Origin of the sequence: Priestia abyssalis (genome assembly GCF_002019595.1) — a bacterium.
GTDB classification, from domain to species: Bacteria; Bacillota; Bacilli; order Bacillales; family Bacillaceae_H; genus Bacillus_BA; species Bacillus_BA abyssalis.
Genome location: NZ_KV917369.1, coordinates 2,744,624 through 2,802,294, shown reverse-complemented (window position 1 = coordinate 2,802,294; position 57,671 = coordinate 2,744,624). Strand labels below are relative to the sequence as shown.

The following is a 57,671-nucleotide window of genomic DNA, read 5'->3' as shown; positions in this document are numbered from 1 at the left end:
GAGCCCGTCGTACTTCCGGCTATGTTCCCCAACTTGCTCGTCAACGGATCAACCGGAATTTCTGCCGGATATGCGACAGAAATTCCGCCGCATCAGTTAGGTGAGGTCATTGATGCAGCGATTATGCGTATGGATAAACCGAATTGTACCGTCGATGACTTGATGACTGTGTTAAAAGGCCCGGATTTTCCGACAGGCGGTATTATACAGGGCGTAGAAGGCATTAAAAAAGCGTATGAAACGGGAAAGGGAAAAATTATCATCCGCGGAAAAGCGGAGATTGAATCCATTCGAGGCGGTAAACAGCAAATCGTGATTACGGAAATCCCGTTTGAAGTGAACAAGGCGAACTTGGTAAAAAAGATGGATGAATTGCGCCTTGACCGCAAAGTGGAAGGCATTGCCGAAGTACGGGATGAAACCGATCGTACTGGATTGCGATTAGTGGTCGAGCTGAAAAAAGACGCAAATGCAGAAGGCGTGTTGAACTATTTATATAAAAACACCGATTTGCAAGTGCCGTATAGCTTCAACATGGTTGCCATTTCAAGGAAACGCCCGAAACTTATGAGTCTGACGTCTATTTTGGATGCCTATATTGAGCATCAGCGCGAGGTCGTGACGAACCGCTCACAGTTTGAATTAAATAAAGCACGTGAACGTGAACATATCGTCGAAGGATTAATCAAGGCATTATCGATCCTTGATGAAGTGATTGCGGCCATTCGTGCATCAAAAGATAAGCGCGATGCGAAAGATAACTTGATTGCCGGGTTTGAGTTTACGGAAGCACAGGCGGAAGCGATTGTTTCCTTGCAGCTGTATCGCCTGACAAATACGGATGTGACGGCTTTACAAGCAGAAGCGGAAGAGCTGGCGAATAAAATCGCGGAGCTTGAATCGATTTTAAACAGCGAAAAGAAATTATTGAACGTCATTAAAACCGATTTGCGCAAAGTGAAAAAACAATACAACGATGGGCGCCGTGCAAAAATCGAAGCGGAAATCGAGGAAATCAAAATCAATTTAGAGGTGATGATCCCTTCAGAAGACGTCATCGTGACGGTGACGAAGGATGGATACGTCAAACGGACGAGCCCTCGCTCTTACGCTGCCTCTAATGGTCAGGATTTTGGCATGAAAGATACCGATCGCCTTATTGCCAAACTGGATATCAACACAACAGACACCTTGTTGTTATTTACGAATAAAGGAAACTACTTGTTCATGCCGATCCATGAACTTCCGGATATCCGCTGGAAAGACATGGGCCAGCATGTGACGAATATCGTGCCGATCGATAAAGAAGAAACGATTGTCGAAGCTATCCCGATATCGAACTTTGAAGAACCGAAGTTTCTGTTATTCATTACGAAAAACGGAATGGTCAAGAAGTCGGAATTGGCGAATTACAAGGCGCAGCGCTATTCAAGATCGCTTGTGGCGATTAATTTAAAAGGAGATGATGAAGTCGTCGATGTTCATCTGACGGACGGAAAGCAAGACGTCTTTTTAGCGACAAGGCAAGGGTACGGTTTATGGTTTCCTGAAGAAGAAGTCAATATCGTGGGGGCAAGAGCGGCCGGCGTAAAAGGCATCAATTTAAAAGAAGGCGATTATGTTGTAAACGGCAAAATCTTCCCTGAAGCAGAAAAAGCCGAAGTCATCATGGTGACGCAGCGCGGAGCCATCAAAAAGATGAATATAAAAGAGTTTGAGCGCACAACGAGGGCCAAGCGCGGATTGGTTATGATTCGCGAATTGAAAACGAACCCTCATGAAGTGGCAGGAATTGAAATAGTCTCCAAAGATGACATTGTATGGGTAGAAACAGAAAAGCTCGCGACTGAACAAGTCGATCCTGCTGCTTTAAGACCAAATGATCGATACAGTAACGGATCATTCATTTTAGATCAGGATGAAGCCGGCAGTGTCGTCGCGATGTGGAAAGAAGCGAAACCATCGTAAATGAGATGTTGCAATATCAGAAAAGAAACGGACTTGAAGAAATTCTTCTAGTCCGTTTCTTTTACATAGAAGACTGTACAGTTATGTAGTGACTTCCCCGATTCAATTGATCGACTCATATAAGGCCCATCCAAATTTCAAGCTAAAGTAGACTAAAATTAGTCCCGCTGTAAATGTAATGATTTTCATCATCCTGTCGGTTAATAAATGTTTGGTGAAATGAACGGTAAAGGCAATGTTTAAATTCCAGAGCATGATACCAGCAATGATAAAAAGGCTGTAGATAAGAGACATGACCATGCTTTCCGTTTTAATGATGCTTCCAAGTGCAGAGCCGTAAATACCAAACCAAAACAAAATATTAAGGGGATTCGCACCCGCGATCATGAGTCCCGTCAAAAAAGAGGTTCCGGCTTGTCCTGCTGACCCATGTTCCATCAAGCGTGTAGACTGGAAGGATTGCTTAATGCTTTGAATGCCTAGATACAAAAGCATCAAAAATCCCATTCCATATAAAATCATTCGAACGAATGGCTGCTGTAAAAAAGGAGCCATCCCCAGAAAAATGGCAGCCATAAATAAAATATCCGCTGACATCCCCCCGAGCCCAACCAGCCAGGAAGCCCAAAATCCATGAGAAATGCCTCGCTTAATCATTTCGATATTGATAGGCCCGACGGGAGCCGCCAAGCTGATGCCAAGCACCATTTGATGGACGGCCATCATAATCATTTCATTCAATCTTGCTCACACCTGCCTTTATATGACACTTGTCCTACTAACATCGTATGAACCACTGCTGCAACTTAAAACTTTACGGATCTTTTTTTCTCTACCACTGATCCATGGCTGTTCATCTTGACGTGAATGCACATATACATCTTTGATTTGTGAGACTATCCAGAGCATACACATAAAAAACTCATAATCCATAACATTTCGCAATACACTGTAACGTTGGGAAAAAGGAGGGATGGAATGAAGCCGCCATCGATTTATACCCGAACTGATATAGAGCGTTCTACCCGCATTCCCTCATGGGGAAAGAGCGTTTTTAAACAGTTCGAACAGGATTTGTTATCAGAGACGAGTCCATTTCCATGTGTATTGGGAGTGGAAGGTTTTAAAAATGATCTTCTCCGTTTTGCGTTTGTCCGCTCTCTTTTTGAGATCGGCTCGCTTCAGCAATTTGCGGCTTCTTTACGGCTATATATGGAGACATTTCGAACGATTGGACGAAATACTTCGTTTGTCGTCTTTTTTGAACCGAGCCAAGACGTAAAAACGATGGAAGAATATGAAAAGCAATTCTGGGATGCGCTGCAATATTTGCATGAACTTGATGAAAAGGAATGGCCTTCACATATTCCGAAAGATCCGAATGATCCGATGTGGGAGTTTTGTTTTCACGGGGAGCCGATTTTTGTTGTCTGTAATAGTCCGGCACATGAAAAGCGAAAAAGCCGACGGAGCGAAACGTTCATGATGACGTTTCAACCGCGCTGGGTATTTGAAGGAATCAGTGCAGAAACAAAAATGGGACAGCAAGTGAAAAAGGTGGTCCGAGAGCGCCTTGAAACCTATGACGAGGTAGAAGTGCATCCGGCATTAGGATGGTACGGCAGTGTAACCAATCGAGAGTGGCAGCAATATTTTCTACGGAATGACAATGAAAGCAGTTTGAGAAAATGCCCATTTCATGCGAAAAGGAGTGCTGAACATGTACATAAAAAAAGCTTATATTAAAAAAGGAGTTGGAGGCCATCTTGAAGAAGTAGTGAGAGGATTACTTCCGAAAGATACGGGTTATGTAGAAGTGCAGCACGACGTTTCCGATCAGGAACATCCAACACATACGCATCCGACGGATGAAATTTTACATGTGTTGGAAGGATCCATTTATTTTACTGTTGAGGGCAACACGACGCTTTGTGAAGCGGGAGACCGCATTTTTTTACCGAAACATACCGTTCATTCATCAAAAGCCGGACCAGGCGGATGCACGTATGTGATCTCGATTTTGAAAGAATAGAAGTCGAAGGGATGTTAGATGATAATGACCAAAAGCCGCCCTGTACTAGTCGTGATTGACGTTCAAAAAGGATTCAACCAGCCCATTTGGGGAAAACGAAACAACCCTCATGCCGAAAAGCAAATGCTGACACTCATAGAAGAATGGCGAAAACAGGATTATCCGATTATTCATGTCCAACATGCTTCAAAAAATCCCGATTCTCCGCTGCACCCGGCAAATCCCGGGTTTCAATTCCAAGAAGGCTTTGGACCCAATGAAGATGAGTATTTTATTCGCAAATCTGTGAACAGCTGTTTTATTGGAACAGAACTAGATTCCTATTTAAAAGCCAATGGCTATGAAACCCTGGTCATTGTCGGTTTGACGACAAATCATTGTGTATCCACGACCGTCAGAATGGCCGGTAATTTGGGCTATCGCGTCTATGTTGTCCATGATGCAACCGCATGCTTTGAACGTGAATCATATGACGGTGTCACACGTTATGACGCCGAAACAGTTCATCAATTGGCGCTTGCTTCGCTTCACGGAGAATTCGGGGAAGTCGTATCGACCGAACAAGTCTTAGATGTAGTAAAAGCATTGAAAGAACAAAACATGTTACGCTAAAAGGAGGGCCGCGAGCTCTCTTTTTTCATATCCAACAGGGAGTTGTGTTAAAATTTACTAAAGTAATTACATATTTGATTAGATAGATCGAATTAGAAAATTCGACATGGTTGTTTAACCAGCACCTTAAAAAAAGGAGATGATGGACATTTGGCTTCATCGCTTTGTTAAGGACAGCAGTTTGGGGGATTATGGATGTCAAAAATGCTGAGTTTTCTTAAACCATACCGGTTTCCGATGGGCATCGCTCTCTTTTTTATGATGGTCGAATTGGCCGTTGAGCTATGTCAGCCCTTACTCATCGCGAAAATCATTGATGAGGGCATTGTAAAAGAAGATTTGGGTGTTGTGTTGAAGTGGGGGGGAATCATGATGGCTCTCTCGTTGGCGGCTTTTACGGTCGGAATTCTTAATTCTTTCTATGCAGCCCATGTCAGCCAACGATTTGGCTATGATGTAAGAAAAAAGTTATTCGAAAAAATACAGAGCTTCTCTTTTTCGAATTTCAATGATTTTCCCACATCATCTTTGATTACAAGAATGACTGGCGATGTGACCCAAATCCAGCAAACGGTCTTTATGGGGCTGCGAATTATGCTTCGGGCTCCTCTACTGGTCATAGGCGGTCTAGTCATGGCTTTAATCGTCAATAAGAAGCTGGCTCTTGCGATTGTCATGACTGTTCCTGTCATCTTTGTTCTATTAGTATGGGCAATGAAAAAAAGTGCCCTGTTATTTCGAGCGGTTCAAGAAAATGTCGATACCGTCAATGGAATCATGCGCGAAAACTTAACGGGGATGAGACTGATTAAAGCGTTTTTCCGAAAACAGCATGAAATCGATCGATTCACGCTTGTCAGCGGGCAGCTAAAAGAGCGGACGGTTGCCGCGCTGAAAGTGATGGAAACGACGATGCCCATGTTGCTTCTCGTCTTGAATGTGAGCATTATCGCTGTTCTATGGTTCGGCAGCAAGGAAGTTTCCATCGGGCGAGCTCAAGTCGGAGAAGTCGTCGCCATTGTCAATTATGCCTTTCGCATTACATCGGCCTTTTCGATTCTTTCTTTTTTAATTATGATTTTTTCACGTGCGAGAGCCTCTTCTTCCCGTATTGTTGAAGTATTAGAAGCAAAAGAAGGAATGACGGATGCCGAATCCGCTCATTCGATGCCCGCCGTTACGAAAGGAAAGATTGAGTTTGACCAAGTGTCGTTTTACTATCCTGGAAATGAGACTCCCATCTTGGAAAATCTTTCGTTCACGGTTCCGGCCGGGACGACGACCGCCATTCTAGGAGCAACAGGTTCTGGAAAGTCTTCCTTATTTCAGCTGATTCCCCGGTTATATGATCTGAATGAAGGAAAAATCCTCATTGATGATCTTCCGATTGACACAATCAAGTTTTCCACATTACGGAGAAGCATCGGCTTTGTACCGCAAGAATCGTTTCTTTTTTCTGGAACTGTCCAAGAAAATATAAAATGGGGAAAAGAAGATGCCTCAATGGAAGAAGTAAGGAAAGCGGCAGAAGATGCGCAAATTCATGCTACGATCCTCTCTCTTCCTAAGCAGTATGAGACTGTATTGGGCCAAAAAGGGGTCAATCTTTCCGGCGGTCAAAAACAGCGCTTATCCATTGCGAGGGCACTTGTTCGCAACCCGAAAATTTTGTTGCTGGATGATAGTACGAGTGCATTGGATATGAAAACGGAAGCGAATTTGCTGCAAGCGATCCGAACCTATTCATGTACGACGATGATCATTACCCAAAAAATCAGTACAGCGATGGAGGCCGATAACATTTTGCTTTTAGAGGATGGTAAATTACTGGCACAAGGCAGCCATGAACAATTATTGGAACAGTCTGCGCTCTATCAGGCCATTTTCCAATCGCAGTTCGGAAAGGAGGCGCTGCGATCATGCTGAAGCAGTTGAAAGAGCCTTTCCGCTATCCAAAAGCGCCTTTAACAGGAAATGAACAGGCTCCATATAAGAAAACGCCTCAAAAAGCCAAACACTCAATGAAAACGTTAAAAAGATTGTGGCATTATTTGTCCCGGCATCGATGGTTTTTAATCGTCATTCTTTTACTAGTTGTTTGCAGTTCTTTTTTAGGATTGCTTGGTCCGTTTTTAGTCGGCAAAGCCATTGATAACTATATCGTCACAAGAGACCACAGCGGTTTGCTTATGCTTTTGATAGGCTTAACTTTCGTATACTTATTTTATACAGTGTCTTTACTCATTCAAAACATCGGGATGATTACCATTGCCCAAAAAACGGTCTATTCCATGAGAACCGGGCTTTTTCGCCATTTTCATCGACTTCCGATTTCCTTTTTTGATCGGCGTCAGCATGGGGAACTGATGAGCAGAGTGACAAATGATATCGAAAACGTCAGTTCAACGTTAAACAGTTCGGTCATCCAAATCTTTTCCAGTATGCTCACACTTGTCGGGACGGTTGTGGTCATGCTTTGGCTGAGCCCGCTCTTAACCCTTTTCACCCTTTTTATCATTCCGGTGATGTTTGCAGGAATGAGGTGGATTACGAAAAGGACAGGGGTTTTATATAAGCAACAGCAGCAAAACTTGGGGGCTCTAAACGGATTCATCGAAGAAACGATTTCAGGCCAGCGAATCGTCAAACCCTTTTCGCAAGAAGAAAAAGTGATGGCTGAATTTATGATGAGAAACGAAAAGCTGAAAGAATCCGGATATTGGGCTCAAACATATGCGGGCTTTATTCCGAAGCTGATGAATGTCCTCAACAATTTAAGCTTTGCCATCATTGCCGGAGCGGGGGGAGTATTGGCCCTTAAAGGAATGATTTCAATTGGAACGATCGTCATATTTGTGGAGTACTCGAGACAATTTACACGCCCTCTGAATGATCTTGCGAATCAATTCAATACACTGCTTTCCGCTGTAGCGGGAGCGGAAAGGGTATTTGAAGTGCTGGATGAACAAGAAGAGAGGGAAGAGGAAGAAAAGGCCGTTTCACTAAAGGAAGTGAAAGGAGAGGTGGAATTTCGCCATGTATCGTTCTCGTATGAAAAAGAGCAGGACACGGTTACAAATATTCACTTTCATGCTTCTCCAGGGGAAACCGTTGCTTTAGTCGGAGCGACAGGAGCTGGAAAAACGACGATCATCAACTTGCTTTCCCGTTTCTATGAACCTGATCTCGGCAGTATTCTTATTGATGGGCATGATATTCGGACCATTAAACGCGAAAATCTTCGCGGGCATATGGGCTTTGTACTGCAAGATCCCTTTCTGTTTGAAGGAACCATTCATGAAAATATCCGCTACGGAAGACTTGAAGCAACCAACCGGGAAATAGAAGAAGCAGCCAGGCTTGCCAATGCGGATTCGTTTATTCGAAAACTTCCCAAGCAATATGATACGATGTTGAAACAAGACGGGGGCGGTATCAGCCAGGGGCAAAAGCAGCTTCTTTCTATTGCGAGGGCCTTGCTCGCCAATCCCTCCATTTTAATTTTGGATGAAGCGACAAGCAGCATTGACACTATTACAGAGCTGCATATACAAGATGCCCTCGAGCGGTTGATGCGAGGACGAACAAGCTTCGTTATTGCCCATCGGCTCAACACCATTCAAAAGGCCAATCAAATTATTGTCCTAGATAATGGGCAGCTGCAAGAAATAGGAACACATGAGGAACTGCTGCGGAAAAAGGGAACTTATTACGGCTTGTATCATACTCAGTTAACAGAGCGTGTACAATGATAAAAAGAACAAAATACGGCATAAGGGGTGATAAGTACGATGGAAATGAAAAAACTAACGGCCAAACTCAGCAATCGAACCCCGGGCATTTTAGGAGGAGAAACATTCTCGAAATTTGCTGTGTTAGTGCCGCTCGTCGAAAAACAGGATGACATTCATGTGTTATTTGAAGTTCGCTCATTTGATATGAGGCGACAGCCGGGTGAAATATGCTTTCCCGGGGGAAAAGTGGATGAAAGCGATCAAGATGAACAGCACACCGCCGTTCGCGAAACATCCGAAGAGCTCGGTATCAAAGAAGCGAGTGTGATGGATGTTTCGCCGTTGGACTACATGCTTTCGCCATTTGGAACGATCATCCATCCATATGTAGGGGTCATTTCCGGTGCTGAAAATATCCAACCGAACCCTGCTGAAGTAGCGGAAATTTTTACCGTCCCGCTTTCTTTTTTCAAAAAGACCCAGCCAGAAAGGTATACCCTCAGCGTTAAAACAGAACCGGAGCAAAATTTTCCGTTTCATTTAATTGCCGGAGGAACGAACTATAACTGGCAAACGCGAACGATGGACGAGTACTTTTATTTCTATGAAGATAAAGTCATTTGGGGATTAACCGCTAGAATCTTGAAGCATTTTTTAGACTTAATCAACGAAAAATAGATAAATGAGAGTAAAAAAGAAGAAATCGCATAAAACCGGCCTTTTTTATGCGAGAATCAGGCTTTATCAGAAGCCAAAAAAATTGATTTATCAAGGATGTATAAAATCGTTTATAAACGATAAAGTGAGCCAAGCCGAAATCCCTTGAACAGCAAGAGGTTTTAGCTTGGCCTATTCCCTATAGGAACTTTTATGTAAACTAGCATTCATGCAATTTTGGGAGATCTTGTTCAACAGGCCAGATAAATAAAAACTTTAAAGAAAAAATATATATGTTAAAGTTTAGAGATGATTGTGAAAGTTTGTACTCAAAGTAACGAAGCGGGATAGCTAAATTAGGGATAATCTTTTACTTTTAATAACTTTCTCTTTGTTTCACCTCTTTGATCAAATAAAACTCCCCATTCTTTAGCATATTTCTCTCCTCAAAAGAGAGATTTTCTGCCGAGAGTGGGGAATTTTCAAGTGCCGTTATGGAGGATTTTAATACGGCTGTTTATACAAACGAGCAATCCGTGGCGTGCCAATGACTTGACCACATGAATTCAATGCATTTACCTGAAAATATGGCCCACATGTTACGCATGCTAATTAGGAGTGTATTGTTTGGCCCCTCTTCAACTGAATTTACGTGGAAACAGTCCCAAATATTATTAGAGCTGGTTGCAGATGACGCGGGTAACATCGAGTCGGCCGGATCAATATGAGCCAGTACATTCCAAAAGAAAAGAAGCTTGCCTGTTGTAAGATCGACTTCTTGAATGGAGTAATTATCAAAATATCCGTCCGCTGGACCTCCATACGGTGTTAGATCTGCCGGCACTTGTTTCACAGCCTAAGCTCCATACTTTTGAGCTTGAATTCTTCTCACCGCATATTCCTATAAACGGAACACATAATCCCGTATCGGGACAAAAACCCGGGTTTTTAGCACATAATACTCTAGTAAAATCAGGATTCTGTTGACTGAGGTTTTTAAAATAGCAGACAATCTCATGATTGCGAACAGGTAAGCTGTTCAGCTGGAAAGAGAGCGGATACTTCATGTTTACATGCCGATAATATAATCCTTTTTTTGTAAACGGAGGCGGATACGCATGATCCGGTAAAGTAGGAATAATGTCATGGACATTGTAAATACGAACACTATTCTTTACTGTTTGGTTGAAGCGGGAAGCAAAGTCAGGGTCTCCGACACGGGGACTGCCATACGTATACACGAAAGGATTTTTAAACTTGGTGTTTACCGCAAAATCAAAAGCAGCTAATACGGCTAAAGCTCCTCCTAAACTGTGGCCTGCGACAAATAGTCTTTTTGTTGTAGAAAGCTTGTTTAATTCTCTGATCAATTCATTTCTTGTCGATTGATAAATACATGTAAATCCGCGATGAGTTTTTCCTGCATTTCTGACAAAAGGATATGGTACTTGATATAAGTCTTGGTCCGACTCATTGTCCTTAAATGTTCGGGTTCCTCTAAAAGCTACAATAATTTTATCTTGTGACTCTGCAATAAAACCAAATACTTCCTTTTCTGGCTCCTCGACACCAGCAAGAGCTCGTATGGTATATCGGAGGCTATATCCTTTTGGCAAGACAAGTGGTTCCGTTTCAAAGAGTTGGTATGACTGATAGATCATGGCCGAAAGCAATATGGCATCTTTCGTGTTAAAAATATACTTTATGCTTGTGGTATTCATCTATGCAGCTCCTTTCTTTTATTCAAGCTTTCAGACGTTAGCATGTTCCTCGAAACGGAACGCACATTTGGGTATCGGGACAAAAACCTGGATTTTCATCGCATAATGATTTAGAAAAATCAGGATTCATTTTGCTGAGGTATTTAAAATAACAGGCAATCGCATCATTGCGTGGTGTATTATTTAACTGAAAAGAGATTGGATACTTTGTTTTTACATGTTGATAGTATAATCCTTCCTCCGTAAAAGGAGGTGGATACTCTTTTGCTGGGAAAGTTGGAAAAGAGTCATGAATATTTACAATTCGTATACTATTTTTTACTAATTGGTTAAATTCGGAAGAAAAGATAGGGTCTCCGATACGCGGACTGCCATACGTATACACGAAAGGGGTCTCAAATCTGGTATTCACTGCAATATCTAAAGCAGCTAACGTTGCCAGAGCTCCTCCGTAGTTGTGTCCGGTAACAAACAGCTTTTTTGATGTAGAAAGTTGTTTAATTGTCTGATTAAATTGTTTCTTGTTGATTGATAAAGACATGTAAACCCACGGGAGGTTTTTCCTCCATTTTTAGCATAGGGATAGGGAACTTGAAATATGTCATAGGATGCTAAAAGATCTGCAGGATATGCAGCATATCCTCTAAACGCTATAATGATTTGATCTTGTGACTCGGCAATAAAACCGAATACTAATTCCGTAGGATCCTCTACGTTAGCAAAGGCACGAATGGTGTATCGAAGTTTAAAGCCTTTTGGTAAGATAAGTTTCCCTTCTAAAAAGAATGGATATGTCTGATAGCTCATTGCTGCAAGTAATATTGCGGCTTTATTATTAAAAATATTGTTTTTATCTGAAAAAACCATATATACAATTCCTTTCCTAAATACAGGCTAATATTGTGTTTACGTTAACATTAACATATGAATTAAAATCCGGAATTGCTAATGATGGTGAAATTAACGGGGGTGTTAGTAAAGAACGAGGAAAGTTACTTAGTGTAGGAATAACAGCAAATAGTCAAAATTCTCTTAGCGTGCAAAATTCGCGTTTTGTTGGCACTACTCCTATTTGTTTTAATTGCTCTATAGATATCAAGAGAACAAACGAAATATAATCTATGCTTTTATCAAACGCAACATAATGGGCTGTTTTTAGGCATGGGGCGTGGGAAGAACTTTCTCAAAGATTGTTACTTTCAATAATCCTGAATTACGTTAATCTCCCTTAAACAGGGGGGATTTATATCCTGTCTTGGTGAACAGAGCAGGTTAGTGAAAGACGGGATAGTTAAGTGAATGAACGATTCAGAGTACTTTTAATGAAATTCGAACTTTGTGGCTTGAATTCTAGTGTGTTCACACAACAAAAAAAGCAGGTTCAAGCCTGCCAGCTGCAGCTAAAATTTTTTGAGAATGTTAAAACGCCACATTAGTTATATTTAAAAATGGACCCTCCCAAGAGAATTTAACCGTTTTTCAAGGGAGGTCTCTTTTTGTTATTTTGGTGGCTTTCATGGTGTTGAAGCTTCGCTTGTTTATTAGTAGCAATCGAAGAGGCTGGGTGCCCTTTGGACATCTAAAAGGCGCCCAGCCTCTTTTGGTTGTTTAAACATACTCCGGCATAATTTGCTTAATTTCTTATTCTGTAGATGATGGAAGGCTTATTGCTCTTCCATGGTAGTTGCATAAGAAAATCAACATTATTTTTTAATAGATCTTTTATAGTATTAATTTTTGAACGAATTCACAATCCGTAAAATATCGAGGAATAGATTAATAAAATTCAAGAATAAATCTAATACCGCGCCAGGCACATCCGCTTCACTGAAAGTTGCGTGTTTCATTCTAGATACATCATATAACATATAGCCCGAGAAAATGACGACGCCAATCCACGCTAAGGTCAGATGGAAAAATTCGGCTTGGACGAAAATACCGCCAATCGACAGTAAGATCAGCGCAAGCAAGGCACTGAACAAGGTACTTCCCAAAAAAGTAAAGTCCCGCTTCGTCACATACGTATAGACAAATAATGTACCAAAAAGAGCAGTTGTTACACCAAAGGCCAACACGACTAAAGAAGCACCCATGGATGAAATATAAGAAGAAATCGCCGGATAAATACCGATTCCCATTAAAAAGGTAAGCATATGAACAAAAGGCATCGAAATTTGGATTCCATAGTTGGACACTTTCCTGTCTTTCGCCCTCTTGATCGTCACTACAATGAGCACAATCAGGACTACAAATGAAACAGCTATCGCAATACCGAAGGGAATGAAAGCCATCCCGAGCAGCATGCCGGTAAAACTAATTAAAAGAGTTAAAAAAAATTGCGGTAAGACTCGTTGTGTCAATAAGTTACGGGAACTCACCATTTCCATTCAATCATCATCCTCCTCTATATTGCCTATATATACGAATATAGAGGAGGATGGTTTCAGCGGAAAGTTAATTATTTCTTCCAAAACGAATAACTTTATGCTGGATGTGAAAAATAGAAAGAGGTTTGTGCTTCATTTTGTAAGCAGGCAGATAGAGGAGGTTTGAAAGGTGAGTTTATTTGAAGATATTTTAAAAGCCAGAGAAAAGATGCAGGGCATCGTACATACCACTCCCTTAGACTACTCGAAAACGTTCAGTGAACTTTCACATAATGAGGTCTATTTGAAGCTTGAGAATTTGCAAAAGACAGGATCCTTTAAAGTGAGAGGTTCCTATAACAAAATGATTTCATTAGGAAAGGAAGAGATTCAAAAAGGGGTGATTGCCGCATCCGCAGGAAATCACGCACAAGGTGTTGCTTATTCGAGCGATATGCTGAATATTCCTTGTACAATTGTAATGCCAAAAGGGGCCCCGTTAAGCAAAGTGCTGGCAACTAAGCGGTATGGAGCAAACGTTGAACTGCAAGGTGATGTATTTGATGAAGCGCTTGCCTATGCGTTGGAATTAAAGGAAAAGACAGGGGCTGCTTTCGTTCATGCTTTTGATGATGAAGCGGTCATCGCCGGCCAAGGAACAGTAGGGCTTGAGATCCTGGAACAGCTTCCCGATGTAGAGGCCATTATATGTCCGGTAGGTGGAGGTGGATTAATTGCAGGCGTTGCGATGGCGGTGAAAGAAAAAAAACCGTCGATCCATATTTATGGTGTCGAGGCGATGGCCTGTTCAAGCATGAAGCAGTCGCTGAAAGAAAAGAAACCGGTGACGGTTGAAGCCATGCCGACGATGGCAGATGGAATTGCCGTCAAAAAGCCTGGGGAACTCACATTCCAGCTGATTCAACGATATGTAGATGATCTGTACTGTGTCGATGAAATGGAGATTGCCCGGACGATGCTTATGGTGCTTGAGAGGAACAAATTGCTTGTGGAAGGATCAGGCGCGAGCTCCCTTGCTGCTTTGGTATATCACAAACTAGCGATTAAAAACAAAAAGGTTGTTGCAATTTTAAGCGGTGGAAACGTAGATATGAATGTGATTTCAAGAATCATTGGGCGCGGAATGGTGGAATCCGGGCGCTTTGTACACTTGACTGCCATTATTAAAGATAAACCGGGACATCTTGAAGAAGTTCTGGCGGTGATTACGGAGCTGCAAGGAAACATCATGGATATCTCTCTTAATTATATGGGAGAAGATATTTATCCCGGTTATGCACAACTGAGCCTTTCAATTGAAACGAAGGATCGGCCGCACATCGAACAAATCTTTATGACGTTGAAGAAGAAAGGATATAGCCCCGAAATCATAAAATAGGGCATTGTTTATCGTTACGCATATTCATAAGGGAGCGATCTGCTAACGCTGCTGTCAAGGCACATTTCCTTATAGTTGCAGCGCTGACATCGGAATGTATGGGATGTTGGCTGAAATTGTTCCAATGGCACAGGTTTGTTCCTCTCTTTATCTTGCTGATACTGTTTCATGGCTTGTACACTCATCGTCATCTGGTCAATCATTGCTTGAATGTCTATTGAAGTGAGATGGTATGTATGGCAGCTTCCTGTCAATAAGTATTCGTTGCGAACAGCCACTTTTTCAATAGGGATGTTCCACTTGGTCATTAAATAGAGCGCATAGACCGCAAGCTGCCCCATATGATCGGAGGAGTATCTGCCTGTTTTCCAATCAACAATGATCCATCTGTCGTTTTCGCTATCATAATAAATCATATCCATGACCGAGTAAACTTTTACCCCATTTATCTCCATTGAACGAAATTTTTCCGGTTCCATTACTTTTATGTTCAAGTTGGATGTTAGCTCGAGAAACGATTTACTATGCAAAAAGTTTTGCAAACATGTACGGAGACGGTCATGAATTTCTTTTACTCCTTGCTCAGGCAATTCGCCCTCATAATACATGTCAAATAACATCGTATAGCCGTTAGGTTTGTAATACCATTCGTCTCCGCGGTCTCTTGAGTCAAGAAAGGCAGTACGCAGCCGGGTCCGTACACGTTGTTCCAAATCCTCTGCATGTGGAAGATTGCCCTTTCGCACGTACTGCTGTATCGAATGCTCAATAACATCATGAACGGCTTCACCAAACAAAATGGGCAGGTTGACGAGCTTTTTAAGGCGATAGGCATATTGAGCGGATGCCGGAGCATCGTAGAGCCAGCCGTTATGGGCAAAATAATATTCATATCCATACTTGCGAACACATTCCGTCCAAGTTTTATGCCGGGAATAGGACCATGAAAATTCAGGGAAGTCTTTTATTTCAAACAAAACCATCACATCCTTGAAGAATACTAGTTAATATATTCTATCGTTTTTTACAGAAAATAGACCTGCAGAGTAGACGAATAAACAATCAGAACTAGAAAAAGAGAATAGAATATATAAATCCACATAATGAATTTGACATAGGCAAAAAGCGCCTATGTCAAATTCATTACGCATAAGCGGTCGGCAATCTTTCTCGACCGCTTATAAGAGAACCTTTGAGAGCCTATTCAAGATACAGAGACCCAAAATCCTAAAGAGGAATCACGGCCAAGCTTATGTTAAAAACTTAAATTGTATTTAGATAAGTCTCATTATAATTTTTGAACATATTCATTAGCTAATCATGTAGGTGTATTTGTAAATATGGCAGTACTTACAGTTATTTTTCTCTATAGCCTAATGTTAAATTATTTAGTTGGATTTATTTAGAATGAATAATAGATTGAGAACATTTGATATGAACAAATAACGGACATGTCGAAAATACCTTCATATCAAACTTTTAAAAGGAGGTTTTTTATGTCGAGGAGAAAAAGCCGGACAAGGCCTCAAGCATGTTTAAGTATTTTTCCTGATTATAAATGGTGCGGTCCCGGATGCAGCGGACCTGGTGCTCCTATTAATGATGTAGATGCTTGTTGTAAAGCACACGATAAGTGTTATGAGAAGTTTGGTCCGTCATGCAGATGCGACCGGCAATTTCTTGAGTGCCTTCGCCCGAAAGTCAATTCTTACAGCCAAAAGGGAAGACAAGCAGGTTTGATGTATAACTACATGAAAATCAAGCATCTATTTACGTGTACTAGGATTTAGTAAAAGAAGCTGGCAAATTGCCAGCTTCTTTTGCTATGTATAAGCTGTCTCAGGAAGAGGCAGAAGGGCGCTTTATTTTTCGCATCAGCATATACAGTATACACAGGGCCGGGATATAAACATAGTTTAAATAAAAGGCAACTTTTCCGCTCCAGTTTCCAAATAACTGAAACTCTTCGCTGTCATCAATATAATGGGAAACCACTATATAAATCAGCATAAAGAGGAGGAGCGGGTATTTTTGCTTCACTTTAAAAACCTCTTTCGCTAAACGGCTTGCGCACCAAAGATATAAAATGACACATGGGACAATGACGAGTACCCAGGCAGAAACGAATACAAGTTCAAAACGCTGGATGATACTGAACTCTAAACTGGAAGATAATTTTAAATAAGGCCAAATGACGGAGCTTAATTGTTTTTCACTATAAAAGAGGAAACACATGAATGCAACGGCTAAATACAGCAGGGTGGTCCCAGCGTTTGCTAGATAGGCATACTTTTTCGACTTCGTTCCTTCTTGGATAAACGGATAATACACTAAAATCATTTCAAATCCAATATAGCTAAAAGACATTGTCTTGGCTGCTCCCCATAGTTCTTTCATCGAATGGTAAGGAATCAACGAAAGTTTCCCAAAATCAGCATCACCCAGTGTAAAAAACACCGGAAACGTGATGATCGCAGCAACGATCACCTTAAAGAAACACATTCCAACCATGACGCGAAAGCCGCCGGAAATGGTGTAATAAAGGAGAATCAAAACCAATAAAGTCGGAAGCCATGTCGGAAGAGAAGGAAACATCCATACTTGAATCACTCTTACATACTCACGCAAAATGGCTAAACCTGACCATAAAAATTGAATAATAAATAGAAACGTAAAAAATCTTCCCAGCCATTTTCCATAAACGAAGCGATGGATATGGGAAAGACTATGATGTTCATACTTCATCAATTGAAAGATACAAAAGAGGGAAAGATGAGTCATCAAACCAGCTGCAATGATGCCAATCCAACTATCATAACCCGCCTCTTTGGCAATTGAGCGTGGAAAGGTTAAAATCCCCACTCCTACTTGAGCGGAGTGAATCATAAAAAAAACCAAAAAAGGACTCACTTGAAAGCTCGGTCTGACTTGATTTGACATATCTTCTTAAAATCTCCTTTAAGCTTGTCTAGACATTTCTAGATCATGTAATCGTTAGTATCCTTTGGATAAGAAGAACTTATACATGAAGCCGCATCTTCTGAATATTCCATATAAGCGTATCCACGCCTTTGGAGAAATGAGCCAGCGGTTTTATGTCAGTTAAGTCAAAACGAAAGGGAGTAAAAAGGGTGTTTATACATATGTCTGCCGCTGCTTGTTGTAACGGCCAGGGACGATGGTGTATTTCACTGCAATAAATGTCGGTTCCGTTATCGCTGCTATATAAGCAATAACGCTCTGTAAGCCAATAATCCAGCGTTTCTTTTTCAGGTAAATAAACGGGTGATAAGGGAGTGTACGTTCCACTAAATCTTATAGGCGCGTTTGTTTTTCCTTTACGAATACTTTCGCAATAAAACGTTTGTCCCTTTTTTTGAAATGATAGTTGTGCAGGGTGATAAGGTAAATGAAACCATCTCTTTGCAATTGTAAAGGAGGCCCAGTCTTCAACGTCAAGAGACATAAAAAATACACCAGGTTTACCATCGCATTGTACATATGTTCTTACATTGATTTCTGGAAACTTAGGGGTTAATGATACAGGTGGTAAACCGCGAGCATATATTCCGTCCATGACAAAGACCACGACTCCGAGCCAAGCAGATTGGTTAAAAGTATCGATTTGTAATGAAGAAGGGATATAGGGTCGTAAAGATTCAGCAGGAATGGGCCAATGCAAAAACAATAGATTACTCCATGTTTGCCGCATAATCCATTTTTTCGAGGGTAATGGCCAAGGACGGTGACTATAATCATGTAATAAATTCATTTATGTTCCTCCTCTTGTAATGGTTTCCGCTGATGAAGCAATGAATACTCTCCTATATAACTTACATAATTAACCTTATTTTGGAAATCATAGATAATCGAACGGTATAATTATGTGATAATGGAGAATTCAATATGCCTAGCATTTTATATTATTTAACATTTGGAATGGTTGCCGTATTATTTGTCCTTTTTTTATTCATGCTTGTTGGTTGGCGGTGGATCATGAAACGAATGGTGAAACAGATGGGGAAAATCGTGTTAACCGACAGCTATCAAGAAAATATTATGGAGTTGATGCCGGGCCTTCGGCATATGGGCATTCAAAATATGATTGAAAACAGCTTGCGCGCAGAAACGGGCGATGTTCTTCATCGCCCGCTCGGCTCTTCAAAAAAATGGCCTCATTTTGATCCGATTACTTTTATTCCTGCTCAAGTTTCACCGTTCCCGATTGATGGGGAAGAAGAAGTGGATGTAAAAGTAACCATTGGACCAAGAGCAAAAAAACCATTGAACATCGACATCCCGCTTATGATCAGCGGAATGGCTTATGGAATTGCCCTCAGTGAAGAAGTGAGACTCGCTTTAGCCCAAGCAGCCAAAAATACAGGGACTGCGATTAATTCCGGTGAAGGCGGCATTTTACCGGAAGAATTAGAGACGGCAGGAAAATTCATTTTACAGTTTTCCAAAACGGAATGGTCAAAGGAAGAAGAAGTGATTAAACGTGCCGACATGATTGAAATTAAGTTTGGGCAAGGCGCATTGGCCGGGGTGGGAGGCAAAATTTCACCCCAAAATTTAACAGGTCGTGCCCGTGAAATCTTTGGACTCAAAGAAAACGAAGATGCCGTGATTTTTGAACATTTTTTTGAAAACCAAACGTTACAAGACATTAAAGATCTTGTAGTAGAGCTTCGGAATCTATCAGGCGGTGTGCCCATCGGGGTAAAAATAGGGGCAGGTGGAAAAATTGAAGAAGATATCGATCATTTAATTGATTTAGGTGTCGATTATATTGCGATTGACGGCGGCCAAGCAGCCACACACGGTGCACCGCCCATTTTATCCGATGACACGGGAATCCCGACATTGCATGCTGTTGTCCGGGCTGTTAACCATCTGGAAAAAAGAAATATGAAAGGACAGATTAGTTTAATTGTCTCAGGAGGGCTTTTAGTCCCGGGGCATTTTTTAAAAGTGCTCGCACTTGGGGCAGATGCTGTGTACTTAGGCTCTGCCATCTTATTTGCTGTCTCCCATAATCAAGCATTGAAAGCACTTCCCTTCGAACCGCCTACACAAGTGGTATGGAATCAAGGAAAATTCAAAGATCAATTTAAAAAGGAAGATGGAGTAAAAGCAGCCGAGAAATTCTTAACTGCAAGTACGGAAGAAATTAAGATGGCGTTAAGAGCCATGGGCAAGCGTTCTTTAAAAGAGTTGTCCAAAAAAGATTTAGTATCCTATGACGAACTGACCGCCAAAATGATTGGCATTCCGTTTTCATTTGAACCTTGGGAAGAGAAAGAATAAGAGAAATAAGTGCCATAGAACATTCGGCACGGACGTTTTTGGGCTATGTCGAATGTTCTAAATCGATCATTTTGAAGAATTTACGGATAGTGGGGCAGTGAATACATTGAACATTTTAGATTATTTTCTATTTGCGATGATCACCATACTATTTGTCCTTTTTTTATTCATACTTGTTGGCTGGCGTTGGATTATAAAACGAATGGTGAAACAGATGGGAAAAATCATCTTAACTGACAGCTATCAAGAAAATATTATGGAGTTGATGCCGGGCCTTCGGCATATGGGCATTCAAAATGTGGTTGAAAACAGCTTGCGTGCAGAAACTGGCGCCGTCCTTTATCGCCCGCTTGGCGGCTCTTCAAAAAAATGGCCTCATTTTGATCCGATTACTTTTATCCCTGCCCAAGTTTCACCGTTTCCCATTGATGGTGAGAAAGAAGTGGATATACAAGTAACCATCGGACCAAAATCCAAAAAGCCAATGACGATCAGCATTCCGCTTATGATCAGCGGGATGGGCTATGGAGTGGGGCTTAGTGAACAAGCGAGGCTTTCTTTGGCAGAAGCCGCTAAAAATGTGGGAACGGCGATTAATTCCGGTGAAGGGGGCATTTTACCTGAAGAGTTAGATGCAGCGGGAAAATATATTTTACAGTTTTCCAAAACAAAATGGTCAAAAAATATCGAGGTGATTAAGCGTGCCGACATGATTGAAATTAAGTTGGGACAAGGTGCTGTAGTAGGGATGGGCCAAAAAATCCCGCCTAAAGATTTAACAGGCCGTGCCCGTGAGATAATGGGGCTTAAGGAAAATGACGATGCCGTGATTTATGAACAATTTTTCGAAAATCAAACATTGCAAGATATAAAAGAGCTTGTTGAGGAACTTCGAAACCTATCAGGCGGTGTTCCCATCGGTGTAAAAATGGGAATGGGCGGAAAGATTGAAGAAGATATTGATCATTTAATTGATGTAGGGGTCGATTTTATTGCCATTGACGGGGGCCAAGCATCGATGAAAGAGGCACCGCCCATTTTAGCCGATGATTTTGGTATTCCGACATTACACGGAGTGGTTCGGGCAGTTTGTCATCTAGAAAAAAGAGGAATGAAGGGACAAATTAGTTTAATTGTCTCAGGAGGGCTTTTAGTACCCGGGCACTTTTTAAAAGTGCTTGCACTGGGGGCAGATGCTGTGTATGTAGGGTCTGCCATGTTATTTACTGTTTCCCATACTCAATCCTTGAATGCTCTTCCATTCGAACCGCCTACACAAGCGGTTTGGTATAACGGCAAATTCAAGGATCAATTTAAAGTTGAGGACGGAGTAAAAACAGCCGAGAAATTCTTAACTGCAAGTACAGAAGAAATGAAAATGGAATTAAGGGCGATGGGCAAACGCTCATTAAAAGAATTGTCCAAAAAAGATTTAGTATCCTACGACGAGTTGACTGCAAAAATGATTGGAATTCCGTTTTCATTTAAATCTTAGGAAGACAAACAAAGACTGAATGAAAAATAAAGTGTTGGGTGAAAATAAAAAACAGGTGAAGTCTTTATGAAAAATGTCATTTCTTACCTTCCAAAATGGAGTCATTTCGTAGGTGCTTGTTTTGCATTTATGATTCCCTATACGATTTCGAAAGTTTCAAAATGGTTACGACAATCATCGAGTTAAGGAGCATACCACCCCATCTTTAAACAAACTTCCACAATAATAAGAGGTAATGTAAAGCTCTCTCGATTCAAAAACATATTCTCTATAAGTAGGTGAGGGGGATGCATCAATGGACTTGGTCACAAAAAAAGAATAAAGATACGAAAAATACTCAGCCACAAGTAAAGGTACATGGAACGGATGAATTTTTTTCAGCGAGTCTGTATTCGAACCTCGAGCAGTTACAAAACATTTTAGGAAATAATCCGGATATCGCCATTCGCAGATTTTATATTGACATATATAACGTCGATGCAGCCGTCGTATTTATTAGAGGTCTTGCCGATAAAGAACAAATTTATGAACAAATATTAAAGTCCATCATGTTAGATTTTCGGAAACATGAAAATTTTATAAGCGAAGATCGGGTTATAGGCTCTAAAATCAAAGAAAAAATGAAAGATCATGTTGTCACACTAACAGATGTAGAAGAACTAAAGAATATAGAAGACTGCGTGATGAACATTTTTAATGGAGAGACCGCATTATTAATAGACGGCGTCGATACGGTTCTTTTACTCGGAACCAAAAAATGGCCGTCAAGACAAATTGAGGAACCAGTTACAGAAGCGACTGTTAGAGGTCCAAGAGAAGGCTTTGTTGAAAATATTCTTATGAATATCTCTTTAATTAGAAGACGCATTAAAGATCCTAATTTAGTCTTAGACAAATATACAATCGGACGTCGAAGTCAAACAACCGTTATCGTTACATATATGAAAGATATTACAAATGACAATATCATCCAAGAGGTTAAAAAACGGTTAGAAAAAATTAATATCGACCAAGTGCCTGAATCTGGGATTATCGAGCAATTAATTGAAGATGACCCTTTATCACCGTTTCCACAATTAGTAACAACCGAAAGGCCGGATAGAGCAGCAAGCGGCTTATTAGAAGGCCGTGTTGCCATTTTAGTTGATGGAACACCTTTTGTATTGCTGCTGCCTATCACAATCTCGTCTATCCTGCAGGGGCCGGAAGACTACTATGAACGATGGTTCGTTGGTACTCTTGTTCGTCTCATGCGTTTTGGGGCAGTAATTGTCTCGTTATTTGCTCCCTCTTTATATGTAGCTCTTGTTTCATATCACCCGGGGTTGATTCCGACAGATTTAGTCATCTCTATTGCCGGAAGCCGTGAAGGGGTTCCTTTTCCCTCCATTATAGAAGCATTAATGATGGAAGTTACGATTGAAATATTACGAGAAGCAGGAGTCAGACTTCCAAAACCAATTGGTCAAACGGTGGGAATTGTCGGCGGTCTCGTTATTGGTGAAGCGGCTGTTACAGCCGGCTTAGTTAGCCCAATGATGGTCATCGTTGTCGCAGTAACAGCGATTTCTTCCTTTTCTTTACCGCAATATGGGGTAGCGATTGCGATCCGTGTTTTACGCTTTGGAATGATGCTGTCCGCTGCTGTATTAGGGTTATTTGGAATTATCATGTTTGCGATGGTGATTACGATTCACCTTGTTAAACTCAAAAGTTTTGGCGTCGAATATACCTCTCCCTTTATTCCATATCGATTTAAAGATTGGAAGGATGCGTTAGTTCGCTTTCCGACAAAAACGTTAAAACAAAGGCCTGACATGTTAAAACCAAAGGATTCTACTCGGATTAAATGATGGCTCTTTCTAGTTGAAAGGTGATGCGTATGATTCCAAGTCCTCAAGAAAAAATAACCAATATTCAAGCTTCAATTGCGGTCACCATGACCATTGTTGGAGTTGGGATCATTACACTACCTAGAACGAGTGCAGAAGCTGTTCAAACCCCGGATGTGTGGTTAAGTATTTTGGTTGCAGGTTTTATTGCGATGTGTGCAGCATTTTTTGTTGTTAAAATTGGCCAAATGTTTCCAAATCAAACTTTTTATCAATTTAGCTATCAAATCATAGGGAAACCTATCGGGTATATTCTCAATTTCGTTGTGATTATTTATTTTACGATGTTAGCTGGATTTGAAGCGCGGTCAATGGGAGAAGTCATTCGCAGTTACTTATTAGACAAAACACCAATGGAAGTCATTATTTTAGTGTTTATGAGTGTGGGTGTTTATTTAGTAGCGGGAGGGGTCAATTCGATTCTTAAGCTATTTGAATTGTATTTTCCTATACTTTTATTTCTCTTTCTATTAATGTTCCTCTTAAGTTTCGCTAATTTTGAGTTCAATAATATCCGTCCTTTCTTAGGAGAAGGGATACAACCCGTACTAAAAGGAATTAAACCGAATGCCCTTTCGTACACTGGGTTTGAGGTCATGTTCATATTGACGGCTTATATGCATACACCGAAAAATGCAATCCTCACAACGTTCATTGGTATTGGGTTATCCATTATTTTATATACGGCAGTATTGATTCTTGTTATAGGTACATTAACTGTTGAAGAGGTGCGATTGCTCACTTTTCCAACAATGGAGTTAGTAAAATCGATTGAAATGAAAGGGGTATTCTTCGAGCGATTTGAAACATTTTTTATCATCATCTGGATTATTACAACCTTTACTACTTACAGCATTTCTTTATATATGGCATCTTTGGGGCTGGCGCAAATATTTAATAAAAATCGTTCGCACTGTATTTTAGGTTTATTGCCGTTCATTTATCTATTGTCTATGTATCCATCAGATATCAATGTTGTTTTTAAATATGGCGACTATGTTGGAAACTTAGGGATGTTTGTTGCAGGGATTATGCCGTTCTTTTTATGGATCATTGCCTTCATAAGGAGGAAACGAAATGCGAAGAGCTAAAAAGGGCATGATAATATGCTGCTGTATCTCGATTCTTTTTACGGCGGGGTGTTGGGATCGCCTTGATATTGAAGATACAGGTTTAGTTGTTGGAATCGCAGTGGATAATCAAGAAAATTCAACAAACGGTCGTGTAACACCTGAATTTACGCTTCAATTTGTTGTACCTAAAGTGCTGGCTGGTGAGATTGGAGGAGACGGCTCTCAAGGACCACCTTTTCACAATTTAATGATTGATGAAATCTCTTTATTTGAAGGCGGCCGTGAAGCTTCCACAGCAACAAGCCGCAGCCCGAATTATTCCCATTTAAAAGTATTGATAATTGGTAAGGAGGCGGCACAATCCATTAGTTTACTTCAGTTAATGAACTTTTTCTTTCGTGATCATGAAATAAGACGGACAGTTCACGTATTGATTTCAGAGGAAAAAGGAAGCGAAATATTAAATATAGCAGGAGTAAAGGATCCAATTCCTGCTTTAAAGCTGCTTTATATAACGGAAAATATGAAAACGAAAACAGCAAAAATGGCCCCTAAATTATCTTTAGGTGATTTCTCAGAGAAAATGTCGGCTAGTTCAAGTTTCATTGTCCAAAAAGTACAAAAGTTTAAAGATGGAGTTCAAATCATTGGAGCCGCAGTGATTAAAGGGAAAACAAAGAAAATGATCGGGGAGTTAGATGAAGATGAAACGTTTGGCATTAATTGTATGACAGGTGAAGCTGAAGCGGGTGTCGTAACAGCAGTCGATAAAGAAACAGACGAAATTATTTCATATGAAATTGAGAGTTTAAAAAGCTCCATTAAGCCTAAGATGAATGGAGAGAACGTTTCATATACAGTAAACATCAATACCGAAGGACGTTTATCTGAAGATTGGATTCCAAACAGCGATGCGTTTAATGAGAAATTTATTCAAAATGCTGAAAAGCAAATTGAAAGAGAATTTAAGCGATTAATGAAAGCAGGATTAACAAGGACACAAAAAGACTTAAAAGTAGATGTCGTTGGGTTTGGAGAAAGTTTACGAATTCATAAACCGAAGGTGTGGAAAAAAGTAAAAAAAGATTGGGAAGACCGGTTTGTTAATGCTGCAGTTGATATTAACGTGAAAGTTAATATTAGACAATTCCAAACACAAGGGAGAAAAATCAATAAATCGTAATAAGAAAATCTAATAATCAATCAACAGTGCGTTTATACTTTCCAATTTGCCTGTGAGTGCCATAGCATAGCGATTACTGTAATACTAAAAATGCGTGAGCCGACAGTCAGACTCACACATCTTTAAACAAGCTAAGAGTTTTGCATTTGATTGGACTGCTGCAGCACAATTTGCTGGGCAGGCATTAAAATGCCGTAATCGTATATCTTTTGGGCGAGCAATTCTTTCGCTCCCTGTGACGCGGCCAAATAGTCCGTATCGTTGACGGTTGCCGTGATGGAAAATTTGTAGCCGATCGGGCTGACATCAAGTGAATGCAATCCGTATAATTGATACGCTTCCACGTATTCTCCTGTCAGTTTATCCGTTTTTAAATAATCTTTATGCATCGCATTCAATTCGTCGCATACTTCTTGCAACAGTTCTTTGACCCGTCGTGGGTTCTCATTAAACGAAACGACGATGCTTTCAAATACCCGCCTTTTCTCTACGGATCCATTGACCATTTTACGTATTTCGCCATTTGGAATCGTCACCAGTTTTCCGTTAATAAGACGGATTTTGACCACACGGAATCCGAGCTCTTCTACCGTCCCGGCTTCCGGTTCTCCATTGATGTTGACGAAATCGCCTTTTTGAATGGTCTGCTCAAATATCATGAACATGCCGCTTAATAGGTCATTGATCAGCTTTTGGGCCCCAAAGCCGATCACGGCCGCAATGATTCCTCCAGCGAGAATCAATTCCTTCAAATCTCCGACAAATGGCTTAATGGCCGCAATCAAAATGACAACAAATACGACATAGTTTGATGTATTCTTTACGACGCTTTCAATCGTTTGCTCTTTTTTCTCATCGAGGAGTCTTGTCCGCTTAAAAAACTGGTGAAGAAGAAAGCGCAGGACTGCAATAATAAGATAAGCGGCAACGGCCGTCAAACATAAAGAAAGGAAATAATCTTTTAATGATTCCCAGTCTATTTCAAAAAAGTTGATGATGCTTTTGGTGAGTTCGTTCATCTGGTTTCCCCCATTTCTCCTTTAACACAAGCTTATTATAGCGCCTTTTGTTCGTTTTAGTAAAAAATATGAACAGAAGGATGATTTTTCATTGTATCAGGTTCGAAAAGAGTGGAAAATAAGAACTATATAGAATGAGACAAGTATACCGAATAGTTTGGAGTGAGGGCATGTATCAACAATCGAAACCACATAAAAAGATTCAGCGGATTCAAGAACGGTTTGAGTTAATGGATTCGCTCGAAGCCGGCAAGTTTTATACGGCATTAGATCAGGAACAAACGCTTCGCACTTTGTTGCAGCAATTAAAAGGAACGATTACCAAAATGGAACGGGCACCTGAAACAGAGGAATGGCGCGAAGCCGGCCAGCAACTCGCTGATCGGATCAGAGAAAGGATGAAAGAAGTTTCAAACGGGATGCTGAAGGAATTCAATCATCATTATCGGACAGACTTCACATTGGAAGAAGTGATAGTAGGGGATGAAAACTTTTATTATTCAGAAGGGCTGATGTCCACCATTAAGCGGAAAAAGCTGCTCAATCATTTATTCCATCGAGAGCTGAGTACAATCCTTCCGCCGCATCCGAAAGATGAATTTCCTGAAACAAGAAGGCTCAGACGAAGCTTTGTCATTCATGTGGGGCCAACCAATTCGGGGAAAACCTTTCATGCGCTTGAGCGATTGAAAAGGGCACAAAACGGTCTTTACCTTGCTCCTTTACGATTGTTGGCCCTAGAGGTGTTTGAAAGGCTCAATGATGATGGGGTTCGCTGCAATTTGCTGACGGGAGAAGAAGAAATCAGCCACCCGAATATTCGCCACACGTCCTGTACGATTGAAAAAGCGGACTTTTCACGAATTTACGATACGGTTGTAATCGATGAAGCTCAAATGATCGGAGATGCCCAAAGAGGAAATGCTTGGACAAAAGCTTTATTAGGCATTCAGGCGAAAGAAATCCATATTTGCTGCTCACCGATTGCATTGAATGTGATTCAAACGCTGTTAGACGACTGCGAAGATGATTATGTCATAGAAGAACACGAACGCCAAACGCCCTTGTTATTTGAAGATCAGCCGTTTCGATTTCCGAAAGACGCCCAAAAAGGAGATGCGTTTATCGTTTTTTCCCGCAAAATGGTACTTCAAGTAGCGGCTTCTCTTGCAGACAAGAAAATAAAGGCAAGCATCATTTACGGGAATTTGCCGCCCGATACAAGAAGAAGGCAGGTGGAGCGTTTTTTAAACGGGGAGACGGATGTCGTCGTCGCGACCGATGCCATCGGAATGGGTCTGAACCTTCCAATCAAACGAATTGTGTTTTTGGAAACCGAAAAATTTGACGGAGAAAAGCATCGCCCGCTGCGCGTGCAAGAGGTGAAACAAATCGCAGGGAGAGCGGGGCGTAAGGGAATGTATGAACAAGGATTCGTGAACACGTTCACGAGACGGACGCTTGTGAAATCCGCTCTTTTAAAAGAAGAGCCGTCCCTTCCATCCGCTTATTTGGCACCGATGGAGGAAACAGTTTTAAAATTGCCGTTTGGGACGCTTGAGGAGCGGCTCAGAGCGTGGGCCGATTATGAAATTGAAGTACCTTACTTTGAAAAAACGGATATCAGCACACAATTGGATTTGCTTGTATATGCGAAAAGCTTTGAAAATGTCTTAACAAATGAGCAGCTGTATAAAGCAATCCACATCCCATTTCCGGAACGAAACGATGCGCTCGTTTCCCAGTGGCTGCAATATTTGGATGAGCTTTCTGAACATGAGCCGTCTTTATCAAAACCTTATCCAAGGGGAAAGGATTTGGTATCACTTGAAACGTACTTTAAAGCATTGGACCTGTATTATTCGTTCTCCAAAGCCTTCCGTCTCGATCTGGACCATCCATGGGTGGAAGCAGAACGGAACCGGGCATCTAAAGAGATACACCGGCTGTTGACGACTAAAATTAAAAACTACGGCAGGAAATGTTCATCCTGCAGAAAACCGCTGCCTTGGAATGCGATTCATGGTATTTGCGATAAATGTTATAGATCACGCTGGGAAAATGACTGGTATCATTAATTAAGATGGAGGGTGACCTAAAAGGGGTTGTTTTTTCCCTTTTAGGTCACCCTCTGCACATATTTCTCTTCATTCCGTCAGACAATAACACAAAGAGTGCGTTATCATCATGGAATGGCTTTTGTCATTCCATTGTCGTTGTCAGGAAGGGAGATTATAGATGAAGAAGGGTTATACGGTTTTTTATGTATCGGTGGCATTGCTCGCCCTGCTTGTTGCAATCGGGGTATTGATGCCGGAAGGACTAGAACGCATCACGAGCAACGTCCAGACATTCATTTCAAATGCATTTGGCTGGTATTATCTTATTTTTGTTACGCTCATTGTCGTTGTATGTTTATACTTTCTCATTAGTCCAATCGGCCGTCTTAAACTAGGAAAGCCCGATGATAAACCGGAGTTTTCAAGGCCGACATGGCTGGCGATGCTGTTCAGTGCCGGAATGGGAATCGGCCTTGTATTTTGGGGAACAGCGGAGCCAATCAGTCACTATGCCGTTAGCTCGCCTACTGGAGAAGTGGGAACAAATCAAGCGATAAGAGATGCGATGCGGTTTACTTTTTTCCATTGGGGAATCCATGCGTGGGCCATTTACGGAATCGTCGCATTGGTATTGGCTTACTTCAATTTCCGTCACGGTGAGCCGGGGTTAATAAGCGCCACATTAAGGCCGATTTTCGGGGAGAGAGTCAATGGGGCAGCGGGAAAAGTGGTTGATATCATTGCCGTACTGGCAACGGTCATTGGAGTTGCGACAACGCTGGGATTTGGAGCCGTCCAAATCAACGGGGGATTATCGTATCTTTTCGGCATTCCAACTACCATTCGCATTCAATTTCTCATCATTTTAATCGTAACGGTTTTATTTATGATTTCCGCTATGTCCGGGTTGGGAAAAGGAATTAAAATTTTGAGCAATGCTAATATGGGGCTTGCCGCACTTTTGTTTTTATTGATGTTCATTTTTGGACCAACATTGTTTATTTTAAATTTGTTTACGGATACACTCGGTACATATTTACAGAATTTATCGCGAATGAGTTTTCGAATTGCCCCGTTGAATGAAGACATCCGAGCCTGGATTAATGGCTGGACCATTTTTTACTGGGCATGGTGGATTGCGTGGTCACCATTTGTTGGAATCTTTATCGCGCGGGTATCAAAGGGACGAAGCATCCGAGAGTTTGTCTTCAGTGTATTGCTGATTCCATCCGTCCTCGGCTTTTTATGGTTTTCTGCTTTTGGTGGATCGGCCATCATGCTGGAGCATGATGGGGTGGCATCTATTTCTGCATTGGCAACGGAAGAGTCGTTGTTCGGTGTGTTTGCCCATTATCCATTTGGTTCGTTTTTATCCATTGTCGCGATCACTTTGATTGGGACGTTCTTCATTACCTCGGCAGATTCGGGAACGTATGTATTGGGGATGATGACGACAAACGGCTCCCATTCGCCCGGTAACAAAATCAAGCTTACATGGGGAATTATGCTGGCCGCTATCGCGCTTGTCCTGCTGTATTCGGGCGGGCTGCAGGCGCTGCAAAATACGATGATTGCCGCCGCTCTTCCTTTTTCTTTCATCATGGCCCTTATGACAATCAGCTTGATCAAAGCATTATATAAAGAATCAAAGGAACTTGGAATCGGCCAAATCAGGAAAAAAGCGTGATAGGCAGCTGATGCCTAAGGAGCACTTTTTCATAAAATCGATAATGGAGGAACCTATAGGAAATTCATTTGTATAAAAATGCAGAAACAGCTCTTTTATTCAAAAAGGAGCTGTTTCTGCATTTATTTGCATTTGCGTTATTTAAACGAGATTATCATTCATTGGTAAAGAGAAAGATTTAAAATAGTTTAAAACTCGAAACATCCAGTGAACAAGGACCATCTAATACATATTTATTCTTTGTTCAGTGCTTTTGGCCCGGAGAAAAAAATAATCAAAACTTTAATCAAAAGGGTATTTACGTTACGAGGGAAAGAAACTATAATCGGTAAGAACATGTATTTGGAAATGGGGGAATTTTTATCCCCTCTTGAAAATGGGGTAAAACTCCTATTAAAAAGGATTAAAAAAGTTCCTGAAATTGTATATAATTTCTATTATAGGATGTAAACGTAAAGAAAAACCATGGGAAAAAGGTTGGAAAGCAAATGAAGAATGGATTTATAGTTGCAGCGTTGGGTATTTTATTAGCGGGATGTGCGAGTGAAAAAGTAAATGCAACGCCTAACATTGAAGTGGAAGCCATAAATGAGCATGTGGTGAAGGACGAGGGGCTTGAAGTGAAAGAAATAAAGCCCGATTATTTTGTTTATAAATTAGTAGATTCAAGAACAGGAGAATTACTAACAGAATATCAACCTATCCATTTTAGTGAAAAAGAAGTTTATGAGAATGAGATTGAAGAATTGGCTGAAAAAATGGCGAAAGACATCGATCAGCCCATGAAAAATGCGAAGGTTGATGGAAAAGGGCATTTAATTCCGGGAACGAAAAGAATCGTTTTGAGTGAAAAAGAACTTGTAGAAAATTTGAAAAATTTACAAATAGATAATGAGCTTACAGTGACTGTACCTATCTATGAGACGATGCCCAATGTCACGAATGAAAGCATAAAGGGCATTAGTGAACAGGTTATCGCTACTTATACAACGAATTTTCGAACAACAGACACTGGGAGAAATCGGAATATTGAACTATCGGCTGCGGCCATCAATAATGTGGTGTTGGGTCCTGGGGACTACTTTTCCTACAATGAAGTGGTGGGGCCGAGAACGACCGAAGCGGGCTATCAGCCAGCCCCTGAGATTATCAATAAAGAACTGGTTATGGGGATAGGCGGAGGCATTTGCCAAACATCTTCCACTTTGTTTAACGCTGTCGATGAAGCAGGCGTAAAAATTACCGCTATCACCCATCATTCTAAATCTGTCGGCTATGTGCCCGAAGGAAGGGACGCGACCGTATCGTGGGGTGGCCCGGATTTTAAATTCGTTAACGACAAAGATTATCCGATCATGCTAAAAGCAAAGATGGATAAAGAAAAAGGAACCTTGACGGTAGAAGTGAGAGCCGCCAAAAAGAATATTTAATATATAGATTGATTTAGAACATTCAGCATGCCCAAAGAACGTTCATGCCGAATGTTCTAGACCTAAGCGGACGGTGCCATCCGTTTAGGTGAACCTTTAGGGGCAGACACAAGCTGTCTAGATTATAGATGGTGAATGTTTTTTTGATAGCATGAATACGTATTAAGTGGTATGTATGTACATAAATGAACAGTATTAAAAAGTGAAGGAAAGAGCCGGTACAGGAGAAAGTCTGTGCCGGCTTTTTTATGATTTTACATGTGATACAACACTATAGTTTAATGAGGCCTAAATAAAAAAAACTAAAAGCTTTTAGGCCTTTAGCATCGGTTGGGTTTGTAATTGTTAGTATAAATATCATAACACAAGGAAAATGTTGAAACAATATGAAAAATCTGATATTAGTATTTGAATTTCCTATTAAAGATCATCCATAAGGGGACGCAGAGATTTATAATCATCGATATACCAAAGTAGGTTTTGCATAATGGAATCCTTTAAGAAGAGAACAAAATTGTGGCATCCTAAAAATGTTCCAATCTTAATCCCTAGGAATACCAATAAAATAACGAAGAAATAGAGACGAATAGATACAAGCAGAGTATTTAGCACAAATGAGATGACTCTGAAGATACTCATATATAGCCAATCCTTTCGGTAAAGAAAATAGGCATTTTAAAGATTCCAATCTTACGAAAAATATTATATGGAACGTACAAGTTACTTGTTCCTTTTATTGAAACCGTTGTCTAAGGAAAAAGAGAATCATTTAAAAGAAAAACTGCATAAATATGTTCTTTAAAAAATATGTTCTAAATGATAAATATAAAAATATTATCCGTTTACAAGGATAATTTATGAAGGCCGCAGCACTGGGAATCAACAAAAATAGAATTAATCAATTAAAGAAAAATCAACGTTATAATTAAGGAATATTATCCGCTTTATCGTTAATAGAGCTTTTTTGTAAAGAAAGGGAAGGGGAAGCCCAATTTAAAGCGAAGTCTTTTATGGTATACCATGTAGATCAAACAAAATCCCTTTAGGAGAGGAGAAATAAAATTGGAGAAACAAAATTGGGTCGTCGCCGGAATCGGCAAGTTAGGAAGAGCGTTATTGTCCCGGTTCGAGATACAGGGCATTCAAGTCGGCATTTTTCATCCAGATATAAACAAAGCGAATGATTGCTTACAGGAGTATCCATTTCATCGAATCGTAAAAAAGGAGGATCTCGGCAGCGCGGATTTCTTGATTTTAGCGCTTCCGGCCAACCAAATCATCCCGTTTGTCAAAAAGCTTGAATCCCATCATCTCTCCTTGCAGAAACCAATTTTGATTAATATGGCCACTGCCGCTCATACTTCCAAGCTAAAAGGGGAGTATCCTCATTTAAAATGGTTCGGAATGAAGTTCGTTGGTCAGGCCGATGATTTACGAAAAAATGGAGAAGGGCTTTTCGTCACGGAAGAATCGAGCGTGGATTCTGATTCTCAACTTGTATCCGTCAGCCGGATGTTCTCTGAAATCGGCCGTGTAATAATAGATAGTGAAGCCACAGTTGAGAAAGTAAATCGGATTGCCACTTATCATGCGATAAAAGCTGCCAAAGAGATTGAACAAGAACTTCGAAGCGGAGGGTATCAAAATGAATACGAACAGCGGGTTTTGCTGTCGTTAGTTCCGGAAGTTGTACGTTCATACGCACATGGAACTTTGGGGCATTTTGGCCAATCCATTGCTGCCGAATTCGATCAAGAGGACGAAAAGCAAAAAGATATTCGAAATGCTTAACTCTCTAGTTGCTGCTAGGGAGTTTTTTGTAGAATCATTCAACTTACAGATAGAACACATCACCATTAATGGGAGTCGTAGAAAAATGGAGGGAAAAACAAAAGCCTACTTTCTCAGCTTTCAATTGAGTAAAGTAGGCTTTTGATGTTGATCTATCATGTGAAAAAATGATGACTTGTATACCGATGATTCATAACCGTTTTCATTGTACCCTCATTTGTTTAGGGGGAGAAAGGATACGGGCGAGGAATGCTTTCCTAAATTCCAGGAAGGATTCCAGCGAACAGGCTTAAGATAAACACTACTGCAAGCGCTGTCAGTCCAGCAATGAACCCTCCGCCTGTCCATGCTTTTAGCGTTTGTGGAATGGTTAGCTTTCCAAATCTGTTTACAACCCAGAATCCTGAATCGTTCGGCAAGGATAAGCCGATACCGCCTGCACAAATGGCAAGACCTAATAATATCGGAGATACTCCCAGTTCAGGGGCCATTGGTCCCAAAATACTTGATGTTGTGACAAGTGCAACCGTTGCCGATCCAAGTGAAGCCCGCAAAATTTGAGAGAAAATAAAGGCCAGTAACAACACTGGAATGCTCCAGCTTTGCATTGTTGCAATCAAATGATCACCGATTCCGCTCTTATTGATAACGGCTCCAAAGGCACCACCTGCACCGGTAATCAAAATAATGATACCAGCAGAGTTGATCGCTTCTGAATAGAGCCTGTCATTAGGTATTGAGATATATGGAGCAAGCAAGACGATGGCAGCGATTACACTAATGAATAGTGCAACGTTTTTTTCACCAATAAATCCAAGGACACTCGAAAGTGCTGTATCAGGGAAAATCAGCTGGGATACTGTGTTTGCTAAAATCAACACGATTGGCAGTGCCAGCATAAAGAAGCTCAAGCCAGTACCAATTTCTTTTTTCGGTGCGTCTTCTGGATTAACCGCTATTTCTTCAATTTCACCCGAGTGATTTACACGTTTACCGATGAAAAATCCGTATACATAACCACCGACGAGCGTTGCTGGTATCGCAACAAGGATTCCATATAAAATGAATAACCCTAGTTCAGCTCCGGTATTTTCCGCTACAACGAGCGGACCAGGTGTAGGGGCAATCATATTATGTGAAACAATCAATCCGACACCGAGGGCTGTTACAAATGTAACAACAGAGATTCCAGTTTTCTTTGATAAACTTTTAATTAATCCACTTAAAATCACAAATGCCGCATCGAAAAAGACAGGGATGGAAACGGCCGTTCCGGTTAAAGCAAGACCTGCAGGAGATCTCTTGATCCCGAAGGCTTTTAACACGGCCTGTGCAATTTTTTCAACGGCGCCTGAAGCTCCCAAAAACTGCCCAAAGATAACTCCAAGTCCAATTAAAATCCCGACACCGGTCAATGTATTTCCGAATCCTTGAGTGACGGTAACCGCGACTTCTTTTAATGGCATGCCAATCGCAATCGCAGTAGCGAAAGCGATACCAATCAAGGACAAAAATGGTTCAACTTTTAATTTTAAAATTAAGAAAAACAGTGCTGCCAATGATAATAGAAAAATGATAATTAACATATTTCCTGTAACCATTTTATATGAACCCCCTTGTATGAATAAAAATGCTTGTGTAAAAGAGGAAGTGTCGTCCTTTACATATAGGCAAAAACTTCTTGATGAATGGACTAACTTCCTTAGTGCTTCAACAACTAATGATAAAAACTTTATTTTCCTTCCAAGGTTAAAACAACATCCTTTAATGTTGTAACTGCTCCAACATTTCCAGGAAAGATAACGTACGAGGTATATGGAAAAATGCTTTCTTCTCCTGTTTTCCAAACCGGAATTCCTGGGGCGATTTGACCGGAAACTGTTGCGCGTTTTACGCATAATCCTTTTGTGCCCACATCACTTGAGGTAATGCCGCCTTTTGCAATCAAATAATTCGGTCTAATCGAGAAATTACGCACAATACTTGTCACCGCATTTGAAATTTGCACAGAAAGCTTTAGTTCTTCTTCTTCCATCCCGTCTCCAAGATCCAGTCGCTCCCGTTTTGTAAAAATGACGGTGGATATGCCTTCTGCCACTTTTCTTTCGGCTTCAAGGCGCACACGATCCACTTCCTGCTTGAAAGCGTCTGTATCTAAAACTAAATGGGCATCGAACTCGATAAAGTGAAGGGAGGACAACGTTTGTAATTCTCTTAATTGATCAGTTGTCTTCTGAACATGAGAGCCCACGATGATTAAACCGCCTTTGGTTTGCTCTTCTTCAATTAATTCTTCTCTTGTCAGTAAAGGCCGTGATGAAATGTCTCCAATGACCTTGGTAAAGGCAGCCGCCGTTCGAAATACATAGTTCTTTCCTTGTTGCATGGCTTGGATGAGTGCGGTTGCAAAAATCCTTACATCATCTTCTTCAATGGCATTCACAACCACTTTTCCGAACTTCGATACTTGCATTAATTGTTCCACGATTCGATCGAAATCCATTTGGCGGAGCGATTGTAATGAGATATAAGTGACTTCCTCTTGTCGATATTGGCCGTGCGTTTTCTCTTCAATCCATTCTCCTAAATGACTGGAAGAATAGCCAAACGTCCGGTCTTTGGCAAATTCCGTTTCACCTGCCGGAACTAAACGATCATCCTGCTGCACAAAATGGATGTTATCGATCGTTAAGCGTCCGCCTTCTTTAAAGAATGGAAGCAGGACTTCTCCATCCACTTTTACATCGTTTTGTTCTTCGATTGTGCGTCGAAGAACTTCTGTTTCTAAAGGATAGTGGCCTCTTAGTGTAGAGTCGCCGCGGCTGATGATCAGGTAAGGCTTTTGATGTTTTTTAGAAACCTTTTCAATCCTTTCGGCAATATCACGATGAACTTGTTCCGTTTCTTTAGCGGTAAAGGCTCTGGAATTTGTTAAAATGAAAAACATTTGTTGATCCTCGAGGAAGCCCTGTTCAATGGTTTCCTCTGTCCAATCCGTATAAACCGAAATGCCATGAACCGTTTGAACACCGGTCGGATCATCATCAAGAACAATCATTTTATGATGAAAAGAAGGACGAATCTCTGACCAGGCATGTTGGACTTTCTTATGGTCAATCTTCGGATAAGAAGCCATTACGTCATCTAGTTTGCGCGTCTTCATCATTTGCTGACACCCTTTACTTCAAAATTGGCAAGCTTTTCGTAGAATTGGATCAATCCGCCATGATCGTCTCCCGCTTTTCCGTCTGCCTGCAAAGAGTGGAACATTTCAAGAACTTGGCTTGTAAGCGGAAGAGGAACACCGATAGCATGGGCTGTATCCATGACATTCGTTAAATCCTTCGAGTTAATATCGATGCGGCCGCCAGCCACGAAATTACGTTCAAGGATGAGCGGAACCTTTGCATCAAGTACAGCGCTTCCAGCAAGACCGCCGCGAATGGCTTCATACATTTTACCAAGATCGATGCCGGCCTTTGCCGCTAGAATGAGTGCTTCAGACATCGCAGCAATGTTGACGTTTACAATGATTTGATTGGCAAGCTTTGCGGTCGTCCCGCAGCCGTGATCGCCAACCAGCGTAATGTCTTGTCCCATACTTTGTAAGATTGGTTTTACTTTTTCAAAAATCTCTTCTTTTCCGCCGACCATAATGGCGAGTGTACCATCAATCGCTTTCGGTTCGCCGCCGCTGACTGGAGCGTCCAGCATCTCCATGCCTGCAGCTGCCAGCGCTTCTGCGATTTCCTTTGAGGTAACAGGGGAAATGGAGCTCATATCAATAATGATGGCGCCTTCATTTGCACCCTCAACAACACCGTTTTCACCAAGAACGACACTTTTTACATGTTCTCCTTTTGGCAGCATCGTGAAGATGACGTCGCTGTTTTGTCCAACTTCTTTTGGAGATTGGGCACCGTAAGCGCCTTTTTCAGCCAGTTGCTGTACTGAAGCCTGATTAATATCAAAAACGGTTACCGTATAGCCATTTTTTAATAGATTCAGTGACATTGGTTTACCCATAATACCAAGACCGATAAATCCAATTTTCATATTGAAAACCTCCTTGAATTAATAAAACGTTTTCATTTCAACACCAATTGTACACACTTAATCATATTTTGTATACAGTTTTTTAAAAAATGTATACAAAACTTACGGTGTTAAAATTTTGACTTTTAAATATAACGTTATCGTTCTATACTTTTAAGGGAGAGTTCCAAGTTTTGGGGCGAAATAAAACATATTGAAGCAGCGTTCAAAAACGCGTTCTCAATAGGAGAAGGGTTACGATGGCAAAAAAAACGAATCAATTAGCTTATTTGCAGTCATATGAATATATAAGGGATAAAATTTTAAATGGCGAACTGGAACGCGGAACAAAGCTGATCGAAGAAAAGTTGGCAGAAGAATTGGGAGTCAGCCGCACGCCCATCCGTGAATCTATTCGGAAATTGGAACAAGAAGGGTTAGTAAAAGAAAAGCGGGTAGTCAATCCTACTCATACGGATCTCCGCAACATTTTTCAAGTCCGGATATTGTTGGAGGGGTTCGCAGCCCGGTCTGCTGCTACTTACATGAGTGAAGACGGTTTGAAGAGGCTTGAACAAAGCATTCATATCGCTCGAACCGGCACGACAGAAGAGATTATGGCCGCAAATGAAGAGTTTCATGACATCATTGTCAAGGCTACGAATAATCCTGTAATGGTTGATACGATCGAACGAATGCAATCGATTATTTACTTATTCAGGAAAACCGTTGTCATCCATAAACGGCCGTTTCTCATTGATGAGCATCAACTAATTTATGATGCGATTCGCACGCATCAAGCAGACGAAGCCGAACGATTAATGAAAGTACATCTGCAGGCGGACCTTGATTTCTGTTTGCACTTGTTGAACTAGAACGGCATAAACACATCTCTTACCAAAAAAAGGATTGACACCTTTATCAATCACTGCATATACTTATTAGTAATAAATCAAGAAACGAAAGGATGACATATGGAGCAATGAAGTTCTAATCTAATTTTCTTAGGCGATACTATTCAACTATTTGAATAAAAATCAAAACCTAGAGAATTGGATTGGTCTGCCCATTTTTCCATACATCCTTATTAATGATACGGAGTTGTTCACGCCGTTTAGCTGTGGACTCAACTCTTATTTGTTCATACGGTTATGTATAGTTGGGATACTCAACCTCTCTAGGTGTTACTAGGGAGGTTTTTTTATGTGGTCAAAAGAGCAAATCCATCTATCGAATCAAAAAAAGGTGCTTGAAGTGAACGCTATGAACATAGTAAGAGTGAGGAATGTCGAAAAAAGCTTTGGAGATCGAACGGTTTTACGTAATATTACGTTTGACATACAATCGCATGATCGAATTGGTCTTGTTGGATTGAACGGTGCCGGTAAAACGACGCTGGCGAACGTCATATACGGCAAAACAGCACCAGATAAAGGCACGATTGAAACCGGAAAACAACAGTTGAAGGTGGGATATTTGCTTCAATCTGTTGACTATCAGGTCCATGATTATGTTCAAGAAGATGTCTCTTCTGATTTTCTGGAATTGGCGAGTGAACTAGGCTTAAAGCAAGTGCACTCATGGGAACAGGACCGTTTTTCTCATTTAAGCGGGGGAGAAAAATTAAAGATGGCCTTAGCTCATATATGGGCTTCATATCCGGATATCTTGATTTTGGACGAACCGACGAATCACCTGGACTTTCAAGGTGTTCAATGGCTAATCGAGCAGCTCCATCAATACAAAGGCACAGTAATCCTTATTTCGCATGATCGGTATTTCCTCGATCAGACCATTACGAAGGTGTTTGAGCTGGAGGACGGGAAATTGACCATATACGACGGCAATTATTCGGCCTATCGTACCGAAAAGAAAAAGCGTTACGAAGATCAGCTCCATCAATATGAAACCCAGCAAAAGCATAAGGCCCGTATAGAAAGCCAAGTTGCCAATTTACAGCAATGGGCAGGAAAAGCACACCGCACGATGAGAGAACAAGAAGGATTCAAAGAATATCATGGCGTTCGGGCCAAAAAAATCGATCGAGCCGTTAAATCGAAAATGAAGCGGCTAAGCATGGAGCTTGAGAAACATAAGGTGGAGAAACCAGCGGAAGAAAAGAAAGTTCGCTTTCAATTCGACGCAAGCGGGAGACGCGGAAGGCGGATTATAGAAGCAAAGAAGCTTACGAAGACATTCGGTAGCCGGCCGCTTTTCCAAGGCAGCCACTTTTATATCGGCCATGGGGAACGGATCGGCCTAATCGGAGCCAATGGGTCAGGAAAAACGACCTTCATTAACATGCTGTTAGGGAAGGAACCGTTAACGAGCGGGGAACTATGGAAAAGCGACTCATTAAAAATCGCGTATTTAAGCCAGGATGTGGCCGATATGCCGTCAACCAAATCGCCTATTGAAGCTCTTGACCTCACCGGGAAAGAGGAGATGTTCCAGGCGAGAACCATCCTGGCAAACATGGGCATGAAGGAAGATGTATTGAATCAGCCCATTGAAACATTGAGTTTAGGTGAGCGAACACGGGTGAAGTTAACGGCGATGTTAATCCGGGAACATGATTTTTTAATCTTGGATGAACCGACCAATCATCTCGATCTTCCAAGCCGAGAACAACTGGAAGAAACGTTAGCCGAATTTGCAGGCACCATGCTTATCGTCTCCCATGATTATTACTTTCTCAATGGTTTATGTGATAAATTATTGATCATTGAAGATGGAATAATCAAGCGGGTGGAAATGAACCTGGAACAATATGAGGCGAAAAAGAAGCAGCCGGCCGTTTCAGATGAACAAGAGAAAGAAGAAAGATTATTGCTTTTAGAAACCGAGATTTCTGCTGTTATCGGAGAGTTAAGCCTATTAACACCCGGCTCGGAAAAATATCGTGAACTGGACGCTAAATTCCTGGCGCTTTCCAAAGAAAAGCGGGGGCTGTCAGCGAATGATTAGTAGTAGTTGGTACGTTTAGAATCATGGAGGATAGGAAATAGACAAGTAAATCATTTACTGAAAAAGGAGGGAGGAGAAATGCCTTATCGGTCTCTAAACGAACTTCCCGATGCAGTCAAAGATAATTTGCCCCATCATGCCCAGGAGATTTTCAAAGAAGCTTTCAATTCCGCTTCCAAGGAATACAAAGAGGAAGAAACAGCCTTCAAAGTAGCCTGGAGTGCGGTGAAGAAGAAATATCAAAAGGACAGCGACAACAATTGGGTCGAAAAATGATTGAGTCACAAAACATCTTTTAAGCAAATGAACGGGGATAAAAATCACAGAGTTGTATAAAATAACCGTGTTCATAGGGAGGTGTTCACATGCCAAATCTTAATGATAACAAATTCAGAAAGATTCAATCGGAAAGCCAAAAGCAAGGCAAGTCTCAAGAGGAATATGCGGCCGAGCTTGCAATGAACCGTGCGAAAAGCCAACAGAAAAAACAATCATAGACGAATAGCAGGCAAGCACAAAGTGCTTGCCTGCTATTCGTCTATGAACGTTAGAGTCCGTACAGGTATCCGATTCAATTCATTCGAGTAATGCGATAGAATTGTAATAAACTGTTCATCTTGTGTTCATAAATCTTTTTTATTCTAGAAGGAATGGTGATATTTTATATCATCATGAAATGACCGAATGATGAATGTAGAAGGAGAATCGATCCATGATACATATATTAGTAGCAGATGATGATGTTCATATTCGTGAACTGCTGCGATATTATTTGCAGCAAGAAGGCTATATGTTATTTGAAGGAGAAGACGGCGAGGCGGCTTCTCTCATTTTAGAGAAAGAGCGAATTCATTTAGCCATTGTCGATATTATGATGCCTAATAAGGACGGCTATGAATTATGTGAAGAAATTCGAAAACATTATGATATACCCATTCTTATTCTGTCTGCGAAAGAACAATTGATCGATAAAGAGCGGGGTTTTTTGGCAGGAACGGATGATTATTTAGTAAAACCGTTTGAGCCGAAGGAGTTGTTGTTTCGGGTGAAGGCGCTTCTTCGGCGCTATCATATTGTCAGCTCAGAAAATATTGTGCTTAAAAACACAACCATTGATCGAAAAAGCTATGAAGTGAAATGCAACGGAAATACGGTTATGCTTCCCCTGAAAGAATTCGAGCTGTTGGCACAGCTGGCCAGCTATCCAGGGCGGACGTTTACGCGTGAACAATTAATCGAGCTCATTTGGGGAATTGATTTTGAAGGAGATATTCGAACAGTGGATGTTCATATTAAACGGTTACGCGAACGTTTTTCAAAGCGGACAGACGATTTTACAATTTCGACGGTTCGAGGAATAGGGTATAAGCTTGAGGTGAACGAAGCGTGAAGACACTATATGTCCGATTTGTTGTGACGGCAACCATCATTATCGTCACCAGCAGTTTACTCGCCTTCTTCATCGCGAATGCGTATTATCAAATCTATTTAAAACCGTTTAATGACCAGAAAATCACGAAAATCGCAAGCGAAGCAGCGGGGTTTGCTGCCTCAACACCTAATCTCAATATGGACGACTATTTAAATACGGTCGCACAAATGGGCTATCAAATTTATTTGAAGGATGAACAGGGAAGAGAATTGTATTTTGGCCGTTCTTTTAAGAAGAAAAATGTAGGCCGTGATGCCGTATCTTCTGTATTGGAGGGAGAAGTGTATCACGGGATTGCCAATTTTCCCAAAAAGGTATTCATTACCGGTTTTTTCGATAATGAATTGAGAAATACGGTTGGAGTCCCTTTTCAGTCGGAAGGAAAACGATACGCGCTGTTTATCCGACCCGATATCCAATTACAGTTTGGAGAAATGAGAATTTTCTTTGCGCAATTATTGGCCTTCAGCATCGGTTTAACGATGTTATTTATTTTCATTAGTACACGGTATGTCGTGAAGCCCATTCGCAACTTGACGAAGGCAACAAAGAAGATTGCAGAGGGGCAATACAATATACAGCTCGATGTAGAGCGAAAGGATGAAATCGGGCTGCTTGCACAGTCGTTCACGCGTATGGCGGCAAGTCTAAAGCGCTTGGATGAGATGAGACAGGAGTTTGTTTCCAATGTATCTCATGAAATCCAGTCACCGCTTACATCGATTCAAGGATTTTCACAAGCTCTGCGCACAGAGCAAGTAACAGAGGAGCAGCGCCAACAGTATTTATCGATTATCGAGGAAGAAAGCAGAAGACTGTCTATGATGAGTAAACAACTATTAATGCTCGCTTCTTTAGATAAAGAGCACGATATATTGGAGCTGACGACATTTGATGCAGCTGAACAGCTCAAACAAATTTTCCTTACCACCGCTTGGTACTGGAGGGAGAAGGAGTTAGCCATCGATATGAATTTACCCTCTATTTCGATAAACGGCGATAAACGATTTTTACACCAAGTATGGATGAACTTAGTTTATAACAGTATTAAATTTACTGATCCCGGCGGAACGATCTTTGTTTCAGCGTATCTAGATGACAACAGTGCGGTTCATGTAATCATCGAGGATACGGGAAAAGGAATTGACGAAGAAGATTTGCCTTACATATTCGACAGATACTATAAAGGAGATAAAGCGCGGAAACGAGAGGAAAGCGGAAGCGGACTCGGGCTTTCCATTGTCAAAAAAATTGTCGAGCTTCATAAAGGGACCGTTACTGTCCAAAGTGAAGCGGGAGTCGGGACGCGTTTTGAAATTATTCTACCGCAATAAAGAAACCTCCATCAGTGGGGGGGACTTCCCGTTAATACGGGATAAAGCGAAATGAGATGGCGATGAGACCGTCTTATTTCGCTTTTTTAGATTTTAGCGCTAATAAAGTCCAGCTGCAAACGTAATGATTTGTTCATGTTCCGTTCATTTTCTTTTTTTATGATTAGTTTGTGAGCAAGGAGGCTTAGGCTTCACATTAAGGAAAGACGAATGGAGATGACAAAATATGTTTCTTGCTGTACGCGAACTAAAACACGCGAAGTTACGTTACATGTTAATTGGGTTTATTATGATTCTTGTTGCATGGTTAACATTTATTGTTTCAGGGTTAGCGAATGGACTGGCGGCAGATAATGCATCCGCGATAGAAAATATGAAAGGGGATTACGTGGTCCTTCAAGATAATGCTGAGCAAAAGCTGGCTCGTTCTTCCATCCCGAATGAAAAGTTAGATGAGGTTCGTCGGCATGAAGGCGTGAAGGAGGCATTCCCTTTATCCCAAACGATGATGACATTGTCTCAAACAGGCAAAGATAAAAAAATTGATGTGACGATTTTCGGTGTCGAATCAAAAAGCATGATTATGCCCGATGTTTCAGAAGGGAAATTAATAGAAAAACTTGGTGAAAATGAAGTGATTGCCGATGCATCCTTAAAAGGAGACGGAGTGGTAATTGGCGATACACTGGAAAATAAAGATACGGGCGCAAGTATGACCATTGTTGGATTTGCAGAAGGTCAAATGTTTAGCCATATGCCGGTTCTGTATACAGACATAGAAAGCTGGAACCAAATGGTACAATCAACAGGAAGACAGCAAAAGCCTTCTTATAGTGCCATCATTGTTTCAGGGAACGAAGATGTATCAATTTCATTAGAAAAAAAGCTTTCCCATATAGAAGTGCTTACAAAAGAAGAAGTAATAAAAAACATTCCTGGATATAAAGAAGAGCAAGGGTCGCTGACCATGATGATTTCATTTTTAATTGTGATTGCGGCATTTGTACAAGCTGTATTCTTCTACGTCATTACACTGCAAAAAACAAATCAATTCGGTGTATTAAAAGCAATTGGGGCTAAAACATCTTATTTAGCGAAAAACTTGATTGGCCAAGTGCTGATTTTAGCGGCTGCAGCCATTGGAGTGAGCATTGCGCTTACATTCAGCGTAAGTGCCCTGTTCCCGGAAGGAATGCCATTTGAGTTAGGTACGGATACATTGGTGAAGTACTCTGCATTATTGATTGGTGTCGCAGTAATTGGAGCGCTTTTATCTTTACAACGTATTGCAAAAATAGATGCCATTGAAGCAATTGGGAGGGTCGAATAGTGACTGATAAATTAGTGCTTGAAAAGATTTATAAAGTGTACGGAGAAGGGGAAACCGCTGTTACAGCACTGCATCATGTATCTTTACGGGTGAAAGAGGGAGAATTCGTAGCGGTCGTTGGTCCATCCGGATCGGGAAAAAGTACGTTTTTATCCATTGCTGGTGCATTGCTTTCTCCGTCAAGCGGAAAGATTATAATTGATAAAGAAGACATTACAAATCTTTCACTGAAAGAATTGAATGACGTACGTGTTCAAAAGGTTGGATTTGTCTTCCAAGCGTCTAACCTTGTGCCGTATTTGAGTGTAGTAGATCAATTGCTGCTTGTAACCAGGTTAGCAGGGAGATCAGGCAAACAAGCAGAAATGAAAGCGAAGGAGTTATTAGAGCGTCTAGGCTTAGGTCATCGTATGGACCATTATCCGGAAAAACTGTCCGGCGGAGAACGTCAGCGTGTTGCGATTGCGCGTGCCTTCATGAATGATCCGGAAATCATTTTAGCGGATGAACCAACAGCAAGTTTGGATTCTAAGCGTGGCAGAGATGTTGCCGAAATGCTGGCGCATGAAGTCAAAATAAGGGGAAAAGCTGCAGTTATGGTAACCCATGACGAGCGTGTTCTAGATTTATGTGATCGTATCGTCATGATAAAAGACGGCACATTATATGAGCAAACACCTCAAAAGGGGTGAAAAGTTGACACGGGCCCATAATCCCTGTATATTTATGGCGTTGTGCCATTATCTTCAAATTTAGGCATGACAATTCCCTTTTTGATGGTGTGATGAAATGAAACAATTGATAAAACCAGTGTTAATCATCATTGGTTCAATTTCGTTGGTTTTAGGTGTTTTAGGTATTTTTTTGCCTTTATTGCCGACAACACCGTTTCTTTTACTTGCGGCAGCATGTTATATAAGAAGCTCAGAAAAGCTATACCAATGGTTAATTACTCATAAAATTCTTGGTCCGTATATCCAAAGCTTCCGTTCCGGGAACGGCATTCCCATAAGGGCAAAAATCATGGCCATTGCAATGGTATGGCTTTCGTTCGGTTTTTCAGCCATTTTCGTTGTCGAGACGTTTTTACTCAAAGCCCTTTTTATTTTCGGAGCCGTTTTTTGGACCGTTTTGATGTTATCGGTTAAAACGTTGAAAAAAACGACTGAACATGAAAAAGCAAATCAGCCGGGTGGATAGCTGGCTGAAAGCATTGCAAAAGAGACTGTCCTATAAGCCTCTAATAAAACACAAAAACTGTATTTTATTGAAAGTCCCCGTCACATAATCCCATGGTTTTACTAGATTTTTATGACGGGGCCTTTCCATCCTCTTTTTTTGTCATTAAGAGTATCAGTCTCTTATATGAATGGTATGCAACCTGAATTAGTCGTCATCTTCATCATCGTCCTCATCATCGTCTTCATAATCATAATCTTCTTGATCTGTAAATTCAAAATCGGCCTCTGTTCCATCCATATATTCTGCCACAAGTTTTACCTCTGCCGTTTTCCCTTTTTTTACTGCATCTAAAATGGTCCATAATGCTTTTTCTGTTGAAGTATCAGGGGAGAGAGAAAAACCATTCGTAAATTCACATTTAATTTTCGCTTTTTTAATTTCATGTGCCATGATTTTGTTCCTCCATTATTCCTTATTTTAAAAGCATTGACGTATAAAGGTATGCCGATAAGCTCTAATTTATGATCTATTCTAATCACATCTCAAAGTGTTTGCCCGTTATCAATCGTAAATACTTGCCCTGTGACAGACTCTTGAGTCAGCTGAAAAAGGATAGCCTCTGCAATATCATCAGGCGTTGAAATCCTTTTAAGCGGTACATACAATCATTCGCAGTTCGAAACCGTTTACAGTTACTTTGAAAGCATCATACTCATTTTGCCCCAACATGATCAAATTTTACTTGTAAATAGTGATCCAAGTTGTATATATAGGAGCAAGCTATTAGATTTTTATAGTAATAGTGATGTCAATCAGCCAACTATCTTGGAATTTGATTCATTTGAATCTATTCTGCAAGCTGCTAATGATGGGCTTGGTATTAGTATACTACCGGAAGATGTTATATACAGACGAAAAAAGACAAACACCCTCCATTACCAAAAACTACCCGAAAGAGTTAAGATTGATTTTGTGATTAAGCGTGGAAAACAGAAGCCACATAGTTTGAAAAAGTTCATTTATTTTTTGCAAGAATGATCACTTTGGGCTCTTTTGTAAAAGGATGAACCTTATAGTTGGGAGAATAACTAAACAAAAGGGAGGAATGCCCTTTTGTTTAGTCATGATAAAAGCGATGAAAGTCTTCCAAATCGAGTGGGTTATCATTCCCTTTTAAAGCGATGGATGCTGCCGCTAATTCGATTAGGCAAAGAACGGGCAACAAAAGAAATCCAAACATGTTTTAGCCTCCTTAGCTGATTTTTGGCGATAAGAGCCGCATGAGCACTTATCCCATTTTTATTTCCGAAATATAAAAGCCGTATCTACACTATAAAGTGTGAAACGCATTTCATAGCAAGCGCTAAAAAGATAATATTAGAGAGGGATGGATCATGAGCAATATACGTGATATTGCCAGCTTGGCAAACGTCTCCGTCACGACCGTATCACGAGTTCTAAATAATCACCCGTACGTGTCGGAGGAAAAAAGAGAAGCCGTCTGGCAAGCGGTTAAACAAATGAATTATCAAAAAAACATCAATGCGGTTCATTTATCAAAAGGAAAGACGAATGTAATCGGGGTGGTTATTCCGCATATTCATCATCCCTATTTCAGCTTGTTGCTTGAGGGAATCGCCCAAGAAGCACAGGTGAATGAATACAAATTGATGATGATCCAAACGAATTATGAAGCAGAAAAAGAGCTGGAAGCACTGGATATGCTGAAGCATAAACAAGTGGACGGATTGGTCATCACTTCGCGAGAAAGTCCACTAGATGCCATCATGGAATATGTTTCATACGGACCGATCGTTCTCTGCGAGGAAATTGATGATAAGGAGGTTTCGTCCGTCTGTATTGATCATTATTGTGCTTTTAAAGACGCGATGAATTATTTGGTTGAAAAAGGTCATCGGCATATCGGTTATTGCATTAACCGAACGGAAGGCAAAAGCAGTTTAAAACGAAGAGAAGCCTATACGGACGTATTGCAGGTGATTGGCGAACCATTGCGAGAAGAATGGATTTTTAAAGATTGTTTGTACATTGAAGACGGCGAGCGGGTTGTCATGGAATGGTTAAAGCTTCAAAAGCGCCCGACCGCGCTGCTTGTAACAAACGATTCTGTCGCTGCAGGGGTTATCATCCAATGCCAAAAACAAGCAATTGTTGTCCCCGATGATTTGGCCATCATTGGATTTGATAATGAGGATATTGCCAAATCTTTAAACATTACGACGATGGAATTGCCGCTTCGGGCGATGGGACAAAAAGCTTTTCAACAATGTTTGATGAAAGACTCCGCTTCTTGTGTTGTCATGCCATATAAATTGATTGACCGAAAGACGGTATAAACGAAGGCATAATCGCGCTATTTCTACAATATTCTATATGGATGTACGGTTTCTTTATCCATGATACAATGATAGGGATGGTAAACAAAAGAAAGCGGGGATGGTATTATGTTTAAAAAAGTGGCTTCTGATGTTCTTGGATTAAGTGATGTAGGGAGTGTCATTCAACCTCACGACTATGATAAGGTCGATGCGGATGATTATGTCATGCATGAAGATCAGGAGAAAATTTATTTCCTGATTAAATCCAAAACGGATGAATATTGTTTTACGAATAAAGCGCTCATTCATTTAGACGGAACAAGCGCCGTTAGTAAAAAGCGCACGCTTCGCCGTTATAATTACCATGAACATTTGATTTCCAACGTTGTGCTGGAAACGGCCGGAACCATCGATCTTTTTTGTTAACTAAATGTGTATACGATTGATGTATACGAAATACCTTTACTGAAGAAGATAATGGCTTCCAAATAGAGCATAAATCAGGATAACTTGCTGCACATTTTCTCTGATTGCTATCTTAACTAAAAACGTTTATAAAAGAAACAAGAATTTTATGCCATAATCTCAAAGTTAGTTTTGGTGACTAAGAAGTTAAAAATGTTTCTAAACTCGTTGAAAAACATCCCCAGCTCGATTAATTTACAACCATACATACGGAACTTGTAAGTCAGATAAATGGTTTAAACAAATGGTGGAAAATGATTTTATTTACTATTAATCATATATTAATTAAACAAGCCCCTTCCTTTCAGGAAGGGCTTGTTTGATTATGGAAGAAAGTCTGGATTTTCTGCGGTCTAGTAAATAAACAGATTGTCCTAAAGTGTAATGTTAATTTTCTTCTTTAACAAACGGACAGTTAGTTGAAGAAGGAATGTATAATGGTGATATACAGCAAACTCACTTTTAGGTGATTGGAAGTGGAATGAATTGATAAATATTAAATACGAAATTTTTGAGGATGATGTAGAGGAATTAAGGATTATAGACGTTTTGACCTTTGATAAAGAGTACCATCAAATTTATGGTCTTTTTACCCTTACTGTTGGTGAACACAATTTTATTCCGTCCCCCCCTGATAACATACCTTTGTCTGCCAAAAGAAGTTATTCTGAACTTATTCTTACACATTTTAAGCTTTTAAATGAAACAGTAAGTTTATTAGATACAAACGGTTATGTCGCTTTAAAATATATAGAAAACGATTCGCAGTGGTTAGAACTTAAGGTTGAAAAGGATTTAATAAAAGTAAGTGAATTGAAATATGAAATAAGAACTTCACTAGATAGCTTTATATGTACAGAGGAAAAATTCTTAAGAGGTGCTAAGTATGGTTCCTTTAAAGAAATCACTGTATTAAAAAAACAGTTCGAGAATGAAGTTAAGAAAAAGACCCGATTGTTTCTTGAAGAAATTAAGAGTATCAATCCTGTTTTGTTAGAATCGAAATTTTTTAACCGTATCGCAGGATAGACTTACTTTTTCTTGTTGAACTAACGGGGCAGGTTAGTGAAAAAAGGAAATAGACGTAATAAAAAAGAATGCTATATATTAAAAACTTGTCCTTACAGGAGCTGAAAATGAAAAAAATAATTTCTGTTACGTTGTTTTCTTTCTTAAGCATTCTTTTAGTTGGATGTAATGGAGCTCCCGATACCGAGGGATATGTTGTAAAAAAAGAAGAAGGAAGGATACTTGTAGTCAGCTCGGAATCGGAAGATTTTAGCTCTAGTGGTGGGCTTAAAGAAGCTTATAGTGCATATTGGGTTTCAAAGGTCCCTGAAGACGTTGAACTTGGTCAAAAGGTTCGTGTTTGGTTTTCAGGTCCTACTACAGATTCATATCCTGGCGGTGCGGGTGCCAAAAAGGTTTCTGTAATTAAAAGTAAAAAGCCTGACGGTGCAAACTTATCAGACACTCAAGCTCTTCGTAAGGCTCTGCTTAACGAAAAAATTGATGAGAATGAAGTTATAGTGGTTAAGAGAATAAAATACGATACAAAATTGGACAATTGGACAATTCGTCTTAGGGAAACTTTGAAAACACCAGGAGAACCAGAGGAATTTGACCTTCAGGTAAAGGATAAATAAAGTTTGATATTTATATGGCTTCTTGAACTAACGGAGGCTAGAGTTAAATAAGTTAAGGCTGTTTCGGCAGCCTTTTTCTTATTCAACAAACGGGGCAGGTTTGTGAAAGAATACCAATGGGTTTTTATGGTGATATGGTAATTAGAGAGGGGAGAAAAAGAATGAAAAATTTAATTATTGGTATTATAGTTTTACTTATTCTTTGGTTAATACCCCAGTTCATAAACGCATCAGTGATTCCTATTGTAATAGAATGGGCTACAAAATTCATTCTGCCTTGGATAATATTGTATTGGTTTATAAGGTTGGTTAAAAATTTAGAAAAAAAATAATAACCCTCAAGTTGTCGCTTCTTGTGCTAACGGTACAGTTTAGTACAACAATGTGAAACCTTCTTTACAATTAAGTCGTATAAAATTATACAAAATCAATCAAATTTTGATTAAGCTAAAAGAGGGATTTAAATTGGGAAATCAAGAAATTTTCTTGTATTATTTTATACTCATACTTGGAGTCTTGTTTGTTTTAGCGGCAATGTTTATCTTTATTGCTATGTATAGTAACAAAGATTATACAATATTAAATGTAGGTAAAAGCTTTGGAATCTTTTTACTTGGTGTTTTATTTTTAGCCATTACTCTCCCAAGCCTAAAATATATGGTTCTAAAGGAATATGATGTCGTCGCAGGGAAATGTGTTATCGAAATAGATTCATCAGGTCGTTCTTCTGAAGCGGGCTTTAGAATACTCGATTCAGATGAAATATTTACCTTCAGAGATATTCCTGCACTTGATGCTTATGGAAAGTCAATTCCTTATTATTGTGAGGTGACAGTTACAAAAGACCATATGTTTGAAATTAGTTATAAAATATACGATGTTAAAACACGAAAGTTAATATTACCGAGTAAATAGTCTTTATAGATACTACAGTTTGTAAATAAATCTTCTTGAACTAACGGAGGCTTTACTTCAATAAGGAGTAAGGCTTTTTTGTTGAACTACTGGCAGGTTAGTTGAATAAGGAGTACCTTATAACAACTGATAAATCTAGTGAAAATAAGGTTATAATCAAATTATAGATAATAAAATTAAACACCTGAGAGAAGGTTTTTAAATGAAAAAGTTGGTGATATCTTTGTTACTTACGCTAACACTTATTTCTTTATTTGGCTGTCAAAGTAAAGACTACAAATATGTACCTGGAAAGGATACGATAGAAATCTTTGGGGATGGCACCTATCAAATTTTAAGAAGTGTAGATGAAAATAACAAAGAGTTTAAAGTGCTGTATAACGTTGAAAAACAAGAGGAAGTTGTAAAGAATGTTTTGGCTTATAAAGAACATAAATCACTACTTTATGTTGTAGGAGAAGACGGTAAATATACTGTTCTGGACTATAATAAAAATAAGATTATACAGTACAGTAATATCGAAATGATCCCTGAAGGGGATCGGGGGATATTTAACGAATTAAAAGCAAAATAATCACTCTGCCATCTTCAACTAACAGGGGCATTAGTTCAAGAAGGAACGGAAAAGCCGGACTAAAAACCGGCTTTTTTCTTTGATAAAAAATCAACACTATCGTTTAACGGAACCATTAGAAAAAACAGAATGTAATCTGAAAAATATGGTCTGTTAGGCCTTCACGGAGTGCAATTAAAAATTAGGAAAAATGCTATTTATATAATCCACTGTTCCTGCTAGATCGGGGAACAAGGTTTTAATGGTAATATCTTTTTTTAATAGGTGCTGTTCAATTTCAGTTGCAGCATCCGGATGTATATCTATATAATCCAAAACTACGTCTGCATCAGGAAAATCTTCTCTTAAAGGGCTAGTCCTAACAGGAGACTTGGCTGTATTGATTTCAGTCTTTAAAATCTTATTTAATGCGTAAACGTTTGGACTAAGAGCATTTCTAGTTGAATGTAGTGTAAACACTCCCCGTTGCGCTTCGATCCTTTTATTAAAACCATCATAGTTGAATTGATAAGGGTCAAAAGCATAGATATCATTGCTCACTGAGAATGAATCTAAAAAGTCAAAGTAAGACTTTTGACCATAGGGTTTAATAACTCCATATTTTCCCCAAAAAACCTCATTTAAGAGATGGGGGTCCAATAACCAAAGGCGGGCATTTTGCTTTTTATCCCAGTTATACGTAGCAAAAAACAATGCAACTAAAGGTTTATAAGACCAATCTAAAAATCTTGTCTTTACACCATAATGTTGCATCAGGTAAATCAATTCCCATTCTGTGAACTCTTTACCTTTTATTTCTTCTACGTTTTTAAATATGTCGAACATTTTTCTTTCGATATCTTGAATCTCAGAATGATAAGTTTTCCGTGGTAAAGACCGCTGTAAACTGGGAACTAAATCGTAGGTCCAGTCAACGACCCCTCTATACCATATCCCATTCCGTTCTATTTTCTGTTCAAATTCATCAATATAATCTTTAATTTCCTTTAAACTTCTTGCTGTTTTTTCCAAATAAGCACCCCCTATAATACAAATTAACTTCTCTATTTTTACATAAAGCCCACAATAGTCCATTTTTTTGCTCAGCAAGTGCCATATTTTAATTAAAAGGGAGTGTGTGAAGTGTTCTACTTAAAGTAACGGTGGCTAGAGTTAAACAAGTTAAGGCTGCTGCGGCAGCCTTTTCCTTCTTCAACAAACGAAGCAGTTTAGTTGAAGAAGAATGGGACTGGAATCATTTCAAAATGATATAATTCTTCTCATTGGAAGGTTAAGTTATTGAGTATTCTGGGAGGATTTTAGATGGAACGAGCGGGAGCTTGGATTAAAGTAATTTCAATTTTAATTGCTATTGTGGTAGTATGGTTTTTCCTATTCGGAATACGACTAATCGGCTATTTTTCAGCCATAAGTGAAAGAGGGCTTCGAGCAACGGAATGTGGGACGCAGGGTTGTAGTGATGTCGTGTTTTTTTTGAATACAGCTTGGACATACTCATTTTTTATTATTATTCCATTTATTATTCCATTAGTTCTTGTAATTTACTGGAGTTTAAAGAATAACAAAAGAAGTTCTTAAACAAACGGGGGCTTGAGTTTAAGAATGGAGGTAGCTGCGGCACCTCCATTCCTTATTGAACAAACGGGCAGTTTAGTTCAACAAGAAAAAAGCTATAGATGCTAAAAATAATGCTGGGAAAAGGATTTCTTCGTAAGGATTATTGCTTTAAGATTATAAAAGAGGTGTTTCTTTATTGAATGATAAAATGATTAAAAATCAAGATTTATAAATTTATAAGAGGTAGAGGTACTGATAGAATGATCAAAAAAATATTAGCAGCTGTTCTTACATCCCTCGTCATAGCAACTTTTGCAGGATTAACAAGTTACTTACCTTCACCAGAAGACGTTTATCCTCTTTCTTTTCAGGATGAATTTGTATATACACTCGTTTATCTTACTCCTGTTCTCTTGGCTATTCTTGTTCCTGTGTCTATTGTGGTGGATTTGTTGCATTGGGTATATTCGAAGTACTTTGTTTCTAAAATAAACCCTTACATATTCAAATTAATATCTTATTCCTTAATTGGTTTATTGTCTTCCTTTATACCAGGGATAGCAATATCTTACGTATTATTTGCTTTAGTCCTCTTCTTTCACATTTTGATATTGATTAGTAAGATGGGGAGAAAAAATGGGCAAGTTCACATAAAGCCTACTCCTTGAGAAACCATTTAAACAAAAACTTTAAAACCCTATTCGGGAAGTGTAGACCCTTCTCGTTATATTTTTCTTATTGAACAAACGGGGGTAGTTCAAGAAGGTTATTGTTTCATTCAACAAGAATATATATAATATCGACCCAAAACTAATATGAGGTGGATTTAAAATGGATAAAAGAGTTCAATTCGACTTTGAAATCGAGTTTACTAATGGCGGTGGATTACAGGGACAGGATTTTCGTCTTGATATTGATGGAGATGACATTACTGATGAAGAGTTAGCGAAGTATATCGTAGAGGATATGAGGTTGCTAATGGTTGGGGAAGTCAGGATACTCAACAAAAAAATAATTAATGAAAAACATAAACGAAAATCTGTTGATAAGAAGTTTGAGTAATAATCTCAAGCAAAATATAAGAGGAATCACTTTTTATATGGTAAAAATTAAGCTGCCAAATAGGTGGCTTTTAGTTCAACTAACGGAGGTAGCTGCGGCACCTCCTTTTCTTATTGAACTAAACCAGCTAATAGTTTGTCAACATTTTTCAATAAAAACTTAAATTATTTCATGCTATACTAAAAATACGCACACCAAATAACCTTCCACTACCTTAATTTTGGAAGGTTTTGTTTTATTTAGTTAGATATAGTCATTAAGCTATATCTTGGAAAATTGTTCTGTTTTTTAATAAGGCAAAAATCCAATGTAAGAGCTTGTTTACACAAGCAATGACAGCGACCTTAAAGGGCTTTCCTTCTTCGCGTTTCTTATCATAAAACTCCCGCATTCTTTTGTTTCTAGGGAGTATTTCATCTGTGGTTTTCTTCTTACGACAATCACGAATGGCACAACGAACTGCCATATATAAGGCATGGCGAAGTCTACTTGATCCTCTTTTAGTAATACGGTTTTGGGTAGCTCTAAATTTACCAGATTCAAATACACTAGGATCAACACCAGCGAAAGCGACAAGCTTTTTAGGGTGGTTAAATCGATCTATCTCACCGATTTCAGAAATAATCGTGGCAGCGATTTTTTCTCCAATGCCGGGGATGGATTTGATAATATTATATTCTTCAATTTCTTTAGCGAGAGCGTCTATCTCTGACTCTAATCTTGATAGATGCTCTTTGTATTGAAGAATAATGTTAATGTACATACCTAAGCTTAATATATGACTCTGGTAGACTGTTTTTTCAAAAGGATTACGAGCTGCCGCCTCTTTTAGTTTTAGAGCTTTTTCATTTGCCCATCTGATTGAGCGACTTTGACATAATTCTTTGATCTTATTCGAGATTGTTTCATCACTAGCCTTTAATATGTCTTCAGATGACGGAAACTCTTGTAATGTTAAGAGTGATACCACAGAATACAAATCACCGAAAACTCCTCGATATTCAGGAAATACCTGATCAAGTACAGCCTGAAATTGAAGCTTAGTCTGAATCATAACGCCTGTAATATTTTCGTGTTGTCTCGTAAGATTACGAAGGTTTAATAACTGAATCCCTCGCTTTTTGTATGGCTCTAATTCCTCTTTATAATACAATTCACAGAGTAGGTATGCATCGACTGCATCTGTCTTTACTTTTCTTAGACTTGAACTCTTTGCCTTATACGAAATTAAAGGATTAATAATAATTAATAAATACCCACGTTCATCTAGATATTGGACAACTGGTGTCTGATAGTGTCCAGTTGCTTCTAGAATCACAGGAGGCTTCTGACCTGTTTCTTTCTGCACATCATCTAAGAACTCTACAAGTAAACCAAGCCCATCAAGAGTATGAGATACTTTAAAGCTCTTACGAAAAGGTTTGCCTTTATCTACAAAAGCTTGAACTTGACTTTCTCCCTTTGAAATATCCAGACCAACGACTGGATTCATCCTCCATCATCTCCTAATCTCTTATTTGCCGGTACCCCTAATTCCTTCTTGCAGTGTCACAGCTTCGCTTGTTATACGAGATCTAGGTCCCAACCAGCCTCAATCATGTTTCTACAAGTAGGGGGCAAACTGTTTAGCTGACGGGATCTAGGTCCCACGGGCAGTTACGTTTTACCCCGGCTACCGTTATAATAAGACCATATAAAAAATGGTCAACCAGAAATATTTTCTTATCTGGCTGACCTTATAATACGAAGGGGCAGAATAGTTTAAGAAGAAATAAGGTTCTCTAAACTAATGGATCTTAAACTGAGATTTTCATTGAATAGCACACCAAAAAATGGATAATTGAAGTGAGGCTTCCTTATATTTGGAGAGGAGAATTTTAAATGTGGGAAACTATTGTAAATATAAGTTTAATAATCGTTGTTTTCCTTGGTGTTATTTTCTTTATTAAGAAGATTGTAAATAGCGATAAAAAAGACTTGCCTAATTCCCCTAGTTACACACCTTCAACTAATCTTGATGAAGGAAAAAATGAAGGGTTAGATATTACTCAAGGTGCGAAAATACCTTTGGATACTAAGCAGGAAATACCCTATAACGAACGAAACATCAAACAATAAAAACAGATGTTGTTGCACTAAAGGAGGCTAGAGTTGAAGAAAGGAGGTAGCTGCGGCACCTCCTTTTCTTATTCAACAAACGGAGCAGGGTAGTTTAACAAAATGAAACATATAATTTTTTTAGGTCGTCCCACTTTACCTTGTAACCTTTTTATAGATTTGACAGTCTGATTTATTAACAGGAGGTGGAAGAGATGAAGAGATTTTACTCCTTTTTGTTTGTATTATTCCTTCTTGTTTTAACTGGATGTCAAAATGAATTAACAGAAAATATTATGACAGGAGGGACTAAAGATACCGTCGATAAATCGGATAACTATGAAATTCAAGGAAGAATTGTACAAGTGGAAAACAGCAGTATGACAGTAGTTAATGCTGTTTCTAAAGAAATGATAAAGAAATACAATACAAACGAAATTCTTAGCAAACGACACGGAAAGGCAGTTATATTTTCTTTTAAAGATACTTCTAAAAAATTTGAAATTGGTCAATTAGTAAGGGTGTGGAGGGACAAAAACAGTCCTATTTTAGAGTCTGATCCCCCACAAATGTCTGCATCTAAAGTGGAGATAATAGAGGATTAGATTGTAATTTAAAAATGATTCTTGTTGGGCTAACGGGAGCTTGAGTTTAACAATGGAGGTGCCAAAGCTACCTCCGTTTCTTATTGAACAAACGGGGCAGTGGTATGTCAACACTAAACTAGACAGATTTTTTAAGGTGTTCAAGTTTATAATTAATTGGACTTACATAACCAAGTGTCCCATGAATTCGGATGTGGTTAAACCAGTGGACATAGTCATGTAGTTCTCTTGTTAATTCTTCTAAACTCTCAAAATGTTGACCTTTCACAAACTCTGTTTTGATGATTTTAAACGTTGCTTCAGCCACAGCGTTGTCATAGGGGCAGCCCTTCATGCTTAATGATCGTTGAATGTTAAACGTCTCTAACGCATCGTCCATTAGCTTATTTTTAAACTCATTCCCACGATCCGTATGGAAAAGCTGAATGTTACGGAGATCACCCTTGATGGAGGCGAAGGCACGATAGACGAGTAACGCATCTTTGTTCGGACCTGCGCTGTAACCCACGATTTCCCGATTAAAGAGATCGACAAATACACATACGTAATGCCATTTTTGTTTGACTCTTACGTACGTTAAATCACTTACGAGCGCTGTCATCTCTTCTTCTTGGTTGAACTCGCGGTTTAGTTCGTTCTTCTGTTCGGATTCGTTACAGGATTTCGCATGTGGTTTAAATTGAGCTATGGTGTAAGTAGAAA

At 39.8% G+C, this 57,671-nt stretch carries 53 protein-coding genes and 4 pseudogenes (1 of these 57 cut by a window edge); 39 read left to right on the top strand and 18 right to left on the bottom strand.

Annotation, left to right across the window (positions count from 1 at the left end; all coding sequences use genetic code 11):
• Nucleotides 1-1,968, top strand: the 3' portion of a protein-coding gene (gene parC / locus BK575_RS13390) for a DNA topoisomerase IV subunit A (RefSeq protein WP_078410818.1). 459 nt of this gene lie to the left of the window's left edge; 1,968 of the gene's 2,427 nt are visible here — the last part of the coding sequence; the start codon falls outside the window, past its left edge; the stop codon is at nt 1,966-1,968.
• Nucleotides 1,969-2,070: 102 nt separating this feature from the next.
• On the opposite strand, the gene BK575_RS13385 is transcribed toward parC, so the two are convergent.
• Complete coding sequence (locus BK575_RS13385; RefSeq protein ID WP_078414775.1) at nt 2,071-2,700, bottom strand: LysE family transporter; 630 nt, start codon at nt 2,698-2,700, stop codon at nt 2,071-2,073.
• 246 nt (nt 2,701-2,946) lie between these two features.
• Here BK575_RS13385 and BK575_RS13380 point away from each other — a divergent pair, with 246 nt between their 5' ends.
• The 6 genes from BK575_RS13380 to BK575_RS13355 all read left to right on the top strand — a co-directional run bounded on the left by BK575_RS13380 (nt 2,947) and on the right by BK575_RS13355 (nt 9,024).
• The gene (locus tag BK575_RS13380; RefSeq protein WP_078410817.1) at nt 2,947-3,714 is read left to right on the top strand and encodes a YqcI/YcgG family protein; all 768 of its coding nucleotides are present in this window, start codon (nt 2,947-2,949) and stop codon (nt 3,712-3,714) included.
• Nucleotides 3,689-4,000, top strand: coding sequence for a cupin domain-containing protein (locus BK575_RS13375; RefSeq protein WP_078410816.1), 312 nt, complete (start codon nt 3,689-3,691; stop codon nt 3,998-4,000). Before BK575_RS13380 ends, BK575_RS13375 begins: the two co-directional genes overlap by 26 nt.
• 24 nt (nt 4,001-4,024) lie before the next feature.
• Entirely contained in the window at nt 4,025-4,612 is a 588-nt protein-coding gene (locus tag BK575_RS13370) for a cysteine hydrolase family protein (RefSeq protein WP_078410815.1), read from the top strand.
• Between the two features lie 195 nt (nt 4,613-4,807).
• A complete protein-coding gene (locus BK575_RS13365) occupies nt 4,808-6,538 on the top strand; it encodes an ABC transporter ATP-binding protein (RefSeq protein WP_078410814.1) in 1,731 nt (576 codons plus the stop codon).
• Nucleotides 6,532-8,364, top strand: a complete 1,833-nt coding sequence (locus BK575_RS13360; protein WP_078410813.1) for an ABC transporter ATP-binding protein — start codon at nt 6,532-6,534, stop codon at nt 8,362-8,364. The genes BK575_RS13365 and BK575_RS13360 overlap by 7 nt, the downstream gene beginning before the upstream one ends.
• Nucleotides 8,365-8,403: 39 nt before the next feature.
• On the top strand, nt 8,404-9,024 hold the full coding sequence (locus BK575_RS13355; protein ID WP_078410812.1) for an NUDIX hydrolase: 621 nt from the start codon (nt 8,404-8,406) through the stop codon (nt 9,022-9,024).
• A 496-nt stretch (nt 9,025-9,520) separates the two neighbouring features.
• On the opposite strand, the gene BK575_RS13350 is transcribed toward BK575_RS13355, so the two are convergent.
• The 4 genes and pseudogenes from BK575_RS13350 to BK575_RS13335 form a co-directional block, all read right to left on the bottom strand.
• Entirely contained in the window at nt 9,521-9,847 is a 327-nt protein-coding gene (locus tag BK575_RS13350; protein ID WP_235867480.1) for an arylsulfotransferase family protein, read from the bottom strand.
• Entirely contained in the window at nt 9,798-10,724 is a 927-nt protein-coding gene (locus BK575_RS13345) for a lipase family protein (RefSeq protein ID WP_078410810.1), read from the bottom strand. The genes BK575_RS13350 and BK575_RS13345 overlap by 50 nt, the downstream gene beginning before the upstream one ends.
• Nucleotides 10,725-10,761: 37 nt before the next feature.
• Nucleotides 10,762-11,591 (bottom strand): annotated as a pseudogene (locus BK575_RS13340) (lipase family protein).
• A gap of 863 nt (nt 11,592-12,454) precedes the next feature.
• On the bottom strand, nt 12,455-13,111 hold the full coding sequence (locus BK575_RS13335) for a Bax inhibitor-1/YccA family protein (protein ID WP_078410809.1): 657 nt from the start codon (nt 13,109-13,111) through the stop codon (nt 12,455-12,457).
• 169 nt (nt 13,112-13,280) lie between these two features.
• Between BK575_RS13335 and ilvA the strand changes: the two genes are divergently transcribed.
• On the top strand, nt 13,281-14,489 hold the full coding sequence (ilvA, locus tag BK575_RS13330; protein ID WP_078410808.1) for a threonine ammonia-lyase: 1,209 nt from the start codon (nt 13,281-13,283) through the stop codon (nt 14,487-14,489).
• Nucleotides 14,490-14,503: 14 nt separating this feature from the next.
• Here ilvA and BK575_RS13325 read toward each other — a convergent pair whose 3' ends face one another.
• A complete protein-coding gene (locus BK575_RS13325) occupies nt 14,504-15,466 on the bottom strand; it encodes a PD-(D/E)XK nuclease family protein (RefSeq protein WP_169907793.1) in 963 nt (320 codons plus the stop codon).
• A 519-nt stretch (nt 15,467-15,985) separates the two neighbouring features.
• Here BK575_RS13325 and BK575_RS13320 point away from each other — a divergent pair.
• Nucleotides 15,986-16,279 carry a phospholipase gene (locus BK575_RS13320; protein WP_078410806.1) on the top strand — a complete coding sequence of 98 codons (294 nt, stop codon included), beginning with the start codon at nt 15,986-15,988 and terminating at the stop codon, nt 16,277-16,279.
• A 49-nt stretch (nt 16,280-16,328) separates the two neighbouring features.
• Here BK575_RS13320 and BK575_RS13315 read toward each other — a convergent pair whose 3' ends face one another.
• Nucleotides 16,329-17,429, bottom strand: a complete 1,101-nt coding sequence (locus BK575_RS13315) for a GerAB/ArcD/ProY family transporter (protein WP_078410805.1) — start codon at nt 17,427-17,429, stop codon at nt 16,329-16,331.
• Between the two features lie 79 nt (nt 17,430-17,508).
• On the bottom strand, nt 17,509-18,261 hold the full coding sequence (locus BK575_RS13310) for a YqjF family protein (RefSeq protein ID WP_078410804.1): 753 nt from the start codon (nt 18,259-18,261) through the stop codon (nt 17,509-17,511).
• 134 nt (nt 18,262-18,395) lie between these two features.
• On the opposite strand from BK575_RS13310, the gene BK575_RS13305 reads away from it, so the two are divergent.
• The 5 genes from BK575_RS13305 (at nt 18,396) to BK575_RS13285 (ending at nt 25,442) form a co-directional block, all read left to right on the top strand.
• The gene (locus BK575_RS13305) at nt 18,396-19,799 is read left to right on the top strand and encodes an FMN-binding glutamate synthase family protein (protein WP_078410803.1); all 1,404 of its coding nucleotides are present in this window, start codon (nt 18,396-18,398) and stop codon (nt 19,797-19,799) included.
• A 136-nt stretch (nt 19,800-19,935) separates the two neighbouring features.
• Nucleotides 19,936-21,294: an FMN-binding glutamate synthase family protein gene (locus BK575_RS13300; RefSeq protein WP_078414774.1), complete on the top strand. Its 1,359-nt coding sequence runs from the start codon at nt 19,936-19,938 to the stop codon at nt 21,292-21,294.
• Between the two features lie 287 nt (nt 21,295-21,581).
• A complete protein-coding gene (locus BK575_RS13295) occupies nt 21,582-23,147 on the top strand; it encodes a spore germination protein (protein ID WP_078410802.1) in 1,566 nt (521 codons plus the stop codon).
• A 29-nt stretch (nt 23,148-23,176) separates the two neighbouring features.
• Nucleotides 23,177-24,277, top strand: coding sequence for a GerAB/ArcD/ProY family transporter (locus tag BK575_RS13290; protein WP_169907791.1), 1,101 nt, complete (start codon nt 23,177-23,179; stop codon nt 24,275-24,277).
• On the top strand, nt 24,264-25,442 hold the full coding sequence (locus BK575_RS13285) for a Ger(x)C family spore germination protein (protein WP_078410800.1): 1,179 nt from the start codon (nt 24,264-24,266) through the stop codon (nt 25,440-25,442). The genes BK575_RS13290 and BK575_RS13285 overlap by 14 nt, the downstream gene beginning before the upstream one ends.
• Nucleotides 25,443-25,573: 131 nt before the next feature.
• Here BK575_RS13285 and BK575_RS13280 read toward each other — a convergent pair whose 3' ends face one another.
• A complete protein-coding gene (locus tag BK575_RS13280) occupies nt 25,574-26,461 on the bottom strand; it encodes a mechanosensitive ion channel family protein (RefSeq protein WP_078410799.1) in 888 nt (295 codons plus the stop codon).
• Nucleotides 26,462-26,631: 170 nt separating this feature from the next.
• Between BK575_RS13280 and BK575_RS13275 the strand changes: the two genes are divergently transcribed.
• The 4 genes from BK575_RS13275 (at nt 26,632) to BK575_RS13255 (ending at nt 33,429) form a co-directional block, all read left to right on the top strand.
• A complete protein-coding gene (locus BK575_RS13275; protein WP_169907789.1) occupies nt 26,632-28,539 on the top strand; it encodes a helicase-related protein in 1,908 nt (635 codons plus the stop codon).
• Nucleotides 28,540-28,699: 160 nt separating this feature from the next.
• Entirely contained in the window at nt 28,700-30,208 is a 1,509-nt protein-coding gene (locus BK575_RS13270; RefSeq protein WP_078410797.1) for a glycine betaine uptake BCCT transporter, read from the top strand.
• A 488-nt stretch (nt 30,209-30,696) separates the two neighbouring features.
• Nucleotides 30,697-31,638: a VanW family protein gene (locus BK575_RS13260; RefSeq protein ID WP_078410795.1), complete on the top strand. Its 942-nt coding sequence runs from the start codon at nt 30,697-30,699 to the stop codon at nt 31,636-31,638.
• Nucleotides 31,639-32,700: 1,062 nt separating this feature from the next.
• On the top strand, nt 32,701-33,429 hold the full coding sequence (locus BK575_RS13255) for an NAD(P)-binding domain-containing protein (RefSeq protein ID WP_169907787.1): 729 nt from the start codon (nt 32,701-32,703) through the stop codon (nt 33,427-33,429).
• 257 nt (nt 33,430-33,686) lie between these two features.
• Here the strand turns inward: BK575_RS13255 and BK575_RS13250 are convergent, their stop codons facing one another.
• The 3 genes and pseudogenes from BK575_RS13250 to garR form a co-directional block, all read right to left on the bottom strand.
• Nucleotides 33,687-35,030, bottom strand: coding sequence for a GntP family permease (locus BK575_RS13250; RefSeq protein WP_078410793.1), 1,344 nt, complete (start codon nt 35,028-35,030; stop codon nt 33,687-33,689).
• Nucleotides 35,031-35,161: 131 nt separating this feature from the next.
• Nucleotides 35,162-36,595: a four-carbon acid sugar kinase family protein gene (locus BK575_RS13245; RefSeq protein ID WP_078410792.1), complete on the bottom strand. Its 1,434-nt coding sequence runs from the start codon at nt 36,593-36,595 to the stop codon at nt 35,162-35,164.
• A pseudogene (gene garR, locus BK575_RS13240) lies at nt 36,592-37,488 on the bottom strand (2-hydroxy-3-oxopropionate reductase); the annotation flags it as partial. The gene BK575_RS13245 and the pseudogene garR, both read right to left, overlap by 4 nt.
• A gap of 236 nt (nt 37,489-37,724) precedes the next feature.
• Here garR and BK575_RS13235 point away from each other — a divergent pair.
• From BK575_RS13235 to BK575_RS13200, 9 genes are all read left to right on the top strand, one after another.
• Nucleotides 37,725-38,339, top strand: a complete 615-nt coding sequence (locus tag BK575_RS13235; protein WP_078410790.1) for a GntR family transcriptional regulator — start codon at nt 37,725-37,727, stop codon at nt 38,337-38,339.
• 328 nt (nt 38,340-38,667) lie between these two features.
• Nucleotides 38,668-40,431: a ribosomal protection-like ABC-F family protein gene (gene abc-f / locus BK575_RS13230; protein ID WP_078410789.1), complete on the top strand. Its 1,764-nt coding sequence runs from the start codon at nt 38,668-38,670 to the stop codon at nt 40,429-40,431.
• A 78-nt stretch (nt 40,432-40,509) separates the two neighbouring features.
• Complete coding sequence (locus tag BK575_RS13225; protein WP_078410788.1) at nt 40,510-40,707, top strand: ChaB family protein; 198 nt, start codon at nt 40,510-40,512, stop codon at nt 40,705-40,707.
• Nucleotides 40,708-40,796: 89 nt separating this feature from the next.
• Entirely contained in the window at nt 40,797-40,928 is a 132-nt protein-coding gene (locus tag BK575_RS29370; RefSeq protein ID WP_268877726.1) for a hypothetical protein, read from the top strand.
• A 215-nt stretch (nt 40,929-41,143) separates the two neighbouring features.
• Nucleotides 41,144-41,821 carry a response regulator transcription factor gene (locus BK575_RS13220; RefSeq protein ID WP_078410787.1) on the top strand — a complete coding sequence of 226 codons (678 nt, stop codon included), beginning with the start codon at nt 41,144-41,146 and terminating at the stop codon, nt 41,819-41,821.
• Nucleotides 41,818-43,197 (top strand): sensor histidine kinase, encoded by a 1,380-nt coding sequence (locus BK575_RS13215; RefSeq protein WP_078410786.1) that lies wholly within the window; start codon nt 41,818-41,820, stop codon nt 43,195-43,197. Before BK575_RS13220 ends, BK575_RS13215 begins: the two co-directional genes overlap by 4 nt.
• A gap of 226 nt (nt 43,198-43,423) precedes the next feature.
• Entirely contained in the window at nt 43,424-44,527 is a 1,104-nt protein-coding gene (locus BK575_RS13210) for an ABC transporter permease (RefSeq protein ID WP_078410785.1), read from the top strand.
• Complete coding sequence (locus tag BK575_RS13205; protein ID WP_078410784.1) at nt 44,524-45,219, top strand: ABC transporter ATP-binding protein; 696 nt, start codon at nt 44,524-44,526, stop codon at nt 45,217-45,219. The genes BK575_RS13210 and BK575_RS13205 overlap by 4 nt, the downstream gene beginning before the upstream one ends.
• A 97-nt stretch (nt 45,220-45,316) precedes the next feature.
• Nucleotides 45,317-45,727, top strand: a complete 411-nt coding sequence (locus tag BK575_RS13200; RefSeq protein ID WP_078410783.1) for a YbaN family protein — start codon at nt 45,317-45,319, stop codon at nt 45,725-45,727.
• 186 nt (nt 45,728-45,913) lie between these two features.
• On the opposite strand, the gene BK575_RS13195 is transcribed toward BK575_RS13200, so the two are convergent.
• Nucleotides 45,914-46,159 carry a hypothetical protein gene (locus BK575_RS13195; RefSeq protein ID WP_078410782.1) on the bottom strand — a complete coding sequence of 82 codons (246 nt, stop codon included), beginning with the start codon at nt 46,157-46,159 and terminating at the stop codon, nt 45,914-45,916.
• A 92-nt stretch (nt 46,160-46,251) separates the two neighbouring features.
• Nucleotides 46,252-46,368, bottom strand: a pseudogene (locus tag BK575_RS29085) (3-ketoacyl-ACP reductase); the annotation flags it as partial.
• A gap of 58 nt (nt 46,369-46,426) precedes the next feature.
• Here BK575_RS29085 and BK575_RS13190 point away from each other — a divergent pair.
• Entirely contained in the window at nt 46,427-46,747 is a 321-nt protein-coding gene (locus tag BK575_RS13190) for a LysR substrate-binding domain-containing protein (protein ID WP_235867385.1), read from the top strand.
• A 79-nt stretch (nt 46,748-46,826) separates the two neighbouring features.
• Here BK575_RS13190 and BK575_RS29365 read toward each other — a convergent pair whose 3' ends face one another.
• Nucleotides 46,827-46,949 carry a hypothetical protein gene (locus BK575_RS29365; protein WP_268877725.1) on the bottom strand — a complete coding sequence of 41 codons (123 nt, stop codon included), beginning with the start codon at nt 46,947-46,949 and terminating at the stop codon, nt 46,827-46,829.
• 154 nt (nt 46,950-47,103) lie between these two features.
• On the opposite strand from BK575_RS29365, the gene BK575_RS13185 reads away from it, so the two are divergent.
• The 7 genes and pseudogenes from BK575_RS13185 to BK575_RS13160 all read left to right on the top strand — a co-directional run bounded on the left by BK575_RS13185 (nt 47,104) and on the right by BK575_RS13160 (nt 51,648).
• Nucleotides 47,104-48,066, top strand: coding sequence for a LacI family DNA-binding transcriptional regulator (locus tag BK575_RS13185; RefSeq protein ID WP_078410780.1), 963 nt, complete (start codon nt 47,104-47,106; stop codon nt 48,064-48,066).
• 108 nt (nt 48,067-48,174) lie between these two features.
• Nucleotides 48,175-48,465, top strand: a pseudogene (locus BK575_RS13180) (PH domain-containing protein); the annotation flags it as partial.
• A gap of 534 nt (nt 48,466-48,999) precedes the next feature.
• A complete protein-coding gene (locus BK575_RS13175) occupies nt 49,000-49,542 on the top strand; it encodes a hypothetical protein (protein ID WP_078410778.1) in 543 nt (180 codons plus the stop codon).
• Nucleotides 49,543-49,649: 107 nt separating this feature from the next.
• Nucleotides 49,650-50,159: a DUF3221 domain-containing protein gene (locus BK575_RS13170; protein ID WP_169907784.1), complete on the top strand. Its 510-nt coding sequence runs from the start codon at nt 49,650-49,652 to the stop codon at nt 50,157-50,159.
• 161 nt (nt 50,160-50,320) lie between these two features.
• Nucleotides 50,321-50,491, top strand: a complete 171-nt coding sequence (locus tag BK575_RS28615) for a hypothetical protein (RefSeq protein ID WP_169907782.1) — start codon at nt 50,321-50,323, stop codon at nt 50,489-50,491.
• Between the two features lie 133 nt (nt 50,492-50,624).
• The gene (locus BK575_RS13165; protein ID WP_078410776.1) at nt 50,625-51,074 is read left to right on the top strand and encodes a hypothetical protein; all 450 of its coding nucleotides are present in this window, start codon (nt 50,625-50,627) and stop codon (nt 51,072-51,074) included.
• Between the two features lie 202 nt (nt 51,075-51,276).
• Nucleotides 51,277-51,648 carry a hypothetical protein gene (locus tag BK575_RS13160; protein ID WP_078410775.1) on the top strand — a complete coding sequence of 124 codons (372 nt, stop codon included), beginning with the start codon at nt 51,277-51,279 and terminating at the stop codon, nt 51,646-51,648.
• Nucleotides 51,649-51,822: 174 nt separating this feature from the next.
• Here BK575_RS13160 and BK575_RS13155 read toward each other — a convergent pair whose 3' ends face one another.
• Nucleotides 51,823-52,659 (bottom strand): FRG domain-containing protein, encoded by an 837-nt coding sequence (locus BK575_RS13155; protein ID WP_169907780.1) that lies wholly within the window; start codon nt 52,657-52,659, stop codon nt 51,823-51,825.
• 291 nt (nt 52,660-52,950) lie between these two features.
• On the opposite strand from BK575_RS13155, the gene BK575_RS13150 reads away from it, so the two are divergent.
• Together BK575_RS13150 and BK575_RS13140 are read left to right on the top strand one after the other, a co-directional pair.
• Nucleotides 52,951-53,226, top strand: coding sequence for a hypothetical protein (locus BK575_RS13150; protein ID WP_078410773.1), 276 nt, complete (start codon nt 52,951-52,953; stop codon nt 53,224-53,226).
• Between the two features lie 810 nt (nt 53,227-54,036).
• The gene (locus BK575_RS13140; protein ID WP_078410771.1) at nt 54,037-54,267 is read left to right on the top strand and encodes a cyclase; all 231 of its coding nucleotides are present in this window, start codon (nt 54,037-54,039) and stop codon (nt 54,265-54,267) included.
• Between the two features lie 256 nt (nt 54,268-54,523).
• Here BK575_RS13140 and BK575_RS13135 read toward each other — a convergent pair whose 3' ends face one another.
• Nucleotides 54,524-55,759 (bottom strand): IS110 family RNA-guided transposase, encoded by a 1,236-nt coding sequence (locus BK575_RS13135; RefSeq protein WP_078410279.1) that lies wholly within the window; start codon nt 55,757-55,759, stop codon nt 54,524-54,526.
• A gap of 389 nt (nt 55,760-56,148) precedes the next feature.
• Here BK575_RS13135 and BK575_RS13130 point away from each other — a divergent pair, with 389 nt between their 5' ends.
• Together BK575_RS13130 and BK575_RS13125 are read left to right on the top strand one after the other, a co-directional pair.
• Nucleotides 56,149-56,385: a hypothetical protein gene (locus BK575_RS13130; protein WP_078410770.1), complete on the top strand. Its 237-nt coding sequence runs from the start codon at nt 56,149-56,151 to the stop codon at nt 56,383-56,385.
• A 194-nt stretch (nt 56,386-56,579) separates the two neighbouring features.
• Nucleotides 56,580-56,969, top strand: a complete 390-nt coding sequence (locus BK575_RS13125) for a DUF3221 domain-containing protein (protein ID WP_078410769.1) — start codon at nt 56,580-56,582, stop codon at nt 56,967-56,969.
• Nucleotides 56,970-57,087: 118 nt separating this feature from the next.
• Here BK575_RS13125 and BK575_RS13120 read toward each other — a convergent pair.
• A partial coding sequence (locus BK575_RS13120) for an IS3 family transposase (RefSeq protein WP_235867384.1) occupies nt 57,088-57,671 on the bottom strand: 584 nt, incomplete at its 5' end.

What these genes read in the sequence shown, in the direction of transcription:
- BK575_RS13385 (WP_078414775.1), bottom strand. Translation starts at nt 2,700, where the DNA reads ATGATTATGATGGCCGTCCATCAAATGGTGCTTGGCATCAGCTTGGCG.
- BK575_RS13380 (WP_078410817.1), top strand. Translation starts at nt 2,947, where the DNA reads ATGAAGCCGCCATCGATTTATACCCGAACTGATATAGAGCGTTCTACC.
- BK575_RS13375 (WP_078410816.1), top strand. Translation starts at nt 3,689, where the DNA reads ATGTACATAAAAAAAGCTTATATTAAAAAAGGAGTTGGAGGCCATCTT.
- BK575_RS13370 (WP_078410815.1), top strand. Translation starts at nt 4,025, where the DNA reads ATGACCAAAAGCCGCCCTGTACTAGTCGTGATTGACGTTCAAAAAGGA.
- BK575_RS13365 (WP_078410814.1), top strand. Translation starts at nt 4,808, where the DNA reads ATGTCAAAAATGCTGAGTTTTCTTAAACCATACCGGTTTCCGATGGGC.
- BK575_RS13360 (WP_078410813.1), top strand. Translation starts at nt 6,532, where the DNA reads ATGCTGAAGCAGTTGAAAGAGCCTTTCCGCTATCCAAAAGCGCCTTTA.
- BK575_RS13355 (WP_078410812.1), top strand. Translation starts at nt 8,404, where the DNA reads ATGGAAATGAAAAAACTAACGGCCAAACTCAGCAATCGAACCCCGGGC.
- BK575_RS13345 (WP_078410810.1), bottom strand. Translation starts at nt 10,724, where the DNA reads ATGAATACCACAAGCATAAAGTATATTTTTAACACGAAAGATGCCATA.
- BK575_RS13335 (WP_078410809.1), bottom strand. Translation starts at nt 13,111, where the DNA reads ATGGAAATGGTGAGTTCCCGTAACTTATTGACACAACGAGTCTTACCG.
- BK575_RS13320 (WP_078410806.1), top strand. Translation starts at nt 15,986, where the DNA reads ATGTCGAGGAGAAAAAGCCGGACAAGGCCTCAAGCATGTTTAAGTATT.
- BK575_RS13315 (WP_078410805.1), bottom strand. Translation starts at nt 17,429, where the DNA reads ATGTCAAATCAAGTCAGACCGAGCTTTCAAGTGAGTCCTTTTTTGGTT.
- BK575_RS13310 (WP_078410804.1), bottom strand. Translation starts at nt 18,261, where the DNA reads ATGAATTTATTACATGATTATAGTCACCGTCCTTGGCCATTACCCTCG.
- BK575_RS13305 (WP_078410803.1), top strand. Translation starts at nt 18,396, where the DNA reads ATGCCTAGCATTTTATATTATTTAACATTTGGAATGGTTGCCGTATTA.
- BK575_RS13300 (WP_078414774.1), top strand. Translation starts at nt 19,936, where the DNA reads ATGATCACCATACTATTTGTCCTTTTTTTATTCATACTTGTTGGCTGG.
- BK575_RS13295 (WP_078410802.1), top strand. Translation starts at nt 21,582, where the DNA reads ATGCATCAATGGACTTGGTCACAAAAAAAGAATAAAGATACGAAAAAT.
- BK575_RS13290 (WP_169907791.1), top strand. Translation starts at nt 23,177, where the DNA reads ATGATTCCAAGTCCTCAAGAAAAAATAACCAATATTCAAGCTTCAATT.
- BK575_RS13285 (WP_078410800.1), top strand. Translation starts at nt 24,264, where the DNA reads ATGCGAAGAGCTAAAAAGGGCATGATAATATGCTGCTGTATCTCGATT.
- BK575_RS13280 (WP_078410799.1), bottom strand. Translation starts at nt 26,461, where the DNA reads ATGAACGAACTCACCAAAAGCATCATCAACTTTTTTGAAATAGACTGG.
- BK575_RS13275 (WP_169907789.1), top strand. Translation starts at nt 26,632, where the DNA reads ATGTATCAACAATCGAAACCACATAAAAAGATTCAGCGGATTCAAGAA.
- BK575_RS13270 (WP_078410797.1), top strand. Translation starts at nt 28,700, where the DNA reads ATGAAGAAGGGTTATACGGTTTTTTATGTATCGGTGGCATTGCTCGCC.
- BK575_RS13260 (WP_078410795.1), top strand. Translation starts at nt 30,697, where the DNA reads ATGAAGAATGGATTTATAGTTGCAGCGTTGGGTATTTTATTAGCGGGA.
- BK575_RS13250 (WP_078410793.1), bottom strand. Translation starts at nt 35,030, where the DNA reads ATGGTTACAGGAAATATGTTAATTATCATTTTTCTATTATCATTGGCA.
- BK575_RS13245 (WP_078410792.1), bottom strand. Translation starts at nt 36,595, where the DNA reads ATGATGAAGACGCGCAAACTAGATGACGTAATGGCTTCTTATCCGAAG.
- BK575_RS13235 (WP_078410790.1), top strand. Translation starts at nt 37,725, where the DNA reads ATGGCAAAAAAAACGAATCAATTAGCTTATTTGCAGTCATATGAATAT.
- abc-f (WP_078410789.1), top strand. Translation starts at nt 38,668, where the DNA reads ATGTGGTCAAAAGAGCAAATCCATCTATCGAATCAAAAAAAGGTGCTT.
- BK575_RS13225 (WP_078410788.1), top strand. Translation starts at nt 40,510, where the DNA reads ATGCCTTATCGGTCTCTAAACGAACTTCCCGATGCAGTCAAAGATAAT.
- BK575_RS29370 (WP_268877726.1), top strand. Translation starts at nt 40,797, where the DNA reads ATGCCAAATCTTAATGATAACAAATTCAGAAAGATTCAATCGGAAAGC.
- BK575_RS13220 (WP_078410787.1), top strand. Translation starts at nt 41,144, where the DNA reads ATGATACATATATTAGTAGCAGATGATGATGTTCATATTCGTGAACTG.
- BK575_RS13210 (WP_078410785.1), top strand. Translation starts at nt 43,424, where the DNA reads ATGTTTCTTGCTGTACGCGAACTAAAACACGCGAAGTTACGTTACATG.
- BK575_RS13200 (WP_078410783.1), top strand. Translation starts at nt 45,317, where the DNA reads ATGAAACAATTGATAAAACCAGTGTTAATCATCATTGGTTCAATTTCG.
- BK575_RS13195 (WP_078410782.1), bottom strand. Translation starts at nt 46,159, where the DNA reads ATGGCACATGAAATTAAAAAAGCGAAAATTAAATGTGAATTTACGAAT.
- BK575_RS29365 (WP_268877725.1), bottom strand. Translation starts at nt 46,949, where the DNA reads ATGTTTGGATTTCTTTTGTTGCCCGTTCTTTGCCTAATCGAATTAGCG.
- BK575_RS13185 (WP_078410780.1), top strand. Translation starts at nt 47,104, where the DNA reads ATGAGCAATATACGTGATATTGCCAGCTTGGCAAACGTCTCCGTCACG.
- BK575_RS13170 (WP_169907784.1), top strand. Translation starts at nt 49,650, where the DNA reads ATGAAAAAAATAATTTCTGTTACGTTGTTTTCTTTCTTAAGCATTCTT.
- BK575_RS28615 (WP_169907782.1), top strand. Translation starts at nt 50,321, where the DNA reads ATGAAAAATTTAATTATTGGTATTATAGTTTTACTTATTCTTTGGTTA.
- BK575_RS13160 (WP_078410775.1), top strand. Translation starts at nt 51,277, where the DNA reads ATGAAAAAGTTGGTGATATCTTTGTTACTTACGCTAACACTTATTTCT.
- BK575_RS13150 (WP_078410773.1), top strand. Translation starts at nt 52,951, where the DNA reads ATGGAACGAGCGGGAGCTTGGATTAAAGTAATTTCAATTTTAATTGCT.
- BK575_RS13140 (WP_078410771.1), top strand. Translation starts at nt 54,037, where the DNA reads ATGGATAAAAGAGTTCAATTCGACTTTGAAATCGAGTTTACTAATGGC.
- BK575_RS13135 (WP_078410279.1), bottom strand. Translation starts at nt 55,759, where the DNA reads ATGAATCCAGTCGTTGGTCTGGATATTTCAAAGGGAGAAAGTCAAGTT.
- BK575_RS13130 (WP_078410770.1), top strand. Translation starts at nt 56,149, where the DNA reads ATGTGGGAAACTATTGTAAATATAAGTTTAATAATCGTTGTTTTCCTT.
- BK575_RS13125 (WP_078410769.1), top strand. Translation starts at nt 56,580, where the DNA reads ATGAAGAGATTTTACTCCTTTTTGTTTGTATTATTCCTTCTTGTTTTA.